The sequence below is a fragment of the Petroclostridium sp. X23 genome, assembly GCF_030013905.1.
GTDB lineage: Bacteria > Bacillota > Clostridia > SK-Y3 > SK-Y3 > X23.
Genome location: NZ_CP124862.1, coordinates 3,344,943 through 3,402,613, shown reverse-complemented (window position 1 = coordinate 3,402,613; position 57,671 = coordinate 3,344,943). Strand labels below are relative to the sequence as shown.

Sequence of the window (57,671 nt, the reverse complement as noted above, 5' to 3'; positions counted from 1 at the left end):
CCAAAAGCAATACACAGGGCTTTCCATTCATCATCGCTTTTGTTTTACTGTCCTGATACCCTTGTTGAATACTTGCAATATCCTTCAATTGGATATTGCCTTTTGCGGTAGCAATAGGAAGTTCTTCTATTTCCTCTATGCTGGAAAATTCCCCGGTTGTTCTTACAGTAAATTCCGACTTTCCTTCTTTTAGCTCTCCCCCCGGCAGATTAAGATTCTCCGCTTGAAGGATCTGCTTCAGTTGCACGATGGATAAACCGTATCCCGTCATCTTTTCCGGAATAATATTGATCTTGATTTCTTCTTCCAGACCCCCATAAATTTCTACTGCCGCAACCCCTTTTAAGCGTTCCAGTCTGTCTTTTATTTTGTCTTCCGCCAATGTTTTTAAATTTGCAAGATCGTCCCCATAAGACATCCCCAATTCTATAATGGGAATCATACTCATATCGTACTGAAAAATGATAGGATCATCCACATCATCCGGAAGCGCTGCTTTCACCATATCGGTTTTTTCACGCAATTGCAGCGCTGCATAATCCATATTGGTTCCCTGTGTAAACTCTACCATTACCGTAGATACGCCGCTTCCGGATATAGAAGTTACTTTCTTAAAGTTATCTACCGTCCCTACTGCTTGTTCCATAGGTTTGGTGATCATGGTCTCAATTTCTTTAGGACCGGCACCGGAGTAGTTGGTAATAACACCCGCGATAGGAAATGTTATATCCGGCATCAGGTCCATATTAAGCCCGGCTAATGATACTGCCCCTAATACAATGATCATCATTACCATCATCAAAACAGTTACCGGTCTTTTTATGGCTATCTCGGATAATTTCATTATTTAGTCCCCCCTACCGGCAGCACTTTCTCTCCATCTATTACAAACTGCTGGCCCTTAATGATTACCTGCTCTCCTTCATTAAGTCCTTCAGCAACTTCATAATAATTATCATCTTTTAGTCCCAGCTGTACTTCACGTTTCTTTGCAATATCTCCTTCAAGTACGAATATAGAGCTCTTTCCAACCTGGCTTAATACCGCTTCTATCGGAATCATAATAACATTATCTTTTGTATCGGTAGTAATATGTACTTCAGCAAACATCCCCGGTTTGATTTCATGCTTATCATTAGGAATGGTTATTTTTACCGGATATCCCACACTTTTACCTGTAACTGCAGGACTCAGCGCATCTATCATACCTTGAAAGTTTTTGCCTTCTAGTGCCGCAATGGTCACAAGAACCTCCTGGCCTTTGTGAATTTCGTTAATAATGCGCTCAGTTACTGTCGTTTCAATAACCACCGTATCCATGTCAACAATGGTATACGCCGCATCTTGCTGCGTGGCCATCTCTCCTGCTTCAATATTTTTCTGCGCGATAATGCCTGAAATAGGTGCTTTAACGTTTGAATCTTGAACTTTTTGTACTACTGCCTCTTTTTGCGTTTCAATAGTAGACTTCCCAGCCTTGTTTTGCAAAAGTAAGTAATTGTCAAGAGCGCTCTTATATTGTACTTCTGCTGCCTCATAGATTCTCTTATAACTATCCAGCGTTTGTTTGGAAATCGCTTGACCTTCAAACAGCACTTGATTATTCGTATAATCTGCCTTTGCGTTGTTCATTTGCATTTCAGCTTGCTGTAAAGCTGTTTCAGCCTGCAGCAAAGATTGTCTGAGTTGGGCATCCAATTGCTCCAATGACTGATGTAAATCCTGTTTTTCAAGCGTAAATAGCATTTCACCTGCTTCTACTCTGTCACCTATCTCTTTAGAAACCCGTTCAACCTTACCCGACAATTTAGGTATTACATCCACCTCCAAGACCGGCTTAACCTGCCCCACCGCAGCATAGGTGGCCTTTATATCTCCTTTTGATACGCTGTATGTCTCTACCGGCGTAAGCGGAACTACTGCCTCTTCCGTTTTCTTCTGACCACAGCCTGCGAATAATGTCATTGTCATCATTACCGACAAGATCAAGCATATAGCTTTGTTTTTTTTCATAACAGAACCTCCAACCTCCAAATATTAATACAAGTTATTTCATGGACGTATATCATGATACAGTACTAATGTTGTTTAATACGTCACGTACTTCTTATACGTATTCAAAAAAAAAATGTCTGTATAAAGTTAATTCTTTATACAGACATTTTTTTATTCAAATCCTTTTTTTGTGGTCATATTATTCGGCGGGGTCTTATAGGGATTTTTCTTTTTGTAACTTTGGGCAGGATCCATATCCTTCAGATCTTTTTCTTCTACCATCTCACCTTTAAAGCCTGCACGCCGATTATCATACAATACATCTTTTTTCGCCATCACAATCCCTCCTATTTAGTTAATAGTGAACAGTTAATAGCTAATAGTTAATAACTATTGTCGCTATTAGCATTTCCTATCGGATGGCATATTATTAAAGAATAAACTTTTCAATGGCATGGGCCACGCCGTCTTCCATATTGGATCGTGTGACATGATCAGCTAGATTCCTAACTTCTTTGGGGCCGTTGCTCATGCATACCCCTAACCCAGCATATTCTATCATGCTGATATCGTTGTATGTGTCTCCGATTGCCATTGTCTCTTCTCGTTTTATTCTGAAATGATCTGCTAAAAACCGTACAGCGGCACCTTTAGTCCCGAATTTATTAGTAAATTCAAGAAAATAAGGTTTAGAGAAGAATATATATACCTCTTCATCCACTATCTTTTCTAGCTCGGATTTTATTTCTTTTAACTTCTCATGTTCATCAATAAATAAAATTTTGGTAGCGGGATCACTTATAAATTCACTCAATTTTCCTACTTCTCGCATTGGCACATGCTGGGACAGGCTGCGATAAAACTCTCCTCTCTCAGTCATTTCGTTTATATAAACGGTATCATTCATATACATATTGCAGTGGATATTATTTTCCTCCGCATATTTTAATATCGGCATTGCATCCTGAAGAGATAATTCTTTCTTATACATTACTTCTCCGGTTTCGGTATCTACTATTCTTGCTCCCTGATAAGAAATGACGGGAATCTCCAGACCCAATACATCTAAGTAATGATGTACCGATTGCGTAGCCCTTCCCGATGCCAATGTTACTTTGACGCCTTTTTCAACAGCAGCACGTATCGCTTTGATATTTCTCTCACTGATGGTCAGATCTTCACGTAAAAGCGTATCATCCAGATCTATGGTTAATAACTTGTATTCCACTTTTGTGCCTCTCTTTCTTTTATTCGTTCATTGGAAATCAAACATGTCCTTAGAAGGATATGAAACAGTGCTGAATCGGATTTTATCGTATTCTTCTCTATATTTCTGTGAACCGTAAACCAACAATACTATTTTTCCAGCCTCAGCATTTTTCTCAGCCTGTATTTATAATAACCTATCGCTACACTATATCCGTAATCATATACAATAAAAGCTACTTCTCCTAATATTATAGTTACCCAAATAGGAAACCGTGCATTAATACTCTCAAATAATATTTCTATCACAATGATATATAATATATACATTGCAGCATTAAATAATAGTATTTTGATAATCCATTCCAATGCAAGACGGTTGATTTTTTCAATATAAAATTTGATAATTCCATAGTAGCCGAAAAATAATACATATGGAATAAGCATCAGCTTATTCGGTATGATGATGAGTGCCAGTATCGATGTAGCCGCATAAGCAGCCACAGCGGCGCCAGTGCCAAACTCTACCACCAGTGCAAGGAGAAACATAGAACTTATTGCGTAAAAAAACAACCTATTGGTTGGGAGTATACTGGCGATATAAAGGCATATCACTGCCAGAGCGGTTGCAAAACCGCCAAGAGCGACCTTTTTGCCTATGCTGCTTCTATTCGTATCCGTCACAACGATACACTCCTCATCCTATTTACTATACTTGTCTAGAAATATATACCATACATTAATTTCTCACTATATTGTCTGTTGTAGGGGCAGGCCTTGTGTCTGCCCTAAAGATGTATATCTATCCCAATTATTCGGGCAGACACAAGGCCTGCCCCTACCTATATTAAAAATATTGTGTGTTTTTAGATACCATATCATTCATTTACAAATTTCCTAACAACAGCTGATTAAATCTCCACCCATACATTCACAACAGCAGTCGGCACAAATCATGGATGTGCAGCAGTCACAATTAGACATACCTCCGCCATATCCCATGCCTCTTCCTACGTTTCTATAGCCGGTATTTCTAAATGAAATATTATTTAATGCCGCACGGTATTCAACATTATTGGGATTCATGTTTACTGCACGCTGAAAATATTGATGCGCTTGATCATACCAGCCCCTTCTTACAAATACGGCACCTTTTAAGAAATACCATTCTGCATCCCGGTTGCTTATCTCTTCCAATATCCTGTCTGCTTCCGTTATATTTCCGGACTCAACCAACCGCCGGATATGCGCATAACCACCTTGGCTGCTACTATTATTATATTGCTGCTGATTCCAATTATTACTCTGGGTATTTCTTTGATTATACTGGCGGTTTGCGCCTTTATTTTTCATCAAATAATCATATGCCTCATTTATTTCCTTCATTTTCTCCTGTGCCAAATCCGAAAGCGGATTATTAGCATATTGATCGGGATGATATTTTCTCGCCAAATCACGGTAAGCTTTTTTTATCTCATCCTCACCGGCGCTTTCCCGCACTCCTAAAACTTCATAAGGATTTCTCATTTTTAGTACAACCCCTTTTTCTTCCAAATATTTGCTGCATCTTATCTCTGGTTCCCATATAAATAATATTCTCCAAAATAGCTTTATTACGTTCTATATCAAGCAATTCAAAGCTTTTCGCCGTATTATCCAGTGTAAAAGTCAAAGACATTTCCATCTGTTCCTTCACTCTTGTTATAAATGCTTCTGCATCCTCGTTAACATTATACTTATATTGTAATAATACGGGATTATAATTTTTTTGTCTTATATCCGTCTCAACATCATGAAAAGCATCAAGAATATAAATCCATCTTCCAAGGTTATACCCAACCCATGCCAGAATTCTTTGCATCTTCTCATCTGTAATATACGGAGGTACAAAAATCTCTTGCATCAACACAGCAAAAGCATCTGCACTCTCATCTATTATGTCACATTTCGCTTTCTCCAACTCCGATAATTTGCCAAGACTTTTACGAATACCCTCATATTTTTCCGGATATTTCTTTCTAGCCTTCCGCAATGGAAGTACATATGCCCACAGCGCAAATAATGAAGGAATAGATCTATCATCCTTCCAGTCATCCAACAACTTGAAATATGTGAGTATTACACTCATGTATGCGCTGTATTGAATGTGCTCATTCATCCATACAACCGGCTTTTTCTTAATAGGATTCGTTATACATCCCTCTTTGTTGATTTTCTCATCTTGTCCATCTATAGAGGATAATAACAATGCAAGAAAGGTAAAATCATAATTCAGGCCCATTCTTACAGCTTGATTAAACTCTTTCCCAAGAGCTTTGCACAATCCACAGTAATATGCTTTAAACCAATGATACTCTCGTACCTTCAATTCATCTTTATAGGGGGTAACATAACCGAACAACCTTTTCACTCATTTCTATATGAAAATCACTGTTTTAACCTGCATTATTCTTCCTCTTTGTTAATTCTTGTTTTAATATATCTGTTTTATTATCGTAATCTATATCTATTACAACGCTTCTTACTATACCGGCTTTTATGATATATAAACATTGTAAATTAATACACTATAAATCGCAATAAAATTGTAGATGTTTTTAATTTATTATCACAGTATGACCGTATTATAATTTACATCTATTCTCTCTAGAAACTCCAATTCTCTTTTATGGCAGGTAAAAAGGACAATCTGCCTATCTTGCGCTGCCGGCACTAGGAAACTCAATATATTTTTCAACCTGTTATCATCATATTGAGAAAAAGGCTCATCAACAATAAGCGGGAGTGTCTCATGAGCAGATAGCATTTTAGTGATGGCCAGCCTTAAAGCAAAGTACATTTGATCAATAGTTCCTGCGCTCAATGCCTTTAAATCAAGCATGCCATGATCAATATCACGGATTAATACGTTCAAATCGGAAGCGGTATCTACATCATAATATTTATTTCCGGTGACAACTTTCATGATATCTCCTGTATACTGATTTAGTACAGGCGCATAATTTTGCTGCACTTCTTTTAATGACTGCTCCATAAAGTGTTTGGCAATATCCACAGCTTCTCTGGTTTCTTCATACTCTTTCTTTTCTTCCAATGCCAGTTCCATCTGTTGTTCCAAATCACCGGGATGCGTATATTCTTTTAATAAATATTCAAGTTCTTTATTCATTGCACCCATGCTCAGTTCTATTTGTCGCATTTTAGTTTCTTTTTCATCAATTAACTGTGCCATCTGCACCGCCGTCATTTGTTCATCAATCCCGTATTTTTCTGAAAGCTGCATATATTTCTGAGGGGCAACTCCTTCCCGCTCATCCCAACATATATCATCTAAAGCTTTTTTCGTCATTTGCAAACTTTCGTCCATCGTCGCCGCTTCTTTTCTATATCCTTCTATCTGTCTGATGATTTCCATACGCGCATGGAAGCTTTGCATTATTTCGTGCATGACCATATTCAGCGAATCTTCTTCAACATCCTGTATGCCAAGTTGTTTAAATGACTCATAAAGGGCCTTTTTAGTATGATTCCTTTTCTCAAAGCTTTTCTCATATTCGTATTGCATATCATTGATTAGTTTCTGCAGTACCTGCACACTTTCATGGGACTTTGTTTTTTCTTCAAGCTGCTCATTCTTTATTTCCAACTGTTCCATCCTGTACCTTGCTCCATTACCATAGCTTGAAAACAGCAAAAATATGACCGGTACCAGCGCAAATAACGAATATCCCCAAGGGTGGATGTTTCCAAGCAGCATCGCACCTGCAACTGATAGCAGTACACCTGCCATTGCCGCCCATTTCCCTATGCGCAGGCCATTCTCTAGCTGCAGTATTTTATCTTCTATCAGCTGGGCGCGTACATCTGCCTGCCCCCAATCTTGTGTACCGCTCTGCAGACGTTTTTGAGCTGCTTCTCTTTCTACTATATATTGTCCCATTTTATCTTTAATTTCCTGCATATGACCTTCTGCTTGCTGAAATTCGTTAAAGTGCCTTTCTAACTCTTCCACATCTTTCTGAGTAAGGTGAGCGATCTTTTCATATATAAATAGCTGTTGTTCTAATCTTCCTCGCTTCATCAGAATTTGTTCCAGTCTGTTTTCCAACTGTTCATAATGATGCATTAAAGGAATCCTTTTGCTGTGTTGGAGCAGTCTTAACTCCTCAATTTCATTCTCCATCATTTGCTTTTTCCCTTTTAACTCAGCAAGGTTTTTTTGTACTTCTCTCGCTTGTCCAATACCATCATTCGCTTTTATTAACATCTCTTGCAAATGGTCGACCCGTTGATTCGCCTGAACAAGCTTTTTGTGTTTTCCTGTACTTCCCGTACCTATACTGTCTTTCAGTTCCTCCAGTTTCTTAACAGCCTGATTATAATCAATACTCTCATCTCCATAATGTGTTAAGCGCACCAGCCGTTCTACCACATCTTTGTTATCTTTTTTTTCAGTGCGTACTTCCATCTGCTTTATAAATACAGAGGCTTCAAATGACGTAAGGCTGAGTCCGGTCTGTTCTTCCATGAATAACACATTTCCTTTATGCACAGGAAATAAAGGTGTTACTTCGGTATATGGCTCCAGCATATACACCGATGTGGCTTTTCGGTTAAAATTTTTTTCAACCGTATATGACTGCCCATTATCAAGGGTATAGGTTAAAATATTTGCATTCCCAAACTTTCCGGAATCCCATGGCAAGTATTTTTTTTCTTCTTTTTTATCCAGATAATACAACATTGCCTTCATAAACATATGGACGGTCGTCTTCCCTGCCTCGTTTCCTCCATATACCACATTGAGTCCTTTTTCAAAAAAAAGCTCCTTCTTGGCAAATCTTCCAAAGTTATTGATTGATAGCATATCTATTCTCAATGAATGTTCACCTCATAAACCAATTAATTTAGCACAAGAGATTAATTTAGCGCATCCAATCCCAGGTAAAGTGCTTTATACAGCAAATTTCTTCTTTGCTCATCTTGTTCCATATCTATTTCATTTAACAGTTTTCTGACAAATACACCTTTAAGATTCTGCTGCTTTCGCAAATCGTCCAGTGGATAATCCGGACATGTATGATCAACAACCTTTAAATAAAAACACCAATCAGCTAAGCGGGATGTTATCAATTGCACATCTATATCCAGTTCCTTGGCTTTCTTTCCTGTTAAAACGATCCTAACAAGATCGTCATTCATGTTTTCCAGCAACTTTTTCACGTGTTCTTCAATTTCGTTCATGTTTATTGCCCCGGAAATATCAACTTCTTGTGTTATACATTGTCTTTTGCTAAGCGCTATGGTTTGAAAGCGGACACCATTATCTGATATCTTGCCATAGATCACGCCATGCTTCCCCGGTTCATCAAATCCCATTGGTTCCGGACTTCCGCAATAGCCCACCCTGCTATCGTTTACCACATCTTCCCCACTCATTTTATGGATATGTCCCAATGCTGCGTAATCGAATCCAAGCTCTTTGATCTGACTGCTGCTGATAGGATGATACGGACATTCAGATGATCCGATATCTAATGTACCATGGGTTAGCAATATATTAATTTTAGATTTGTCGATATCTTTTATTTCATCTAATATAGATTCATACCGATACTTATTAGAAAACGCTCCTCCATATACCGCCATATTGTATTCAGTCAATTCTACCTTCTCCATCGTACTTTTAAATATATGAACATTTGTTGGCCAATCCAATATGGAATAATAGGAGTTTACCGTATACGGATCATGATTTCCCGGAGATATGAAAATACGTACTTTCGGAATTCTTTCTAATTGACGTTGTATAAATTCCGCTGTATTTTTGCTTATATATTCATGTTCAAAAAGATCTCCGGCGATTAAAAGTATTTGTACATCTAATTCTATCACTTTGTTAATAATGGCTATAAATGCATCTTGTATTTCCTGCCTTCTTTGTTTTGCTTTCATTTCGGTTAGTCCTGTTGAGGTAAATTTCGCATCCAAGTGGATATCACCGCAATGAATAAAGGATATACTTTCCATTACAGCTACCCCCCAAACATATGTTTTTATTAATTGTATACTATATCAGGATATATGTAAATAGGGTGAAAAAGCAGCAAAGCCCAGGAATCACATATTCCTGGGCTTTGCTGCTTTTTCACTGATTATTTTCCGTATGCTTTCATGTATATCTCTTCCAATTCTTTCACTAACGGCATTCTCGGATTTGCTGTAGTACATTGGTCTTCAAATGCTCTGTCGGCCAATGCCGGTACCTTTGCTGTGAATAGCTTTTTATCTATACCGCAATCTGCGATGGTCGTAGGAACATTAATATCCTTCATTAATGCTTTTACCGCTTGAACCAAATTTTTAACCCCTTCTTCGGTAGTTGAAGCCGGTAACTCTATCGCTTTTGCGATTTCTGCATATTTCTTATCCGCTATAAAAGTCTCATATTTAGGGAAGGATACAAACTTGGTCGGTTTCTGCGCATTATACTCTATGACATGGGGCAGCAGGATCGCATTTGCTCTTCCATGCGGTATGTGGAATTCTCCCCCTAATTTATGCGCCAAACTATGATTAATGCCTAGGAAAGCATTTGTGAAGGCCATTCCCGCAATACAGGATGCATTGTGCATTTTCTCTCTAGCAACCTTGTCATTTCCGTTCTTATATGCTTTAGGTAAATATTCAAACACCAACTGTATCGCCTTGATGGCTAATCCATCGGTAAAATCGGATGCCAATACCGATACATATGCTTCAATTGCATGTGTTAATACATCCATTCCCGTATCGGCTGTAACAGACGGTGGTACGGTCATTACAAAATTCGGGTCTATGATGGCTACATCCGGGGTCAATTCATAGTCAGCCAACGGATATTTTACATTCTTTTGTTTATCTGTGATTACCGCAAAGGAGGTTACCTCTGAGCCTGTTCCGGATGTTGTAGGAATGGCAACCATTCTTGCTTTGCTTCCTAGTTTAGGGAACTTATATACCCTTTTTCTAATATCCATGAACTTCAATCTCAATGAGTTAAAATCTGTCTCAGGATGCTCATAAAACAGCCACATCCCTTTAGCTGCATCCATCGCGGAACCTCCGCCTAACGCAATAATCACATCCGGTTGAAATTTATTCATAAGATCGCAGCCTTTTTTCACGGTATCTACCGATGGATCCGGCTCCACCTCAGAGAAGATTTCACAGTGTACATATTGTGACCTTTTTCTTAGATAATATAAAACCTTATCCACATAACCCAACTTTACCATATAAGGATCTGTTACAATAAAAGCTCTGGTGATGTCAGGCATCTTTTCAAGATACTGCGTTGATCCGTATTCAAAATAGATTTTTTCAGGAATCTTGAACCACTGCATGTTTACCATTCTCCTAGCCATTCTTTTTTTGTTAATCAAGTTGACAGCCGATACGTTAGAAGTTGTTGAGTTCTTTCCGAAGGATCCGCATCCCAAAGTAAGAGACGGCATATTGGTGTTATAAATATCTCCGATTGCACCATGTGTAGAAGGAGAGTTTACGATCAATCTTCCTGCCTTGATCCGGTTTGAAAACTCTTTAATCACACGTTCATCTTCAGAGTGAATTACTGCAGAGTGCCCTAAACCGCCGAATTCCACCATTTCTTCAGCTTTCTTAATTCCCTGCTCCGCATTGTCTACTACATAATATGCGAGAACGGGACTTAGTTTTTCCCTTGATAATGGGTACTGGGGACCTACCCCTTCCAGTTTTGCAATAAGTATCTTGGTATCCTGAGGCACATTTACTTCTGCCATCTTTGCAATCACATATGCGGATTGTCCAACCACCGCCGGATTCATTGCGCATTTCTTTTCATCGATCGCAAGCTTCTCAACCTTCGCTATTTCTTCTTTATTTAAAAAGTAGCACTTATTTTCTTTCATAAATATTTCAAATTCCTGAGCGATTTCTTTGTCAACGATAACAGCCTGTTCGGATGCACAGATCATACCGTTGTCAAAGGTTTTGGACATAATCAAATCTGTTGCCGCACGTTTTACACTTGCTGTTTTTTCGATATAGCAAGGTACATTTCCTGGGCCAACCCCCAAGGCAGGTTTCCCTGTACTATATGCAGCCTGCACCATGCCCGAACCGCCTGTAGCAAGAATTAAAGCGACACCCGGATGGTTCATCAAAAGCTGGGTCGCATCCAATGAAGGCTCTTCTACCCATAGGATACAATCCTCGGGCGCACCGGCTTTTATTGCTGCATCTCTGACTATTCTTGCTGCTTCCGCACTGCATTTCTGAGCAGAAGGATGGAATGCAAAAATGATAGGATTTCTGGTTTTGATTGAAATAATAGATTTAAACATGGTTGTGGAAGTCGGATTGGTAACCGGGGTCACTCCTGCAACAACGCCTATCGGTTCTGCTACTTCCACATAACCCTCAAGCTCGTTTTCATTGATAACTCCTACTGTTTTGTCGTATTTAATGCTGTGATAAATATATTCTGTGGAGAATATATTCTTGGTGATTTTGTCTTCGTAAACACCGCGTCCGGTTTCTTCTACTGCCATGCGAGCCAGACGCATATGCTCATCCAACCCTGCCATTGCCATCGCCTTGACGATTTGATCTACTTTTTCTTGGTCAAGCTCCATAAATCTATTCAATGCCTTTTGAGCTTTTGAAACTAATTGATCAATGGTTTGCCTTACATCTATTTCTTTTTTCACTTCATTACCAACTGCTTTTTCACTCATGATAAAACCTCCTTAAATCATTTATATCCAATAGTTTGTTAACTATTTAACAATTATAATTATACTACTTCGTTAAATTATTGTCAATATTAATTGTTAAAAAAATAACACATTTGCCGAAATTTTTTATGTGCGTAAAAGCCCACTCTATCGACGGGATATTTGATCAAAGACAATTAATATTACGGATGTATTTTTCGCTGATGAATATTTGGTACAAGAGGATGTGAAAAAGTGCTTAATTGGTCAGTCGCAAAGCACGGGGACGGACCTACCGCTTCCCTAAAAAGCAAGCGCAGCGGTAGGTCCGTCCCCGTGCTTCACTCCTTCTGTGTGCTAAATTCGACTTTATCACAATTTCCTAATACTCATCAGCGAAATCAGTACATTCCTATACTACAACAATGGTCTTACATGTTCTTCAAAGAATTGATTTATATTTTTTTCTGCAACCGAATAAACAGAACCTTCGTTTACTTTTACCGAAACTGCTTTTGTACACTCTCCCAAACAAAATGCCGCTTTCACTGTCACTTTATCCCCTGCATTCTGATCTTCTATCATTGTTTGGAATCCGTTAATGATATTATACGCTCCTTTAATATGGCAAGCACTGCCAATACATACATGGATGGTTACCATTTTTCTCACTCCTTTAAATGGATATTAACCTGAGCCTATCTATGGAGAAGGTGATGTTTATCTTTGAGCATGCCATTATAAAGTGCAACAACCATCGGATTCTCTTCCGATCTCTTGATCTGCGATGTTCTATCGGCCTTATAGATTCCTTTTGCTCTCTTCTGTTTCACTGAAGAATCTACAGGAAGCGGCTGTCCTGCCCCACCGATGCACCCACCGGGGCATGCCATTACTTCAACAAAATCATATTGCTTTTCTCCTGCTTGTATTTGCTCAACTAATTCCTGCGCATTTTTCAGACCATGAACGACCGCAATCTTTATCTGCTTTTCGTCGATCTCTACCACCGCTTCTTTCACGCCCTGCATACCTCTGGTTCCGACAAATTCAATCTCTTTCAGATTTTTTGCTGTTTTTTCCGTATAGCATCTTCTGAGTACCGCTTCTGCTACACCTCCGGTCACACCGAAAATAACACCCGCGCCGCTGGCAAGGCCAAAAGGCATATCCAGTGACTCACCTTCAAGCTGATTGAATATAATACCCGCTTCTTTAAGCATCAGCGCTAATTCTTGCGTTGTCAATACAATATCAACATCTTGTTCGCCATTTACACTCAGTTCAGGTCTGGATGCTTCATATTTTTTAGCTGTACATGGCATAATGGATACAACAACGGTTTCTCGGCTATCAATTTCTTTCATACTTCTATAATGTTCTTTAATGACCGCTCCAAACATCTGCTGAGGCGAACGACAGCTGGATATATATTGCTGCAATTGCGGATATTTTTGTTCTGCGAATCTTACCCAAGCAGGACAGCAGGAAGTAAATAATGGCAGTGCATTATCGCCTTTCTTGAGCTTATTCATGAATTCTTTTGTTTCTTCCATAACAGTCAAATCTGCTGCGATCGCAGTGTCATATACTTCATCAAAACCAAGCTTTCTCAATGCTGCTACAAGCTTGCCTGTTACAATCTCACCGGCAGGCAGTCCAAACTCTTCACCAATGGCTACTCTAACTGCAGGGGCGATCTGAACTACCACTCTTTTTTGAGGATTGTTTAATACACTCCACGCTTTGTCAGTCTCATTTTTAACGATGAGCGCTCCTGTAGGACATACAACCGTACATTGTCCGCAGTTGACACAATCCGCTTCCGATAACTGCTTATTGAAGGCGGGTGTCACTTTTATTTTAGAGCCTCTATACGCAAAACCAAGTACGCCTACCCCTTGTACTTCTTCACACATACGCACGCAGTCGCCGCAAAGAATGCATTTGTTAGGATTGCGTGTGATAGAGGTACTGCTTTCATCCAACGGATGATGATTATCAATGTTGTTAAAACGTATTTTCTTGATTCCAAACCGGACGGCCAGTTCCTGGAGCTTACACTTTCCGTTTTTCTCACAAACGGTACAATCTCTGCAGTGATTTGAAAGCAAAAGTTCTAAAATCATACGTCTGTGCTTCTGAAGTTTTGGTGTGTTGGTATAAACCTCCATCCCGCTTTTAGGAGGTGTGGAACAGGATGCAAAAGTTCCGCCCCATTTATCTTCCACCATACACATTCTGCACGCGCCATATATACTTAATTCAGAATGATAGCAAAATGTAGGTAAATCCACGCCTGCGTTTCTTACTACATCCAGTACATTCTTTTCATCATTATATTCTACTTTTTGTCCGTCTACAACCATATATCCCTTCATCTTTTATACCTCCTCAATTGCATTAAACGCACAGGACTGTAAGCAAGCACCGCATTTTATACATTTTTCCGCTATAATTGTATAAGGTTCTTTTATTTTTCCTTCAATTGCATTTGCAGGGCATATTCTCGCACATTTACTGCATCCTTTACATAGTTCTTTTTTGATTCGCAGCACCTTCAATGCCTGACATGTTTTTGAAGGACATTTCTTATCTACTACATGCGCAATATACTCATCTTTAAAATATTTCAATGTACTTACTACAGGATTCGCTGCGGTTTTACCCAATCCGCACAATGCCGTACTGCCAACGGTATCCGCCAAATCCAAAAGAAGATCAAGATCTTCTAAGGTTCCTCTTCCTTCTACGATACCTTCTAATATCTCAAGCATTCTTTTTGTTCCTTCACGGCAGGGAACACATTTTCCGCAGGATTCATTCTGCGTAAAGTTCATAAAGAATCTCGCCACTTCCACCATGCAAGTGTCCTCATCCATTACCACAAGACCGCCGGACCCTATCATAGCCCCTACTTTCTTAAGAGAATCGAAATCCAACGGAAGGTCAAGATGCTCTTCCGTCAAACAAGCACCTGAAGGGCCACCGATTTGCACTGCCTTCATTCTTTTATTATCCTTAACACCGCCGCCAATTTCAAAGATAACTTCTCTCAGGGTCGTTCCCATTGGTACTTCTATCAGACCGGTGTTATTCACATTACCGGTAATAGCAAATGCTTTGGTCCCAGGACTTTTTTCCGGTCCTATGGATTTATACCAGTCACTGCCTTTTAAAATAATGAGCGGCACATTCGCAAAAGTTTCTACATTATTCAGCACCGTAGGCTTAGCCCACAAACCCGCTTCAACGGTTCTTGGCGGTTTTACCCTCGGCATACCTCTCTCGCCTTCGATGGATGCGGTAAGCGCACTGCCTTCTCCGCATACGAAAGCACCTGCACCCTGGTTTACATTGATATTAAAATTGAATCCCGAATCAAGAATATTATTACCTAGCAGTCCGCACTCTCTGGCCTGAGCGATGGCTGTTTTCAATCTGTCAACCGCAAGGGGATATTCCGCACGTACATATATATATCCTTCACAAGCGCCGGCTGCGTATCCTGCGATACACATCCCTTCGATCATTCTATGAGGATCCCCTTCCATAATGCTTCTATCCATGAATGCTCCCGGGTCTCCCTCGTCACCATTACATACTACATATTTTATGGGGCTCGGCTGTGCCAATACCTGGGACCATTTTCTTCCTGCAGGATATCCGCCGCCGCCTCTTCCCCTTAAATTGGAATCGGAAATCATCTTGCAAACTTCTTCAGGAGTCATTTCAAACAGCGTCTTGCTTAGAGCATTGTATCCGCCTTTGGCAATATATTCTTTGATTGACTCCGCATCAATATGTCCGCAGTTTTCTAACACCATTCTTGTTTGCTTTTTGTAGAAAGGGATTTCTTCCTGGGCAGCATATGCTTTTCCTTCCCAATTATACATCAACCTTTCAACAGGTTTTCCTTGTATCAAGGTTGTTTCAACGATTTCTTCACAATCTTCCAACTGAACCTTGATGTAAAGATATCCATACGGTTCGATACGTACCAGGGGGCCCATTTCACAGAAACCGTGGCATCCGCTCTTCTTAACGCCTACCCCTTCATTTTCTTCTACAAGGTCAACATGGGTTAACAACCCTTTATCTTTTACTATTTCTGCAATCCTGTTATATATATTAATGGAACCTCCCGCTACACATCCGGTTCCTGCACAAACCAATACCTTTTGCTGTTGTTTATCTAGAGATTTGCTAAGCTGGCTCTCAAATTGTTTAAGGTGGTCAACTGTTTGTATTTTCATTGTTTTTCCGCCTCCCTGATTTCCTTGATCAATTTACCTGTGGACTCCGGTGTCATTTTTGCGTATACCTTATCGTTAACTGTTATAACCGGTGCCAGTCCGCACGCTCCCAAACACGATACGGTTTCTACAGTAAATAAAAAATCATCGGTAGTATGTTTTTCTGCACTTAGTCCAAGTTCAGTTCTCAATGCATTTAAGATGGGTATGGACTTTCTAACATGACAGGCGGTACCATCACAAATTTTGATAACATATTTCCCTTTAGGTTCCATAGAAAAGTTCTCATAGAATGTTGCAACGCTAAAAACCTTAGCCGGACTAACATTCATTGTTGTAGAAACATACATAAGTACTTCTTCCGGAAGATATCTGTATTCTTTTTGTATCTCCTGTAAAATCGCTATTAATGCAGATCTTTTCTTTTGATATTTTGCAATGATCTCATCTACTTTTTCTAACTGATAACTCTCAATCATTTAGAACTCCCCTTTCATCGTGTTGGACATCTATTTCAACTGTTCTATCTATACAGTTGATTGTTGAAATTAATTGTTAAAAAACTAACAATCACATTATATAATATCTTTATATACGCTTCAAACATAATACTTTATATATTTACAATCTTTTTTGGAAATACTTATTATTTAGATACGGTTTTTATCTACAAAAAACAAAGGATGCCTGAGGAAAATGATTTCCCTTAAGGCATCCTTTGTCAAATTGTCAGATAGCTGCTCTTTCATGAATCTCATGCTTACTATGTAAGTTTCAACCCGATGTTAGGCATTTCTCCTTAACTTCAGGTTATGGTGCGGCAGCAAAGACACCACTATATCATTTTATACAATTTGAATAATACCGTTCAAATCTTCTGCTTGCTCTATCTTTTTAATTAAGCTGTATTTCTTCTTGAATTCCTTGTTTCTCGTATTTTTACTTATATTTTTATAAAAATCTTCAACGGTTCTTTCAATCTCCTGAATAAAACCATCCATATTCTCACGGGGATTTCTTACATGATAGTTTAATCCCAGTACTTTATTTGTCAGTCTCACACCATCAGGCGTTTTTTCAATCTTTATCTTAAGACTTTGTTCATTATTACAATTCAATCTCCTGGCCACATTTAAGCTCCCTAGCTGTTCAATGTTCATTGTCTTTCCACAGGCAGTACATATAAACAGTTCTTTTGAAAACCTATTATGCCTTGTATTCAACCCGCATTCCGGGCAGGTACAGAACACACCCGCAGGACTGATTCTAATTGGGGTTGGCAGACCTTTTTCAGGCAGCTTGTAATCCAATATATGTCCAAGCTGATTATAACTGCTGCAGTTAATGCCTGGTATGGCCATTTCATGGCCGGCATCTATCCACTGCAATCTATCCCCTCGATCCATAAGAGATTTTATGATCACTTGGGATTTTTCCTTATATGCAACCTCTACAATGTTGTTTGCAATTCTATGAAGTTCATGAAGAGGCAATCTATTATTTACATACTTTTTGTTATGCTGAAGCGGTACCGGTTCACTGCAAACTATACTATTATTCCTGTCGACCACAGTATAATGGACCGGATTTCTCATTGCCCTTCCTATACCGAGGTAAGTCTGAACCTGTATTTTTTCATATTCTTCCATACTGATGCTTATGGAAAGATAATACTCTCCATTCTTTTTTATTAATCTTGCAGTCTTTAAAAGATCAGGATTCTCTAATGCTTTTTTTAAATGTTGTTCCTGCCATGTTCCGAATGAAAGAGGCAAAATCAAAAAACGTTCTTTTCTACCGCTGCTGGTTAACTGTCCCCCATTTTTGTGTATATACTTTAATTCTTTTGTCCCTGTATCGATAATCACTTTACGATCTTCATCTTTAATATTCATTAAATAAATCTTTGCATAATATCTATTACGCTGTGCATCATATAGTAAACAATAATCCCTATTCGCATCATATCTGCAAAAGAATAACGGCTTAAGCGTATCATTCTTTTTAATGACTTTATTTATCTGTTTCTCAAATTCAGACAAAGGCATTTTTTCATTTATAAGCTGGTGATGAATATGATCATATCTCTGTTCAAATTCCTGCTGCGAAATATAGGCCTTAGGATAGTTCGCATTGGGCTGAATCTCATTCAAACTCAGATAACTGGCTAATGTCATGCCAAAATCCAACTTTAGAGAGTCTTTTAATGGCTGGATATCAAATTGATTTAATTCTTTGCTTATCCTCTTATCTATCCACTTTGCAATATTCAATGCCTTATAGTTTCCGTTCCTATCCTTATAATTGTCTCTGATATCTTGTATTTCCGTATAAGCTTTATCTAACAAATATTGATAAGCACGAGAATAATTCCGCATGGCCCTATCTATTATTTCTTTTTTTCTTTTACTAGGATTATGAAGTTTTAGGGTAATCGTTCTTAAAATCATAATTTTCATCCTCTATTAAAAATACTCCACAATGACTTCCTTGCCCATCCTCTTTAAATATTTGGTTATTTCTTCAACTAGATTAAGCTTAATACTCAAATTCAAAGGTAAATCCGGATTTTGATGCGCCGGATTCATCGCTCTTCCTACAAGAAAATGCACGATTGTGCTTTGCTCAAGCAGAATCTTTGCTAATCGGGATGCCCCATCACTTTGATTTAATTTCAAAATATCTTGTATCGTACTCTCGGAAGACCAATATTTCTTTATATGCGTTAATGTTTTCCCTAATGTCAATACTCCTTCTGTTGTGAGGTCAATCCCTTCAATTTCTGCTGTTGGAGGTACTGAGGGATTAAAATAGTTAAAATTGGTTATTATTTCTTTATCCAGCTCCCTACTAACAATATGGGAGGTCGTTCCTCCGCAGACTACTTTCTTACCTTCATTAGCTATAAGCTTTTGTACTACACAGCTGTCTTTTTCATGATCTACCGGAGGTCCTACCATGATGGTCACAGTGAGTGGATTTCTTACCTTAACAGCCACTACTGTCGTATCATCCCCCGGTTTGTTCATATATAAGTTGTCACAAACCGATAATAGTAATTTTGCTACATTTGTAGGCGTGATATCCGGTTTATAGATTCTTTGCAAGTATTCTTTGACATTTTCTCTCTGCCATCCGAGATTTAAGGTTCCTCCAATGCCGGCATGAATCACACCGTCACTAATCATTATGAACAAGTCCTCAGGACTTACCTTGAATCTGCTCTCATTGATTAACTTACCGCTCATTTTCCTGGTTTGGCTCTTAATCTCGCAAAAATTGCCTTTCTTCATAAAAAACACCGCAGGATTATCGAACTCTACCAAATAAGCCTCGCCCGAACGAAAGACCTGAAGTATGGAAAATGTGGAATAGGCTATGCCTCTTTCCTTACATTCGGGAAGCGTGCTCGCAATTGTTTCTACAGCCTCTTCTATATCCGCTCCGTTAGTCAGCATGGTTCCAATAATTTTACTGGTCAAAGTAGCCAGAATATTTGCCTTTACTCCGCTCCCCAGACCATCTGCAAGTACGATAATCACCGAATCGCTGCTTCGGATGATTTCTACTTTATCCCCGCACAATTCCTCATTATGTTTGTGTAAACTTTCGAAGCTTGCTTCTACAAATAAACTCATTGTTCCTCACCAATATCCGACAAGATTGATTTTTTTAGTTTTGTTAAAGCTATTTTTGTTTCCGCTGTCGTTTCCCCTAATAAACTGGCTATTTCCTGTGCCACTCTCATTTGCTTCTCTATTACCTTCTGTGCGATATCTACAGTTTCGGATCTAACTTTATAAATCTGGTGCTGCTGTTTCTCTTCTTTTGTGATATCATTCATAATTGCAATAATAATTTGCTGGTCTTGCGCGTAAATAATAGACTGCTCTACCGTAATATCATATTTTTCATAATAATGTTTTTTGCCGATGATATTTTGTCCGCTTTCACTTACATATTCAAAATCAGCACAATCAAACATGGTATACACATGCTTGCCGATGACATCTTGTTTATTCAAATCAAACATCTGCTGCGCGGCCAGATTAACTTCTTGTATAGATAAATTTTTATTTAATGCCACAATAGCATTAGGTGTAGCTTCAATAATCAAATTTGAAATTGATTCCGCACGTTCACGCATATACGGCAGACACATATGGAGTTCTGCCTTGTTATAATATACTGCGATTGCTTTTTCTCTACAAGTAGAATATCCGCAAGCCCCGCAGTTTAATTCCATACTTTCGTCAAACTTGCCTATCTTACTGAGAATCCCTCGTATAGCTTCCTCGGTAGGAGGTGTATCACTCCGTGATTTATCAACAAATACTTTTCTTAGTTTGACATTCACATCTTCTACCACAGCCGGAGAAGATTCCTTTAAATTCTTTCTGACATACTCAACCAGTTTGTCTTTTGCTTCCAAATATCCATTTCTAACAGATTTGAGACAAGGTCCTCCCAAGCATCCTCCCGGACAAGCGTTCATTTCTATAAAGTAATTGCTCACTTCTTTGTTTTTTATAGAATCCAATATATCCATACATCGATCTACACCATCGACACTTACGCATTTATATGTTTTTCTTTCCTCTTTGCCTAATGTCCTGATGATGCCGCCCGGTGCAGGATAAAACCTTGCCAATGCATTACTGATTCCTTTAGGTTCTTCCGGTTCCAATGCATCTAAATCTATCCCTTCACTTTCCAGCCACTTGTTTAATTCGTCAAATGTGATAATCGCATTTACCATGCCATCGTTCTGCAAATCATTGCATTCATCCTTTTTAGAAATACACGGACCAATAAATACTACTTTTATTCGCGAGCCATATACCGCCCGCATCATTTTCGCATGCGCAATCATAGGCGATACCACAGGGGCTATCTGTGGGATTAATTCCGGATAATACTTCTCTATTAATAGCACCGTAGTGGGACATGCTGTAGTAATAATATTTTCCATATTGCCTTCATTAATAATTTTTTCATATTGTTTGGAAACTCTTGCTGCTCCTATGGATGTTTCTTCAACGTGTGTAAAACCAAGCAATTTTAATGCCGAAAAAACCTTTCTGCAGTCAGACACATGAAATGCTGAGGCAAAAGAAGGTGCCAGACTTACATAAACTTTTTCTTTCTTTTCTATATATTTTTTTACTTCATCAATATCACTTCGAACGCTTTTTGCATTTTGCGGACATACCAATAGACATTGTCCACAAAGGATACACTGCTCATCAATAATCTGGGCCTGCTCATTTTTAAATGAGATTGCTTTTACAGGACAGCTTCGAATACATTTATAACAATTTTTACAATTCGCTTCTTTAAATTTAATTATACTCATTTTAATCTCTCCATTACATGTTCCATGAACTTCTGCTCAGCATTAGATACTGTAACATTGGGTATAAAGTCGTCTCCGATTTTAATAGAAACTCCTTCGGTGCAACGCCCTAAGCAAAAAGATGCCTTTAATTCAACTTTTTCTTCTAACTTGTTGTCCGCTATCATATTCTGAAAAGTTTTAATAATGTGATATGAGCCTTTCAAATGGCATGAACTGCCCACACAAATATATATTTGCAACATTAAAGGCACCTCCAAATGTTTATTATATTTTAATATACTTATGTTAAATTATTAACAATTACTATTATACGGTTTTGTTAATTAATTGTCAATAATATCGCCCGCTTATAAGATACGGTTTTCTATGAATATTGTTATTTAGATACGGTTTTTATCTCTATATGAGTATCATGGGGACGGTGTTATTGATAAAAAGCGTTGTCAATAACACCGTCCCCATGACACTTTGCTATCTCTTTATGGCTGAATAGTGATGCTCTGATTAGAAAACACTTCTTCCCTATATGTATTCACAGCAATCTTCCCATCTACTACCCTTTTACTTTTCTCATTCACTACATATTCACCTTCAAAAAAGCTATCATCTGCTGCAGTATCTCCAAGTGTACCATCATTTCTTAATATGATTTCACCCGGCTGATTAGCTATTCTGGCAAATATCTCTGTGGTCCCCATTTCAGCTGTAAGCTCCGGATCAAAATTTTCAACTTCTACTTTTATATGGACCTTATCCCCCAATTTTAATACTTTATCCGCATCATGCGTAACTGATTTGACAGCAATTTCTCCCGGAGCCATTTTCGTACCAGTTCTATTTACGACTCTTGCGCCACAGGCGGTAAGAGAAATAATGACTCCCATACAGATTAGTAATGTTTTTGATAATCGCTTTACCATATCCAACACCCCATATACATCTATAAATATACTGATACTATTAGACGGACATCTATACTCAAAAGTTCCAAAGTATTTATGAAATTTATATAATGATGTGATATTGAAGAAAACTACCAATTATAGCTGTACTATAAAAAATTTCCACAACAGTCCACAATTACCGATCCACTGTAGAAAAACATCAATTATTCTGTGAACCGTGAACTGTGAACTGTGAACTGTGAACAATATACCTATCTTAATCTAAACTCTAAAACTCTAGTCAAAGTATCATGCAGCTTTTCAAATATTAATCCTGCTGCAAACCATGCCGGAGCGTAATCAAGACGTATTAAGCCGTTGATTTGATACTCGGTAGCTCCTGAATAATCCCAGGGACATACTCCTATAACACTTCTTATCGCCCATCCCGAAATATATTCTATTCCCCAGATTAGAAGTACCCAAACACCTCCTCTAATAATCCAAGGCATGAATCGGATTCTATCATGAATTGGTTCCAAAAGAATCGCTAACCCATATATAGGAAACATCCAAAGATATGTAGTTCCTCTTAATCTAATATCTCCTTGAAAAACAGACCACATACCTGTCCAAAAGATCTCCATAGCCCATCCTATAATTCCATATATAAAGAAACGTATTATCATAATAGTATTTTTTGTGGATTTATAATTAATTATTCTGTAAATTAAATACTATGATGAATATCAAAAATATCACGTATCCTAAAAATATAGCAGGGCAGACACGAGGCCTGCCCCTACACTTTAACACAGTATCTTCATAAGTTATCCGGCAATTGAATTAGCCCATTTGCCGCATTTATCCCCCCACATTGCCACTGTTTTTCCGTTTAAATCTACCTTGACTACCTCACAACAGTTTGCACATCCATTACATTCCATGCTAGCAGGAATAAAATCAAAATCTGCAGCATCAAACCCTCTAAATTTAGACTTTTTCCCTGATCTCTCAATATATTCCTTGGCAAGAATGGCAGCACCAATGGCACCCATCACATTAAAATGTTGCGGAATAATAATTTCACATCCTACCTCGCGCTCAAAAGCAGCTTTTATTCCCTTATTAGCAGCTACTCCTCCTTGAAATACAAAAGGAGGCTTTAATGTCTTTCCTCTGCCAAGGTTATTGATATAGTTTCGCACTAGTGCATCACATAACCCTTTGATAATTTCAGCTTTTGAAAATCCGAACTGCTGTTTTGCAATCATATCTGATTCAGCGAAAACAGTACATCTGCCTGCAATTCTTACATCTTTTTTCGCGGTTAATGCAAAGTCTCCAAATTCTTGAATAGGAACCCCTAACCGTTCCGCCTGATGATCCAAAAACGAACCGGTCCCTGCTGCACAAACAGTATTCATAGAAAAATCCACCACCATTTTATCTTTAATAAGTATGATCTTGGAATCCTGTCCGCCAATCTCAAAAATAGTGTTTACATCGGGGTAAAACTGCACCGTCGCAGAAGCATGGGCAGTGATTTCATTTTTTATTATATCCGCCCCAACCATGATTCCTGCCAACTGCCTTCCGCTTCCGGTTGTTCCTATCCCAGCTATTTTATCTATAGTACTATTAATATTTTCTCCAAGCATTTTGAGACCTTTTTTTACTGATTCCAACGGCTGTCCGTTGGTACGTATATATTCTTTATAGACTACATTATAATTCTGGTCCATAGCAATAACATTAGTGCTCACTGAACCTACATCAATCCCCACATATATCTTCATTGTATGTTCCCCCGTCATCTTTACATCAATACTGCTTGTTTAAACTTATCCGCCCCTACGACAACTCGTTTGATAGTACACTTGTAGGAAAATGTGGTAAAGTGCTTAACTGGTCGAAAATCAAACATGTGGACAGTCCCTCTGTTATGCCAAACCCAGGCAAACAGCAGGGACAGTCCCCAAGTTCGATTTCCTCTATGTACTGAATCGGACTTTATCACATTCTCCTATACATCTTGATAAATTGCAGATCTGACTTTCGTTATATAACAACCTGCATAATTGTCCATTGTACACTGTACACTATTCACTATTCATTATTCGTTATTCACTAAACATCATCCTGCCATCTCATGTTTTAAATATTGGGAAGTCCAAGCATCTTCTTGATCCAAGGCTTTCTGTTCTTTAGAAATACTCTTCTTGTTTTTTATCAGATCTATAAAAGCTTCCACCCTTGTCTGATTATTCGCTGTCCCCATCTGTTCGTCCAATGAAAGCGATAGGATAGGGATATTAAGCTGTTTGGATATTGCAGGTACCGCGCTTTGAGTCACAAGCTCCGGCAAGCACCCGAACGGCATGAGATGTATGATACCATCGAAGCCCCGTTCTTTAAAATTTACCATCCATCCGATATTCTCCATATCATGCCCGCCACAGTTAATTTTTACAAAGCTTCGAGCTTTTTCTATCATCTGATGAGATGTGCTTCCCCCAATAAATCCCGGCCTTATATTGTGATTGACCCAATCAGAAATATATTGAACATTTTCCACTTCTACGCCCATGTTATTCAGCACTTGCTCAACATCCATGTTCACAGAGCTTTCCATAATGACATAAATTTCTCCTACAATTCCTATTCTTATCTTTTCTTTATCAGGCCCTTCGGTTATTGGAACTGCATCCAGCATTTGATGTGCCTTTTGATAAATATCTTGGAGGTCATTTTCTACTTGACATAAATCATACATCTTTTGGATTTCAGACCGCACTCTATTAAAGTCTCCCCTTGTTTCCTCATATGCTCTTAATCGTTTTATCTTCTTTTCTATTTGATCCATCTGGTAGATCAACTGATAAACAAACCAAATATCTTTCGCAATTTTAAATATGGAAGATCCGTTTTTTACTTTTCTTAGATTACCATAGAACTCGCCGAAATCTTTAAAAATTGAATCGAAAATAACGATGTCAATATCATATCCCATACTTTTTAACACTCTTTGATGGACTTCTCCATATAAGCCTGCTCTGCAAGGTCCATGTCCTCCGGATGAGATAATCATTTCAACACCGGCTTGTGCAGCTTCAATGTATGTACCCATCATTACTTTAAAAGGAAAACAGATGAATTCGGGACTATACTTTACTCCTAGGTCAATGGTTCTTTGCGTCGGTTTAAGCGGCATGATTACTTCATGTCCAAGTCGTTCAAATAATTTTCTATAACCTGTAACACAACCCATATAGGGAAAAGAAACCTTCATGCGGATTCGCTCCTTTGATCAGCATATTTCTTTCTTTTTATCATATCAACAAAAGCTTCTACTCTGGTCTGCAGATGACTTTCTCCAGTATGCTCATCCACTCTTAATGTCATAAAAGGCTTTTGATAATTTTCACTTTCTAACTCCATCAATTTTCCGGTAACAGAATCCGGACCGCAACCAAAAGCAGTAACATGAATCAATCCGTCGATCTCTCCTTGTTCCAGCAGAGAAACGGCTGTCCCATAGATCTTGTCACTGAAAGTCCAATACAATCTTTTTGACTTTTTCCCAAATCTATTTGTAATGTCTTTTTGATTCATCATATCAAAAGTAATTACTTTGACATCCATCTCCTCTAATTTTTTAATAATATCCATACTTACGAATGAATCATATATGTTGTAAACATATCCTAAGACTCCCAGAGTTATTTCTGCAGGATTTTCATTCGAAATTTGCGGCTTTTTATCTTGACCGATACATGCCTGCTCCGCTTCCTCCATAGAAAGGCCGGACATGCAATAGTCCCTGAAAAGCTTCCAATGGCGTGCCGCGGTCTTTAAGGCTCTCTTCAACTGTTTCTCAGTAACATTTAATACGTTGCATAATGGACGGTAATTTTTCCATTCACAGGTATCCTCCCGTTTTCCGTTAATATCTACTGTCAACATTTTTTGACCGGCCTCTTCAATGGTATAACTCACCAATTCCGGCAAACCGATAAATTTTGGACAGAACCATTTATCCGCTTCTATACTCACAAACCGTGGAATAAAAATATAGTCTATTTCTTTAGATAAAAGGTTGATAACATGACCATTAAAAATTTTAATCGGAAGACATATCTCAGGTACGGTAACTTTTATCCCTTTCTGAATAAGACTTTTTGACGTGATATCAGAAATGACAACTTCTGCACCTAGTTCTTCAAACAAGCATTTCCATAAAGGATAGTAATAATAGTAAACCAATGCTCTTGGCAGACCTATCCTCACATAATCATCTCCCTGTATAGGGCATGTACCCTAAAATAAATGATATAATAATATATATGGATTAATTGAAAATATTACAAATCAATATTAACACTTTCACGGATTTTTGTGAATATGATTTTTTAAATTTTTTAGGCGTCTAGACTATTCTATTGCGAGCTATATATATGATAACATCATCTTTCGTTGTCAATCTATTTTTTTCAGGGTTAAGGATTAATTTACCATTTGCAATTCCTAATATAATCGCATCTTTTTTCTCCATATATGCCCAGCATAACTCTTTAAATGGTACCCCTACATCTTCATCCTGTACTCTGCATTCATATATTTCATTTCCATATGCAGCCGTCAATAACTCTTTTAATGCAGTACTTACATTCTTATATAATGCACTTCTTACCATGATCCTACCACTCATCTGGTTACTTATAATAATATCGTCCACATTGGCGCGCTGAAAGTGGGGAACATTTTCTTCATTCAATACTTCAGCAATAAGATGTACATTACTATTTTGCTTATCTACTGCAAGGCATATTAGAACCGACTTTGCATCTGCCATACCTGAGTTTATTAATTTTTCATCGGCTATCACCATTACTGTGCTTGCCTTTTGTATATTCGCTTTTACGAGGGTATCATCCTTTGTTGTATCCCCATGGACAAAATAGACACTATCATAAATCAGGTCAAGCTGCTCAATATCATCAACAATCACAACTTTTGCACACGGGTCCTCTTGCACCAGTTCTTCTATGATGATTTTACTTTTGCTGCCCCATCCAATCACTACAATATGATTTTCTATTTTCACACCCATCAAACCCATTCCTTTCCTTAGCCTGTTTTCTACAAAAATCGATGCTACCGCAGCGGTAATAAAGCCATAGGAGCTTATACCTACAAGCATCAGTATTGTTGCTACTACTCTTCCCCCTAATGTAGTGGGATAAAAATCACCGTATCCTACCGTTGTCGATGTCACCAATCCCCACCATATGGCATCTCCAATACCCAAATCCTGATTGACGGGACTTTCATAATGGTAATACGCCGCCGCACAGATAAATAAGCTAATTAGGCCTACTACCAAAAGTTTATATATATTGCTTTTTGTAAAAGACACATTCAATGCCTTCATTACATTCATAATCACTGACAACATCTCTTTTACCTCAAGAATAGATTTTTGTCTGTTACTTATTATATGCTTTTTTCTTTACTTTACTGCACAATAAAATTTTACGTTATATACGGATTTGATGGCTAGCCTCTAAGCGGTCTGAATGGCAAGAGTCCTACTGCAAAAAAGGTAATCAATATTATTTGAAAGCACTGTATGTACGTAAAAGAGCCGGATTATATTATAATCCGGCTCTTTTACGTACAATTTATTTTCTCTTTATATCAGCTTCATCCATTCAGGCATAGATAAAGATAAGATATAGTAAACATCCTGTATAAACTTTATTAAAATGAAGCTCAAACCAATCATTAATGGACCATATTGCAGCCATCCTATATCTTCCTTATGCTGTGCCGAATAGGTATCCAAATTCATCTGTTCTTGCACCATATCCCGTGTATTATATCTTAATAGGGTAAGCAATCCAATAAATACTACAGCTGAGAAACCTACAATTACAAACCATAAAATCGCTGCCATCATATCCATCCGCGGCATTCCTGCTGCCTGCTGCTTTTGTGCAAGCTCATTCAGGTCTATTCCCATCTTATTTGAAAGCATATTAAAACCGTACATGATGAGCACAACAATAGCATTATTGGTAAAATGCGCAATCATCCCAGCAAAGATAGAATTTGTTCTATATACAATGTACCCGATTACAAGCCCTATAAAAAAAATGCCGATAACATTTTGAATATTCCTATGCATTACAGCAAATAGAAGGGAAGTTACAATAAGCGCTGTACCCCTTCCATATTTCTCATACCCGCGTAATATCACACCTCTAAACATGACTTCCTCACAAACTCCTGCTGAACCCGCAATCACCGCCGTACCAACGAGAAAGCCTTTTAAATCGCCGATATCAAGAATAGGATTAGGAATAGGTCTTCCAATCATACTTACAATATATATTACAATATAATTCACAAATCCGGTCAATGGCATTAAAAATATCGCTATCCCGATGATAATCAAAACATTTGCAAGTGACAGTTTATTTATCCTTAATACCTTTCTTATGTTCTTTTTGGTATAGACTACGTAAAGATATGCTGGTAATAATATAAATAAAAATTCCGTGATTAAAGCTATCAAATAAAATATATTGGGACCGATTTTGATACCTTTTCCCTTCATAAATAAATTCGTAAGAATATCTATAATAAATAATGCCAGCGTTCCTATTAAGAATACTATATTTACACCGGAAGTTGATAAATATTCTTTCTTTTCGTGAAATGATGGATAATTATTCATTCACTGGAGCCTCCCATACCGAATTCAAGTGTTCTTATTATATAGTATTAGAAATATTTTTGTCTATAGAAGGATGTAAAAAAGTGCTTAATCGTTCGAAAATCGGACACGGGGACAGGGCCACAGTCCGGCCAAAAACCAGACCTGACAGCAGACCAGTCCCCGTGTCCGATTTCCTCTATGTGCTAAATAATAAAATAGCTCCCAGCTTTTATCTGGGAGCTATTTTATTATAAGTCTATTTTAAGAATAATCTCGGCAGCAACAGCACCGTATCCGGGAAGTATGAAACAATTAACAATACCGCAATCAGCGGAACCAAGAACGGTATCATTGCCTTATACAACCTTTCAAGCTTTACATTCGCAATCTTAGCACATACGAACAGCGACATTCCTACCGGCGGCGTGGACAGCCCAATCATTAAGTTCAGTACAAGGACTACCCCAAGGTGCACCGGGTCTAACCCTAACTGCGTTATTAAAGGCATTAAGAATGGAACGGTAATCAAAAGAACTGATAAGCTTTCCATAAACATACCTAAAATTAAGAATACAATATTTAATAACAAAATAATAACATACGGATTAGATGTAATTGACAGCAAGAAACTTGCGACTTTTTGCGGTACTCCTTCCATTGCAACAACCCATGAGAAAGAAGCTGCTCCCCCGATAATCAATACAACCGTTGAGGTGGCTACTACGGTATTCACCAACATCTGCATCAAGTCTTTTACAGTGATTTCTCTATAAACGATAAACCCTAAAATGAAGGAATATACCGCAGCAATAACCGCTGCTTCCGTAGGGGTGAAGATTCCTCCCAAGATTCCTCCGATAATGATAACCGGTGTTAAGAGAGATAAGAAGGACTCTTTAAAAGATACCCATATCTCTTTCCAATCCAAACGGTCTTTCTTAGGATAACCTCTTTTTACTGACATCACATAAACTAATGCCATACAAGCAAGACCTAATAATAGTCCCGGAAAAAAACCACCTAAAAACAATGCTCCGATGGAAACTTCCGCAGCCGCACCATAAACAACCATAGGAATACTTGGCGGAATGATGGGACCAATGGTCGCCGATGCAGCAGTTACCGCCGCACTAAAGTCCGCATCATATCCTTCATCGGTCATGGCTTCCATTTCTACCTGTCCCAGTCCTCCGGCATCGGCAACGGCAGATCCCGACATTCCTGAGAAAATGATACTTGCTACGATATTCGCATGTCCAAGCCCTCCCGGAATGTGTCCTACCAAAGCTGATGCAAATCTGAATATCTTCTTGGTGATTCCCCCGGTATTCATGAGCTGTCCTGCCAGGATGAAGAAAGGAATGGCAAGGAGAATATATGAATCAACCCCGGAAATCATTCTGTGAACTGCCGCAAGGACCGGATACTTTCCGGTAGCCAATATGGCTATTACCGTTCCAAATCCTAAAGAAATGGCGATAGGTACACCTAATGCCATCATTAACGCGAAAGCAACCATCAATATAGCACCCATTATTGTCCCTCCTTCGCCATGGTATTCTTTTCAAATAATAATTCTAAAACAGCTTCTATTAAGTGGATTACCATAAATACCGCACTGACCGGGAAAGATAAATAAAACCAGGCAGTAGAAAGATTAATGGTATTATAGGTCTGATTCCATGTGTTTTTTACGATTTCAAAACCTTCTTTTATAACGAATACTAAAAATGCGATTGTAATGATTTCAATAATTATTTTTAACATTCTCGCTACATTCTCCGGTACCGAGCTAACCAGAAATTCTAATTTAATATGCTCTCTTTGTTTAAACGCAATGCTTGCACCCAAAAATATCATCCATGCAAAAATAACAACACTGGTTTCATACAGCCATACCAAGGGCATTTGTAAAACATATCTATAGACAACGCCCATCGTTGTCAGTATGGTCAATGCAATAATTAATACTAAAGAAATCTTAACAGCAATGAAATTTGTCATATCGCTTAGCTTTTTTATTAAACTATTCATTTTTAATACCTCCTTACCATACTATTAACCCTCACTATATATGATGAATTAAATATTTGTAACGATCTAATTATGCAAAACATGTAGGGACGTATGGCAATACGTCCGATTAAATGTCCTATGTCTGTATTCCTGTTTTCGGCCGTATTTCCATACGGCCTTACTAATCATCAACATGAATATTAGACTAATAGTCCAATTATTTAATTCAACTTATATAGATCACTCGTCTACATAAATATTAGTAATAATGTCTAGGACAAGTGCTCCTAGACATTATTATTTAATCTACATAATCTTTACTGATGCTTACTTCGCAGCTGCTTGAATCTTTTCAATCAGATCTTTTCCTAATACAGATTCCCATTCAGCATATACGGACTTTGTAGCTTCTTGGAATGGCTTCAAGTCAGGTCTGCTCACTTTCATACCTTTGGATTCAAGATCTGCAAGCAGTTTTGCTTCATTCTCTTGAATCATTTTTCTGTGCTCTTGCGCAAATTTAACCGCGCCTTCTTTTAACACTTTTTGAACATCAGCAGGTAATTTACCCCACACTGTTTCACTTACGATCAAAGGACAGCTTTCATATTTATGATTGGTAATAGAGATATACTTTTGAACTTCATCAAATTTTGCTGCATGAATATTGGTAACCGGGTTTTCCTGCCCATCAAACACGCCTTGTGACAATGCAAGGTATAACTCTGGGAATGCCAGTGGTGCCGGACTTGCGCCCAATGCTTTAAATATAGCAAGGGTCATCTTGTTTTCCGGTGTTCTGATCTTTAATCCTTTTAAATCTTCAGGCTTTTCAATAGCTTTTTTGCTGTTTGTGATATGTCTTAAACCATTTTCCCAATAAGCTAATATTCTCATTCCTTTTGCCGGAAGATTTTTCGCTAATTCTTCACCGATTTCTCCATCCAATACCTTACCTACTTTTTCAGGAGCATCGAATAGGAATGGGAGCTCAATAGCTGCTAATTTTGGCTCATAACTTGCAATAACACCATGCGCATTGATACTCATATCCAAAGTACCCATTGTAACAGCTTCTGCCATCTGTTTGTCGGTTCCTAACATTTCTGCCGGATATAATTCGATTTTAACTTTACCGTTTGTCTGCTCACTTACCCATTTTGAATACTGTTCTGCAACAAGATGTCTAGGATTGCTGGTTGGCGCACCATATCCAAGCTTCAAAACGATTTCTGCATCTTTATTTTCTTCTTTTTTTGCAGGTTCTTGAGCTGCCGGTTCCTGTTTCGCTGGCTCTTCTTTTGCCGGAGCAGGCTCTTTGCCTACCGGTGTACAACCTACGGCAAATAGCATTACAAATACCAATAACATTGAAACTACTGCTAAGCCTTTTCTCATAATAATACTCCTCCTTAAAAATGAATAGTTTTTTATATATTAAAACCTTTGGGTTTTAATCCATGTGTGAACCACCGTTTACGTCTATATCTTCTCCGGTGATATATGCAGCCCCATCTGAAGCTAGGAAAGCAACGGTTTCTGCGATTTCCATCGCTGTACCGGGACGCTTCATCGGAATGGTTTCCCAAATCGCTTTTTCTTTTTCCATTGGAAGACCTACACGGATATCTGTCGCAATGAGTCCCGGTGCAACACTATTTACAGTGATACCATGCTCTACCACTTCTCTGGCTAAAGCTTTGGCAAATCCTAATACACCTGCTTTTGCTGCGGAGTAGTGGGAACCGCCATATACGCCGCCGCCGCGTTTTCCTGAAACGGAACTGATGTTTATAATTCTGCCGTATTTTTTCTCCATCATTGGTTTCATGACTGCTTTAGAACATAGGAAAGTTCCTGTTAAGTTTACTTTTATGATCCTTTCAAAGTCTTCTAATGTCATATCTAGTGTTGTAATTGGCTGTGTAATTCCTGCGTTATTAACTAGAATATCTACTTTTCCAAATGCTTTTAGTGTTTCATCTACCATTTGCTGAACACTGCCCGGCTCCGTTACATTGGCTACTACCGCCAGGGCTTTTCTTCCTAATGCTTCTACTTCCTTTGCAACTTCTTTTGCGCCTTCTAAGTTCATATCTGCAACAACGATGTCCGCGCCTTTTTCTGCCAAGCAAAGCGCAATCGCTCTACCAATTCCTCTTTTTGAACCTGACCCTGTGACAATGGCAACTTTTCCTTGAAGATTCATTTTATATGCCTCCCTTATTGTTATCTTTTTGATACGATTTCTTTTGCAGCACTGATGATATCTTTTACGGCTAATCCATAATGTTCATATAAAAGTTCTGAGTCTCCTGATTCACCGAATACGTCAGGAATAGCAACTCTCTTTAAGAATGCCGGATGCTTCTCGCTTAGCACTTCTGCTACAGCACTTCCAAGACCTCCGAAGATATTATGGTCTTCTACTGTTACAATACCGCCGGTTTCTTTTGCTGCTTTTAAAATCGCTTCTTCATCAATCGGTTTTAATGTATGGACTTCCAGTACTCTTGCGTTGATGCCTTCTTCTTTTAGCTTTTCGGCAGCTTCTAATGTTTTTAATACCATTGCGCCTGTTCCGATCAGCGTAACATCAGTACCGTAGTCTTTTAACTCAACTGCTTTGCCAATCTCAAATTTATAGCTTTCATCGAATAAGATAGGTGAAGGATTTCTCAATACTCTGATATATACAGGACCTTCATAGTCCATTACCGCTCTTGCTGCCAGCTTTGCCGATACGCCGTCAGAAGGTTGGATCACTGTCATATTAGGAATAGACCTCATAATCCCTATATCTTCAATCGCTTGGTGAGTTGCACCGTCGGCCCCTACTTGCAGTCCGCCGTGGCTTGCAATCACACGTACGTTTAGTTTAGGATAGCAGATAAAGGTTCTAATCTGCTCACAAGCTCTCATACTTGCAAATACACTGTAGGTTGCTGCAAATACTGTTGCTCCTGTTGACGCATATCCTGCCGCAATCGCCATAAAGTTCTGCTCTGCAATACCAAAGTTATAGGATCTCTCAGGAAATGCCTTGTGAAATAAATCTGTGGAACAGGATTTTGCGATGTCCGCGTCCATAACCACAAAATCGTTTCTTTCTTTTCCTATTTCAACTAATTCTTGGCCGAATGCTTGTCTTGTAGCAATCTGCTTTGTCATATTAATTCAGCCTCCTTTGCTAACTCTTTAAAGGCTTGTTCCGCTTCTTCATCGTTAGGAGCTAAACCATGCCATACCGCTACATTTTCCATAAAGGATATTCCCTTGCCTTTTACAGTGTTTGCAACAATGGCTACCGGGCCTTTTATTTTATGTGCCATTTGGAATGCATCTAAGATTTCGTTCATGTTATGCCCGTCAATTTCTATGACATTCCAGCCGAAAGCTTCCCATTTTTCTACAACAGGGTGAACACTCATTACTTCTTTCGTCCAACCATCTACTTGCAGTCCGTTATAGTCAACTATCGCAACGATATTATCCAATCCGTAATGAGATGCTGACATGGCAGCTTCCCAAACCATTCCTTCTTGAATTTCACCATCGCCTAACATCACGTATACATTGTATTTACGTTTATCTCTTTTTGCTGCTAGAGCCATACCGATTCCTAGTGACAACCCATTTCCTAAAGAACCGGAAGTCATATCAATACCCGGAGTTTTCTTCATGTCCGGATGCCCTTGCAGAATAGAGTGGAATTGTCTTAAAGTATCCAAATGCTCTATGCCAAAATATCCTTTTTCAGCCAGGGCCGCGTACCAAACCGGACACGCATGCCCCTTTGATAAAATAAATCTGTCTCTATCTTCCCATTCCGGATTCTTAGGATCTACATTCATTACATGAAAATATAGCGCGGCCACGATATCCGTCGCTGATAATGATCCTCCGGGATGACCGGCTTTTGCTTTATGCGTCATGTGAATGATATCTTTTCTTATGACGTTAGCCTGCTGCTTTAGATATCTTATATCTTCTCCAGTATAAGATTTCATAAAAAACACCACCTTTAGTAAATTCTTTTTAACCTGAATGTCTGTTTTACTTTCTTTACATTGCCCATGACTTTTTCATAATTTCTTGTTACAACGCCCAGCTGTAAGATACTAATCACACAAAGCTCGCTAATACGTGCCGCCGGCATATCACTTAACATGCTCGAGGACTTTGAACTTGTATATAGTACAATGTCGGAATACTCTGTAATTGGCGAATTTGCGTATCCTGTAATGCATATGGTGGTCGCACCTTGCTCCCTGGCTACTTTTAATGCATCCAAAGTATTAATAACCCTTCCGCTGTGCGCTATGCCTATCGCCACATCTCCCTTTTTAAGCTGGGATGCCGACATTACCTGTAAAAAAGCGTCGTTATGCACCTGGCAGGGAAGCCCGATCTGCATTAATATATTAAATGCTGTTAGTGCAATCGCTCCGGATCCGCCTTCTCCATACAATTCAATCTTTTGTGCTTTTGAGATTGCGTTGATTGCTTTTTCTAATTCTTCATCGTTTAGTACCATTTGGGTATCATCTATGACTTGTTTTTGAAATTGGAATATTTTCTGTTTCAGCACTTTAATCGAATCGTTTGGGTTAATCTCTTCTTTTTCGCCAAAGGGAGACAACAACTCCCTTTCTATATAGAACTTAAGCTCAGCGTAACCTTTAAAACCAAGCGCTTGACAAAATCTTATGATGGTGGCGGGACTTGAGTCGGTCTTTTTTGCGAGTTCTTTGACTGGAATATCTACGATACTTGTTTTATTTTGCAATATATAATTTGCTATCCTCTTTTCTGCATCGCTTAAAAGTGAGTAATGATTTCTTATCCTGCTTAGGTATTCTGTCTGATCTCCGTCAGCTAATAACGGTATGTTTTTTTCTTCCACAAATCTCTCCTCCTAGATTTGTCAGACACGGGTATTCTGTCTGAAAAACTTTTCAATATTATATATTTATTTATGGAATAAGTTTCATTTGTTATTCTTATTATACACAATTAATAGTCTAATGTCTATAGATTTTTAGCTAATTTATATAAGATATTTTTTTAACGATTATTTATTTTGTGTATTTTGTATACTATCAGCTTATCTGAAGAATTTTCTATACTAATATTGGCAGCACCTACTGTTAACAATCTTTAGAAAATTTAATACTATTCTGTAACATATTGCATGATTTTTTAGTAAGTGGTTTCATTATATCTCATCGGGTAATTATTTTCAAGAGTGGACCGTAAATTTGTTGAATATTTTTTTCATAATTTATTTTTTAGTTTGGTACTTAGTTTACAGTCAAAGTCTATCTTATCCCGATAACCAACGGCTTATGGACCGACAAACACCAGAAATTACCGATACGTATGCGCAGTGCGCGCCCCTACAGTTGTATTATCCATATATAAACAGCAAGGAATGGCAAGGAAAATACATGAATCAACCCCGGGAATCATTCTGTGAACTGCCGCAAGAACCGGGTACTTTCCGGTAGCCAACATGGCTATTACCGTTCCAAATCCTAAAGAAATGGCGATAGGTACACCTAATGCCATCCTTGAAGATTCATTTTATACGCCTCCCTTATTGTTATCTTTTTGATACGATTTCTTTTGCAGCACTGATGATATCTTTTACGGCTAATCCATAATGTTCATATAAAAGTTCTGAGTCTCCTGATTCACCGAATACGTCAGGAATAGCAACTCTCTTTAAGAATGCCGGATGCTTCTCGCTTAGCACTTCTGCTACAGCACTTCCAAGACCTCCGAAGATATTATGGTCTTCTACTGTTACAATACCGCCGGTTTCTTTTGCTGCTTTTAAAATCGCTTCTTCATCAATCGGTTTTAATGTATGGACTTCCAGTACTCTTGCGTTGATGCCTTCTTCTTTTAGCTTTTCGGCAGCTTCTAATGTTTTTAATACCATTGCGCCTGTTCCGATCAGCGTAACATCAGTACCGTAGTCTTTTAACTCAACTGCTTTGCCAATCTCAAATTTATAGCTTTCATCGAATAAGATAGGTGAAGGATTTCTCAATACTCTGATATATACAGGACCTTCATAGTCCATTACCGCTCTTGCTGCCAGCTTTGCCGATACGCCGTCAGAAGGTTGGATCACTGTCATATTAGGAATAGACCTCATAATCCCTATATCTTCAATCGCTTGGTGAGTTGCACCGTCGGCCCCTACTTGCAGTCCGCCGTGGCTTGCAATCACACGTACGTTTAGTTTAGGATAGCAGATAAAGGTTCTAATCTGCTCACAAGCTCTCATACTTGCAAATACACTGTAGGTTGCTGCAAATACTGTTGCTCCTGTTGACGCATATCCTGCCGCAATCGCCATAAAGTTCTGCTCTGCAATACCAAAGTTATAGGATCTCTCAGGAAATGCCTTGTGAAATAAATCTGTGGAACAGGATTTTGCGATGTCCGCGTCCATAACCACAAAATCGTTTCTTTCTTTTCCTATTTCAACTAATTCTTGGCCGAATGCTTGTCTTGTAGCAATCTGCTTTGTCATATTAATTCAGCCTCCTTTGCTAACTCTTTAAAGGCTTGTTCCGCTTCTTCATCGTTAGGAGCTAAACCATGCCATACCGCTACATTTTCCATAAAGGATATTCCCTTGCCTTTTACAGTGTTTGCAACAATGGCTACCGGGCCTTTTATTTTATGTGCCATTTGGAATGCATCTAAGATTTCGTTCATGTTATGCCCGTCAATTTCTATGACATTCCAGCCGAAAGCTTCCCATTTTTCTACAACAGGGTGAACACTCATTACTTCTTTCGTCCAACCATCTACTTGCAGTCCGTTATAGTCAACTATCGCAACGATATTATCCAATCCGTAATGAGATGCTGACATGGCAGCTTCCCAAACCATTCCTTCTTGAATTTCACCATCGCCTAACATCACGTATACATTGTATTTACGTTTATCTCTTTTTGCTGCTAGAGCCATACCGATTCCTAGTGACAACCCATTTCCTAAAGAACCGGAAGTCATATCAATACCCGGAGTTTTCTTCATGTCCGGATGCCCTTGCAGAATAGAGTGGAATTGTCTTAAAGTATCCAAATGCTCTATGCCAAAATATCCTTTTTCAGCCAGGGCCGCGTACCAAACCGGACACGCATGCCCCTTTGATAAAATAAATCTGTCTCTATCTTCCCATTCCGGATTCTTAGGATCTACATTCATTACATGAAAATATAGCGCGGCCACGATATCCGTCGCTGATAATGATCCTCCGGGATGACCGGCTTTTGCTTTATGCGTCATGTGAATGATATCTTTTCTTATGACGTTAGCCTGCTGCTTTAGATATCTTATATCTTCTCCAGTATAAGATTTCATAAAAAACACCACCTTTAGTAAATTCTTTTTAACCTGAATGTCTGTTTTACTTTCTTTACATTGCCCATGACTTTTTCATAATTTCTTGTTACATCGACTAGAAGTCGTCCATTATGTTCTTCCATAAATCCCTTTTAATTCCCTAATAAATCTGCTGCCTTGAAACATCTTTCAAAATATTACACTATATTAAGGAACAAGTTCCATAACATGCCCTCATTATACACAATTAATTTCAATATGTCCATACATTTTTATATGATTTATATAATATTTTTTATTGGCAAGCATTTAATTTGTATTATCTGTATATTCTTTTAATTTATTTAATATGGAACAAAAAGCACTTTGGAAAAATGTTCTTTTCCAAAGTGCTTTTTACCAAAATTACTATCCTAATTCAAGAAAATAACTCTTTTAGTCTAGGGTATAAAGATTTATATGTTTCAAACCTGCTATTATAAATATTTTGTGATTGCTTCTGGGGATATAACGTTATATACATATTTTTACTGATATAAGATTGCGCTTCGATAGGATTTTTATAAATCCCTGCTGCCAATCCTGCAAGCAGCATGGCACCTATTACTGCAGCATCATTAAGATCTAATACCCTAATAGTTTTTCCAGTAATATCAGCTTTTATTTGTCCCCATACCTCACTCTTTGCACCACCGCCAATAGCTACAAATTCATTGATCTTTTCGCCGGTCATAAACTCAGCTATTTCAATTATTTGCTTGAGGCCATATCCGCATCCTTCCAAGATAGAGCGAACTATATCCGCCTTTTTTGTCTGCAAGGTGAGACCAAAAAATACACCTCTTGCATTAGGGTCCCATACCGGTGTTCTTTCGCCGGATAGATAGGGTAAAAAGATCAGCCCGTTTGCTCCTGGCATCGACTGACAAACAAGTTCATCCATTTTTTTGTATGCGCTGACACCGGTTTCTTTTTCACTTATTATTAAATCTGAACAGAATTCATCCCTGAACCACTTTAATGACGCACCTGTGCTAGACATAGCGCCATGGTACAACCATCTATCTTTGATGACATGGCATCTATTCATAAAGCGGACATCAAATACGGGCTTCTCAGAGCAAACAGTAATAACGTTTGTCGTACCTACCGACTCAAAGACTTGGTTATGCTCTATAATACCTACTGCCAATGCAGAACATGCTGTGTCGGCACCTCCCATAGCAACAGGAATCCCTTTTAGTAATCCAATTTCAATCACTTCTTCAGATATTAAATTTCCGGCGATTGAATCTGAGGGAATAAGAGGTGGGAGTTTTTCCATGTCAATATCTACCCTTTTGCAAATCTCTTCAGACCACTCTTGTCTTTGTACGGTTTCGAATAAACCGGTGTAAGACGCATTGGTATAATCTATTCCAAATTTACCTGTTAACTTTTGAACAAAGAATGTGTTAATATGTCCGAAATATTTTGTATTTCTATATACTTCTTCCATATTCTCTTTAATCCAAAGCATACTGGTAAGCGAACACGCCCCAGGCATTAGCTTATTGCTAGATATTTTCGATAATTCTTCTTCAGAAATTTTATCTCTTATAAGTGCCGTTTCTTTACTGCTTCTTTTGTCCATAAAAATGATGGGATTTAATAATGCCTTTCCATGTTTATCAAAAGGCATCAAACCCGGACATAAACAGCTTATTCCTATTGCTTTTATCGATTTTAAGTCTACCTTATGGTTTTTAGATATTTTTTTTAGCAAAATTAAGAATTCATTCCACAAACCGTCAATAGAAAGCTCAGCCCATCCTTCACGGGGGCTGAGAATGGAGTGTTCCTGTCTTTCTATCGCGATGAGAGAACCTTCGACGCTAAGCAAAGCAACTTTAGTACTGCTAGTACCAATATCTATTCCTAACAAATATTGATTTTCCATCCAATCATTCCCATCAATTACTTTTCAATTCGATGCTGCCTATCTTTGCCTGTTCATCAATAATTGCAACTTTAATACTTCCAGTACCTATATCAATACCTAATAAGTAATGATGCAAATTATCCTCCTAATATACAACTACCGTGTATAATTAAAACGCATCATAGTTTTTATCATTTTCTAATTGAACCAATAATTCTTTTGCTTCTTTAACACTATATCCTTCGTGAATAATATATCGTAATGCAACAACTAATGCTGAAATATCTTTGTAATCCCAAACAAAACGACCCATTGTGACTCCTCCAACACCACAATCCATTGCATCTTTTGTCATATTCAAATAGTCATCAAGTGTGTTACAAGCGTCGCCACCTTGAATAACTACTCTTGCAGGACAACTCTCAACAACTTTTGCCATACTTTCCGGATCTCCAGTGTAAGTTGTTTTAATAATATCAATTCCTAACTCTGCAGCACCTCTACAACAATAAGCGATATTTTCCCATGCAGTTTGTTTATCTTTAGGAACACTTTCACCTTTTGGATAGACATGCCCTACTAATGGCATCCCCTTCACCATACATTCTTCGGAAAATTTTCCAATTTCAGTGAATTGTTGGGCCTGATAATCTCCTAATGTCATTGCACCAATAGAGACAGCATCAGCCCCCATACGTATTGCTTCATCAACAGTACCGAAGGCAATATCATATGTTGGATGTACCGGTGAATAACTAGAACATTTTAATAGAATAGAAGCTTTACCGGCATTTTCCCACATACAGTGCTCTGCAATACCTTTTGTCATTGTTAATGCATCCGGTTTCCCTACTAAGATTTTATTTATAGTGTCCTGAATGGGCATTAAACCTTTCATGGGTGCAATTCCTCTTGAAATCGCATGATCAACTGTTATCGCCATCATTTTATTACTTTTTGGATTTACCAATCTACTCATTCTTACTGCTTTTCCTAACATTGCCATAATATTATTTCCTCTTTTCTTTAATTGATTTGAATTTGAAAGTTTTCTAAATAAATTTAAGGTTCTATTAACACTTTTACGCCTTCACCGGATTTACATGTTTCATATGCTTTTGTAAAATCATCAATCTTATATACATGGGACACAAGGTCTTTGACATTAACTTTTCCCGCAGCGATAAGCGATACCGCACTGAGATAATCCAGTCTTGTAAAGGCCGTCGTTCCATTTACATTAATTTCATTGTAGTGAATAACATTCGCTTCTATTGTGCATTCTCCTGTACCGGCAAATCCCGCAAATAGATTTATAGTTCCACCTTTTCTTGCTAGCTTTAATGTATCATTTACAATAGCAGGAACGCCTATTGCCATAATGATTTTGTCTACACCATATCCATCGGTGTGCTGCATGACGATATCTTTCAGATCCTCGGTTGCAGGATTCACGATAATATCTGCACCGAATTTCTTAGCCATTGCTCTTCTGCTGTCTATAGGCTCACTTACAATGATCTTACTTGCGCCTGCTGATTTTGCAAGCTGCAGATGCATTAATCCTATCGGTCCGGCACCCACGATCAATACCCTATCATTTAGCGTAATACCTGCCTTTTTAATGCCATTAATACAGCATGACAATGGCTCAGCTAAAGCACCTTCCTCAAATGAAACATGATCTGCCAATTTCACTACATGTCCATATTTTATAGCAATGGCAGGGATTCTTACATATTCTGCAAAACCTCCATCAAATTGGTATCCAATAGCTACTCTATTTTGACAAGCATTTTCTCTGCCGCTTAAACAATAATAGCATCCATGGCAAGGGATTACCGGCGCTATAGAAACTCTATCTCCTACCGCAAACTCCTTCACATCTGCTCCTATTTCTTCAAGCACGCCGGACATTTCATGCCCTATAGTAGAAGGATATCTTACATCCTTAGTTTTTTTACCTTCTAAGATTCTCAAGTCAGTACCGCAAATTGCGCTGGCTTTAACTTTTAGTAATACTTCATCTTTATTAATTACCGGTTTGTCTACTTCTACGGTTTTAAAATCATTCGCACCATATAAAACTACAGCTTTCATTTTACAACCTCCTTATTCTAATACTTTCTTGATGCGGTAGCATCTCTTGTTTTTTGTATACTCTTAAATGACTTTTCATATCCGGTAAAGGAAACGGCTACAAATAATGCGTCAATGATCGCCAACTCTGCGATTCTTGATGCTAGTGCGTCGCTTTTAAAAGCGGTTTCTTTTGAGGCAGTAAATAATACAACATCACTGACTTTTAAGATCGGAGATTTGCTATAATTCGTAATGCTAATGGTAGCAGCACCTGCTTCTTTAGCAATCTCCAGTATTTCAATAATATCCTTACTTCCGCCGGAATGTGATATACCTATAACAACATCGCCTTTACCAAGTAAAGACGCCGACATCGCTTGCAAATTAGTGTCTGTATATACCGAACATTTTAAACCAACCTTCAAAAACTTGTGCTGCGCATCCAATACTACAGCACTAGAACCTCCTACGCCGTACATTTCCACATGATTGGCTTGAGAAATTAGTTCAACCGCTTTCTTAAACTCATTATCATCCAACACTTTCAACGTGTCATGTATGGCCTGTGCATCGGCATTAAACACTTTTTGCTTGATGGTTAGTACATCGTCACTTTTTTCCAGCGCCTCATGTATTTGATGAGATGGCTGAATAATTTCTCTCGCAAGGTTAATCTTTAGTTCTTGAAATCCTCTATAGCCTAAGCTTTTACAGAGTCTAACAATCGTTGATTCACTGGTCTCAGATTTCTCAGCTAATTCTGTAATAGTCAAGTGAATGATATCCTGATAATTGCCTTTTATATAATCAGATACCTTCTTCTCTGAATCTCTTAACGATGAATAGATATTCTCAATTCTCACAAGACATCCCGGAATTTGATTTAATTCATTTGTCATATTTTATTATCCTCTCATCCAGTAAGTAATTTTATTATACATTTATGGGTAATTATTTTCAAGAGTTTTTATTAAATTTGTAGAAAATTTTCTTCACAGCTTCCATATTACTCTGGTATCAAATTTATTATTATATCTATTGCGATAAAGAGTACACATTAATAGTCATTAAATCAGGAGTGGGGAGCCTTTATACTCTTTTCACTATCCACTCCTCACTTATGTTTTCTAGAGTATAAAAAAGCCGGCCCCGTGACTAAATCAATCAGGACCGACCTTTAGACAAAAGATTACCCGCAGTACACCTGCTAATCTATAATACTAGAAAAATATTCTTCATAATTTTCTCTCTAGGGTAATGTTTTATATAATAAGTAGATGACTTTTGCAGCAGCTGCTCTTGTTGTATAATCTTTTGGCCTAAATGTATTACTGCCTACGCCATTAATAATGTTAGCCTGCAGCATTGCATATACTGCTTCAACTGCATAGGAATCGATAGATTCTTCGTCTGCAAATTCTTCCTTAGCATTAGTCGTTTCAAGTCTTGCATTAGCCTTCAGAGCAGCTCTATATGCCATTACAGCCATATCTTGCCTGCTAATTTTGCTGCCTACACCAAACTTGCTGTCACCAATACCGTTTATTACACCTGATTTTTGCGCAGATGCTATATGCTTTGCATACCACGCGTTTTTATCGACATCGCTTAATGTCGTCGTTGCCGCTTCATCCATCAGATCAAAGGCTTCCACAATCATCTTGGCAAATTGCTCTCTGGTAATATTGCTATCAGGGTCAAACTTATCCTCACCTATACCCCCGATAATACCTCGCCCAGCAAGTGCTTCTATAGAAGTTTTTGCCCATGGCACTGTCGAAACATCCTTAAAAGTAACATCAGATTCTTTAACCGTATATTTGCTAAAGTGATTTGTTTTAAATGTAACTTTTCCTGTATCAGGATCATATCTGCAATTTTTCACTGCTTCTAGTTCGCCATTATCGTTGATATAGTAAATAACAATCTTATCAGGGTCTTCACCAGCAGCAAGTGTATAATCTACGGAAATTTCTATCGGATTTTCCCCTTCAAATTTGCTTATTTTATTCCCATCTACAGAAAGGTTAAAATCATATACCGGCTGGCTTCCTACTTTTTCAGCAATTTCCGCAGACAACTGGGTCTTATCTACGGCCGCAACAGAAAGCTCAATCTTCTCAGCTCCCGATACAATGCTATCCTTCAATGCATCTGACGCTATTGCTACCGTGGCAATGCCCGTATCTACCGCAATTCTATCGATACCACTTGTTTTAGCAGTACTTAAAATATCTGCCGGAAACTTCGTTTCTACTTCTTTAACACCTTCTGCTCTAGGCACCTCAATTGTCACGATTCTCTGAACCATTACATCTACACCGGCATCTTTAGCCTGCTTAGTTAATTGTTGAGCAACCTTTACTGCATTGGCAACTGCAGCCTTTAAAGTATCTGCTTTAACCTCTAGTGCTGCCGTTGTTCCTTGGACTTTGACGTCCTTACTGTTAACATTTATTTTTGCTGCTTCTTTTACCGCATCTTCAATGGCTTTTTTTGCTTGCTCTTTTGCATTTCTATCAGGGGCTTGTACGCTAATAACCTTTTCTAACTGCTTACTTCCATCTTTAATGAATTCATCCGCATCTCCTACTTGAGTTCCCTCGCTCGTTGGCGTTCCTCCGCCAGTATTGCCAGGGGCCTCGGTATTACCATCGTTGTCGTCATCATCATCAGGTGCCTCTACAGTCCCTTCAAAAATATCGCCATTACTCTTTAAGAATGTCTTAAAAGCAGCTACTTCTGAAGGCTGGCTATTCACCAATTGTTCAGCGTACATTAGCAATTTATCGAAATTCGTGTCTCCTTCATAAGTACTAATACCGGCCTTCAAGGTTTCAACAGAATCAATAAGAGAAGATACCGTTGATTTGACAGTTTCATAACCTTCTAATTTAAAATCAATTTTTGATGTATCATTAGCATCATTAAAGGCTATCGGTCCTGTGATTGATGTAACTGTCGAAAGCATCTTCACAACAAGTCTCAATCCGATATCATTCGTTGGGTCACCGGTTACTTCATTATTGATTGCATCCGCAATATTGGGGAAACCTGTAGTATTGTTTAGTGATACCGGCAGACCTTCCTTGATCGCAGCCTCAATTATTCGTTTCTTCACGGTTGAATACGGTACATACGCTTTTAATGCTTTTTCCATATCCGAAGTACTTACAGACCCCAAGATATAACAACCATAGTCTACAAGCTGAGGAGTTACATATACTTCCGAATAAACTGTTTTAAGCGGACCCAAGATTTCCGTTGCAAATAGATCTCTGTTTTGTGCCGATAAGCTTAGACCTTGCACCATTACTTTCTGCAGAGGACTTAATTCAATATCACCAAAGTCCGAAACAAATCTTCCAACTACAAAACTCCCTTCCCTGATTGCTGTACCGGGAGCAGCTATATTCACGCAGATTTCAGCAGAACCTAGAGAAGTTACGTTTACAGGTATAGTAAAATTCATTACCGCCGTATTTGTTCTTATATCAGGAATTTTGATATTAATGTGGTATATTCTGCTAGATACTTTAGTGACTATTGCAGAATCAAAATCATCAGCACCGCTTCCTGCAAAAGTCACTACAGGTCCACCATCGAACTCCACTCCACTAGGCAGTGTCAATATTACAACATCACCATTGCAAAAATTCCCCAGCAGCTTTTCATCAATGCGTATTTTGGCCAAATCATAACTTCCAATCTTAGACACCTCTGTTATCGGGCCTACGACCATGGGGTCGGCCACTACAAAAGCATCAGCAATAGATGCATTAAATATAGTAAAAGATACCAATAAAACTATAAGGAGCTTCGCAACCCCTTTCATATGAACAACCATAGACACCCTCCCTTTGTAAAATTAGTAAAACACTTGGAAATTGTATCACATTTATACACATTATTCAATATTTATACATTTATTTCACATAATCATATAGGAGGATGTGCCAAAGTGCCTAATCGCTCGAAAATCGGACACGGGGACAGGGCCGCAGTCCGGCCAAAGACCGGGCCTGACAGCAGACCAGTCCCCATGTCCGATTTTCTCTTCGTGCTAAATTCGACTTTATCACAGTCTCCTATAAGAAAATGCAAAAAAGCCGGCCCCGTGACTAAATCAATCAGGACCGACCCTTAAATGAGAATTGAGAATGAATACTCTCAATCTTTATCTATATATTATGCTTCTCCGGCAAGAATCAGAAGCTCATTCCATCTCTTATCTACTTCTGCCTGAATTTCAGCGATCATATGCTCATTGCCTTTTTTGAATAAGTGTCTGAATCTTCCCTGCGGTTTCAAATATTCTTCAACAGGAAACTTATTCTTTGGCTTATAGCTAATAATATATTTACCATCAATTACTTCATATAATGGCCAGAAGCAAGTTTCAACTGCTAATTTGCACATATCCATTAATTTAGGCGTATCATATCTCCAACCTCTCGGACATGGAGCCAATACATTCAAGAAAGCAGCGCCTCCAGTATAAATAGCTTTTTCAGCCTTTGAAGGTTAGAACTCTGTTTATATGTAGGTGTCAAATGCAAAAAAAATTAGTAGATTAGTACACAGTATCCATACGAATATATACCTACACATACTATTATTTATAGCTTTATTACCTCTAAATTAGTATAACAATACGAAAAATTATTGTCAAGCGAAGTTTCCGTATCAGGCTGAATCCATGGGTTTGAACAAAAACTAATGATTATTGTATACAAAACCAATAACAAAATAGGAATAATAAAGAGATTGCAAATAACCTCTTATTATTCCATAATTTTAGTATTCCTTTAAACTTACTTCTGCCAATACAGGAAGATGATCTGATGCCTCACTTTCTATGACCTTATTGTTTTTTACTTCAAGTTCCTCAGAAACAAATATATAGTCTATTCTGAATGTTGGATCGTTTGCCGGAAAAGTGCCATATTCTTCTTTAGCGCTGTCCTCCATCATTTCACTTATCTGTTTTACTTCATTGGAGCTCGGCGCTGCATTGAAATCACCAATTAAGACTGTGGGTCCGTCAAGCTCTTTTAATTTTTCTATTATATACACTATTTGTTCCGGTCTTTCCTCGCTATTAATGGATAAATGCGTAGAGAGGACTTTTATTGTTTTATCATCAATATTGACGTCAGCTTGGATTAATCCTCTTGGCTCCGACATCTTGTTCTTGGGTAATGCATCATTAATATATGTTGTAATAGGATGTTTAGATAATAACACATTGCCATACTTACTTCCAAAGTTAATATTAAAACCGTAAACCAGATTGTATCCCAGCGCATCTGCAATAATTTTATCCTGCTTTTGCATATAGGTGCGCGGCATCATATGATCTACTTCATTTAAAGATACGATATCCGGGTCTGCCTCTTTGATAACTGAGATTATTCTATCCAAATCATAATTATTATCTACCCCCACACCATGTCTTATATTATAGGTCATGATTTTTACCGTCTTTTCTTTGATTTCTTCTGGCAAAGCAGCAAGAGACTTGACTTCAACAGCAGTAGATACAATACTTTCAGGGACAGCCTCAAATTCTTTTTTTACGCTGGTACAGGCCGTCATTAGCATAAGGATAAGAGGTAAAATCACAATATTTATGGTTAAAAGCTTCAAAAAACCCCCTCCCCTTACCTTACGATTTGTATATTATGTATACTAATTGTATTATAACACATACTATATTAATATAAAACCGGAATAAAAAGGTAGTACAAAAAAGCTGATAAATCAGGAAAAGACGATAAAAGCCAAGAGGACGGGGTTGTTGACAACATCCCCGTCCTCTTGACTTTTGATATAGATAAAAAACTCTAACCTTGAAAATACAATTTAATCTTGTATCTCGTCAATGATTAGTTGTCCCATTGCCGCTGTACCCGCTAGCTGCATTCCTTCACTCATGATATCACCGGTTCTGTACCCTTTATCCAATACACTACTTACGGCTTTTTCTATGACATCAGCTTCTTGGGTAAGGTTAAAAGAATACCTTAACATCATCGCAACTGAAATAATGGTGGCAATAGGATTTGCCTTGTCTTGTCCTGCTATATCGGGAGCTGAACCATGTACGGGCTCATACATGCCCAATTTTCCGGCACCAAGGCTTGCAGACGGCAGCATACCGATAGAACCTGTAATCATAGAAGCTTCATCGGATAAGATATCTCCAAACATATTTCCGGTTACAATAACATCAAACTGCTTTGGATTCCTTACCAACTGCATTGCTGCATTGTCAACATACATATGGCTCACTTGTACTCCCGGATATTCCTTGGCTACCTTTTCAACAACCTCTCTCCACAATCTGGAGTTTTCAAGAATGTTCGCTTTATCTACCGATACTATATTTTTATTTCTCTTCATTGCGATTTCAAAAGCTACTCTTGTTATTCTTTCGATCTCACCGACGCTATATTTCATAGTATCAAAGGCTGCATCCTCTGTGCGTCCTCTGTCACCAAAATATATTCCGCCGGTCAGTTCTCTGACCACCATTATATCCAGCCCGTCCCCGATAATCTCCGGTTTTAACGGTGAAGCATCTTTCAATGCCTGATGCAATACCGCCGGACGAAGATTTGCAAACAAACCTAATCCTTTCCTTAACCCTAGCAATGCCTGTTCAGGCCTTTGGCTTCCGGGAAGCGTATCCCATTTCGGACCTCCGACAGCACCTAATAATACGGAGTCACTATTCTTGCAAACTTCTAACGTCTGTGCCGGCAAGGGCTCCCCGTGTTTATCAATTGCACATCCGCCGGCATCTGCCTCGGTCATCTCAAATACATGACCAAACTTCTCTCCTACCGTTTTTAATACTTTTACTGCCTGTGCAGTAACTTCAATACCAATACCGTCACCGGGAATTACCGCAATCTTAAAATTCATATCGTTAATTTGGAGATTAGAACTCGAAATGCAAAACGATATCTTGTCCGCTGCATTCCATTCTTATAACTCTCCATCCTCCTCTCAAAAATTTATATAATTTTATTTAAACCATCAACTAGTTTATTGATTAGTTTATATTTTAGAACAAACATTCTAATAATTCTTCCCTATTACTATGAAATACTAGCGTAAAAAAATAATGTTTACTGTTATAGAAACATTATTTTTATATTATACGTATTTTTACTTATTTAATTTATCCGCCTTTACCTTTTTTCTATATTTCAGAGGTGTCATCCCGACATATTTCTTAAACATATCGTTATACCTTTGCTGGCTGGAGAAACCAACACTAAGCGCCACATCACTGATTTTCAAATCAGTCTTTTCAAGCAGTTCCTTTGATTTATCTATTCTTACCTTCAGCAAGTAACTTTTAGGACTGATATCAAACTCTTCTTTAAATGCATGGGCAAAATAACTCTGGCTCAAAAATACATACTTCGATACATCCGTTAGCGTCAAATCTTTCTCATAGTTCACTTCCATATATTGTTTTGCAATATGCATAAGCTCTTTTAATTTCAAGCTTTTATTCTTTATACTTTCTTCCCATTCCATCTTAAGGGCACGAGAAACAAGCACAAATAACTCCATAATTAACAGGTAGCTTAAAAAATCTCCCCAAATATCCTGCTTTTCTCGCTCTCTTAAAATCCTATTCATTACATAAACAATATCATTTTTTCTGCTGACTTTTAGTGTAATAAACGATCCGCTTTCCTTATTTTTTACAAATTCTATAAAATCATTTAATGATATATCTGAATACTCTTTATCCCGCTGGTCCTGGAATTTAAAACTCAGAACAATAAATTCACATCCAGCCTGTGACTTTACATTGAATTTATGAAGCTGAAAAGGCTTAATAATGACAATATCATTTGGCCCCATATGCACATCTTGACCTGCGATATGGAATACTGCATTTCCTCTCTTAATATACACCATTTCAAAATGATCGTGCCGGCTCGGCTCCATAGACCATGTTGTATCATGAATTCTTTCCAATGTTTTTATAATGACCGGCAGAAATGTCCCTTTACTAATAAGCCCCTCCCAGGCCTTTGGCAGCATTGTTTCAGACATAACATTCATCCTCTTTACGCATTTATTAAAGTAATTATAGCATATAATGCGTGAATATTGTAGCAAATTTTACTTTTTATGTATAAGCGCAAATTATGTAATCATTTCTTTAACTCTCTTCTCTAACAAACTTACCAATAGGTCATCATCACCTAACGCGCTGCCCATCTTAATGGTTATATGCGGATAATCCCGCCCTATCTCCTCAAGAATCTGCGGAATATCTTCCTTTATGTGAATACCGCTGTATATAAAAAGCGGTACAACTACAATCATATCAACTTTTTGTTTGTCCAGTTTCTCCACAGCCTCACGGATATTGGGCTTTGCCAGTTCCATATGTGCACCCTCAATATTTTGATAGCCTTTTGCTTTTAATTTATCTATAATGCTTTCGAATGTTTGCTGCGCTTCTAGCGCCCTGCTGCCATGTCCTATAATTAATATGCCTTTATTCATATGCTGCACTCCTTTATCTATTATTTTATTAATCCAAACAGTTCTTCTTTGTTTCTCGGTACGCTAATATTAGCCTTAATGACTTCTTTACTTTGAAGCCATTTGTAAACCTCCATGATCCACGGCACTTTCAAGCCTGCATTTTTTAGTAACGTATCGTCATGAAAGATTCGGACTGCACTTCCCTCTGCAAACACCTTCCCCTCTTTAAGTACAAATACATGGTCGGCCCAACCATATACTCTATCAATATCATGAGTAGAAAGTATGATCGTTTTTCCCTGAGTATTGAGTTTATCCATCAGTTGAAACATCTCATCAGCATGAACAGGATCCAAAGAGTCTGTAGGCTCATCAAAAACAATCACTTCCGGTTCCATTGCCAATATATCGGCTATACATACCCGTTTCTTCTGCCCGAAGCTAAGAAAGTGAGTAGGTTTATCTTTTAATGCTTCTATTCCCATTTGATGAAGCGACGTATTTACTCTATGCTCTACCTCTGATACATCTAACTCTAAATTCATAGGCCCAAATGAGATCTCTTGAAATACACTTGCAGAAAAAAGCTGGGAATCGGGATCTTGAAATACAACTCCTATTTCTTTACGAAGCGTCGCTAAGTCTTGTCGTTTATATCTTAATTCCGTTCCTTTATATTTCATTCTTCCATTCGCCGGTTGAAATATTCCATTAAAGTGCAAGAAGAGAGTAGATTTTCCTGCTCCATTAGACCCAACTAGTGCAATTTTTTTACCTTGCTCTATTTTTATATCCAGACCATCTAATGCTTTTGTGCCGTCAGGATAATAAAATTCCAGACCTTCTGCTTCTAAAATATAACGCTTCAACATAACCACTCCAACTCATATGCCATATTTATTTTATAAAGACGAGCAATGCCACTAGCAGGCTATCTATAAGTACAATTGCTAAAATGTTCATCCTTGAAAACGGTTTACTCATTTCCAGAACTCTTAAATCTCCAGTATATCCCCTTGACTCCAAACTGATGTAAAGTCTTTCAGATCGGTGTAAAGATTTTATAAAAAGAGTTGAGATAAGCTGTCCCAAAGAAGAGTACCCCCGTCTCACAGACCGGTACCCTAAGCGCGCGTCCTGAGAAACATAAATCTGCTGGGCAGTTTCCAATAATACAAAAATACTTTTATATATAAAGCCCATTAGTTCGATCAATATTGTGGGTAATTTTAATTTCTTCAAAACCAGAATAATCTCTACCATTGGGGTGGTAAGAGCTAGAAAATAAAGGCAGGAAACCGCACTTAGAGATTTCAAAACTAATTTCAATGCCATTTCCATACTCTGCGATGTAATACCCAGGTTCTGTCCAAGAATACTGGCGCTTATAACTATATTTTCTGCATTGTCAACTGTCGTAACCATGACCGTGAATACGCTCAGTATCAAAAAAGATACTGGCAGCAGCAGTAATTTGATGTATTGCCGTGTAGGGACTTTCGCTGCTGCCACTATAATTACAGATACGATGACAATTATCGAACCCGGTACGATGATGGATCTGCTTAATAAACCTATAATCATTGTAAAAATAGCAAAGCTGCATTTTTCAGCAGCATTTGCTCGAAGCGCATTGACATACGCATACATATCAAAAATAATCATGAAGCTTGTTCCATTCCTTTTTTCTTTCCTACAACATAGCCTATATAGTAAAATATAAAAGCTGAGCCTATTGCTGCCTGCAATGCAAACAGAAGACTTTCTATCTCTCCGCTGGCAGGTTCAAGTATAGAGGTAAACCAAGGTTCATAATCAGGATCTATACTCTGTATCACAGCTTCCGCCTGACCATCGGCTCCTCCGAATTCACCACCCTGAACAATAAACAATGGAATAACAGTGAGCACCGCTACCAATAAAAGAAGAAGCAGGTTTGTTTTTACCAATCCTCTTGATATTCTCATATGTTCCCCCCCCTGTTCAAAACATTTAACTGTTGCAGTTCTCTACTGTTATAGGCATGCAATACATTAAAAATGATAACTGTTAATATTCCTTCACTAATGGCTAATGGTATCTGCGTTACTGCAAACACCGTCATAAATTTGCCCAACGATGTCACAAAGCCTCCCGCCGGGTCAGGAAACGCAAGCGCAAGTTGTATCGCCGTCATCATATATGTAAGCAAGTCACCTAATGCAGCTGCAAAAAACACCGCAATGGCACTGCTTCCTCCTGCCTTTTTGACACCTTTATAAGTTAGGAATGCAATAATTGGCCCTGCAATAGCCATTGAGAACACATTGGCACCTAATGTTGTAATTCCTCCGTGCGCTAAAAGGATCGCTTGGAATATCAATACGATAAGTCCTAGGACTGAAGTTACAGATGGTCCAAAGAGAATAGCAGCTAATCCCACTCCGGTAGGATGTGAACAACTTCCGGTTACCGAAGGAATCTTTAATGCGGACAGCACAAATACAAATGCACCGGCCAACGCCAGCAGCATTTTTATGCTGGGACTCGTATCGACTAACTTATTGATTTTAATAACTCCAAATGCTAGAAAAGGCAAAGACAGCATACCCCAAAACACTGCCCAGCCTATAGGCAAGAACCCTTCCATGATATGCATGGCATATGCTGATACAGGGATAAGCAGTAAAAGACTCAAAGATATAATTGTTTTGAACCACACGTTGTTTGTCATTTTACCTAACCTCCTCATAAAAATGTTTAAATACATGATAATAAAGTTAAATAAACATCCAAATAAGAAGTCAAGTAGAATTAAATAGCTTGATCATAGTCATATGATACCACCCTCCTCATCACCCGTAAGGTTAGTAGTGATTTTGCATGCAGGCAGGTCTCCTGGCTCGGATTCATCACAGTTTTACGCCTTCCCGGTTTTTCCAGTGGCATCATATAAAACCGCTCATCCTTACAGTGGCGGGACCGCGCAGGAATTACACCTGCTTCCCTATTAAGTAATACACCTGTATGTTCCTATTAAGTCTATTATACTCTTTTACATATTGCTCGTCTAGAAGATATCTTATTTATTTTAATTTACAAATTATTATTCTATAATTGCCGCAATTATGGCTATGGATGCGTAGATAAAGAATAAGTTGTGAATTGATCAAAAGCCCTGTGCTAACCTTACACAGGGCTTTTTAGTATAGAAAATGAAAAATATCCAATTCTGCATAAGTATCCATCAAGTAATGGGCTAGATGAAACAGTGGAAATAATGCAAGTAAAAAAATTTCCAACAGGTATCGTTTTGCTTCATGATATTTATAGCTTAGCATCGCATAGCTCTTCATGATCCGTCTTAAATCAAATATCTTGCTTTGTATAATTTTATATCTATCATACAATTCATAATAATTTTCCAAAAAGTCATAGATTTCTTTTGATTGTATACTTTGTACCAAATTGGTTGATTGGTCAAACAACCCTATGCTGCTTATACTTTCATATTCAAACCGTAAAATTCTCGCTGTAGTGATTGTATTGTTTTTCTTGCTAAAGTTTAAGCGGCCTTTCTGAAGATTACTAAGAACATCTTCCCCTTCATTCAATAACCGATTAACACTTTCCTCTATCTTACTTATTGCAACTGACTTTGCCAAAATGCCCGCAATCACATGTACAATATACTCATGATAGATAAAGTATTTGGTTTGGTCCTTCCATAAAGTGCATTTTCCGTCACTAGAGACATGGATACTATGCCCTTCATGGTATTTTGCAATAAACGAATAATCTATCCCATCTATTATAGACTCTAGATGCTGAAGAAACGCATAGATCTCCTGTTGCGTAAAATCCACAAATACTATAGCCCCAAAGCAAAAGATGAACACTTGTTTATTACCCATTTTATATTTTAGAACCGCGCTTATATGATGTCCTGTAAGATGGATATACTCTTTCCAGCTCAGAGGACTATGCGTTTGAAAAAAAAGCGCAATCTTATTTAACGGAAAGCCGGGAGCAATTTTATAGCTATCAAAATTCAATACCGCCATCTCTCGTTCCTTTCTCTTATCTAATCAAGTCTATAAGCATTAAAATAACTTCCATCACAATTAATATAACAATGACCCATTCAACAAATATTCCTCGTATTGAATGACTGATAGCTGTAAAACCATCTAAGATATTATTAAGAATACTGGTCTTACTTTTTAATATTTCAAATCTATCATTCAGCTCAAAAAATTCGGACATTTTATCATAAAGCTCTGCCGCATCACTGCTAAGCCAAGTAATATCCGGTTTATCCAGAATCATAATGTAAGCAATGGTATTATACTCATGTTTTACGATACGCGCTGTAGTTTTTGCCAGTTCCTTGTCACTAATTCGCAGTCTCCCCCTCTCTAGCCGGACAATCATACTCTCTAACTTATCCAATATCTTCCCCAGTTGCTCTTCCGTCTTTTCCAGCGCGACAGACTTAGCAATCACTGTAGAAATTAATTCAGGATAGAATTGCAGATATTCCGAAACTGTTACATATTCGTCTGTTAATTCCATCTCTTTTACTTCACCCACATGGAGCTTATAATCATCGGTATATTTATCCCAATCTTTCAAAGCTTCCTGATTCTTGAACGTTTTAATATATTCGATAAACGTTTGAATATCATGTGATTCCGCATTAATAAACACGATACTCCCAAAAGCAAACACCATAACTCTTTGTTCCGGACTTATTTCCTGTTTAAGAATGGATGCTAATATGTCTCCCTGCAAAACCAGAGGCTCCTCCCACGTATATTTCTTCGGAATATTGCACCGTGCCGCTATCTTATTTAAATCTATTTCATTGGTCACAGCGTAAGCCTTAAATGTCATATCGTTCATATTGATCAAACTCCCGAATTATTTTTATCGTTATCATTCTGTTCCTAAAACTCTTATATGATTTACATATGGGTCTGCAGTTCCTTGAAGCTGACAATGCTCTGCCTTCAATATATTTACATATTCAATAATATCCTTTGTAATCTTCTCTCCCGGACATATGACCGGAATACCCGGAGGATATGCCATAATCATCTCGGCAGATATTTCTCCGGTGGCATCCTCCAGTAAGATGCTTTTTTTGGGGCTGTAAAACGCATCCCTTGGACTGACAATCAGCTTAGGTTTGTATGGCACCCTGGTAGCGTTTTTCACTTCTTCCACCGTAGTTTTCCCGGCAATATCTTTTAATGCGTTAACCAACGCCTGAAGATCTTCTTTCGTATCTCCAACGGTTATAACTGCAAGAATATTATAAAGATCCGACATCTCAATCTGTATGTTATATTCATTTCTCAGTTTCTTCTCTACCTGATACCCGGTATAACCCAACTTTCTCACATTTACACCCAATTTTGTCTCATCAAAATCATGGCATCCCGGCAACCCTATTAATTCCTTACCGAAAGCATATAGAGCTTCTATTTTATTGATTTCATCCCTCGCCCATCTTACTAATTCCAAAGTATGTTCCAGCATATCTCCCCCTTGAGTAGCCAGCTGCTTTCGCGCTACATCCATTGACGCCATCAAAACATAAGATGCACTGGTACTATATGTAAGATTGATTACTTGTTTTATCACTTCGGGAGCTATAATATTTCCACGTGTCAGCAGTACGGCACTTTGTGTCATTGAGCCACCTGTCTTGTGCAAGCTTAAGGCGCTCATATCCGCACCTACCTCCATTGCGGTAAGCGGAAAATCATCATGAAAAGACATGTGTGCCCCATGCGCTTCATCTACTAATACTGCCATGTTATGCCGATGAGCAATCCTTACAATTGCTTTTAAATCGGATATAATACCGTAATAAGTGGGATTGATAATAAATACCGCTTTGGCATACGGATGATCTTTAATGGCTTTTTTCACCGCTTCCTCCGTAATGCCCATAGCAAATCCCAAATCCTCATTAATTTCCGGTTGTATATATACCGGCACGGCACCACTGAGTATAATTCCTCCTATAGTAGATTTATGCGCATTTCTTGGTATGATGATTTCATCACCCGGCTCACAAGTACTCATAATCATAGCCTGTATTCCCGCAGTAGTTCCATTGATCAAAAAATAGGCGTTCTGTGCTCCAAATGTGTGTGCGCAAAGCTTCTCCGATTCCATAATCACGCCTATGGGATTACTTGCATTATCAAGATCTTCCATGCTATTCACATCTATTTCCAGCACTCTATTCCCTACATATTCTCTAAATTCATTGATGCCCTTCCCTTGTTTATGCCCCGGCACATGAAAGGGTATTACTTTATTATCTACATAGTTTTTAAGTGCGCTAAACAAAGGTGTCGTTGTTTGGTCCAGTCTCTTCATATGTACCACTCCCAAATTCATACTCTCTCATTAGGAAAAATAAAATAATTCTCTACCACTTTTGAATTTGAAGCGGATATTATTATTCCATCATTCCTTATCTAGTTTTTAGCATGATGATTATATTAATGCATACTTTGTTGAATTTGGTGTGTCTTTATGATATGATCTATATCTCCTCGACTTTGCTTACTCCGTGAATACGCGCGACTTCTTTCACT

At 38.2% G+C, this 57,671-nt stretch carries 52 protein-coding genes, 1 pseudogene and 1 riboswitch (2 of these 54 cut by a window edge); all 53 genes and pseudogenes read right to left on the bottom strand.

Annotated features, from left to right (window positions below; genetic code table 11):
- Positions 1 to 844 carry the 5' portion of an efflux RND transporter permease subunit gene (locus QKW49_RS16155; RefSeq protein ID WP_282863695.1) on the bottom strand. 2,270 nt of this gene lie to the left of the window's left edge, so the window shows 844 of its 3,114 coding nt (coding positions 1-844); the start codon lies at positions 842 to 844; the stop codon falls past the left edge of the window.
- Positions 844 to 2,013, bottom strand: a complete 1,170-nt coding sequence (locus tag QKW49_RS16150; RefSeq protein WP_282863694.1) for an efflux RND transporter periplasmic adaptor subunit — start codon at positions 2,011 to 2,013, stop codon at positions 844 to 846. Before QKW49_RS16150 ends, QKW49_RS16155 begins: the two co-directional genes overlap by 1 nt.
- Before the next feature lie 153 nt (positions 2,014 to 2,166).
- Entirely contained in the window at positions 2,167 to 2,331 is a 165-nt protein-coding gene (locus QKW49_RS16145) for a hypothetical protein (RefSeq protein WP_282863693.1), read from the bottom strand.
- A gap of 94 nt (positions 2,332 to 2,425) precedes the next feature.
- Positions 2,426 to 3,223, bottom strand: coding sequence for a Cof-type HAD-IIB family hydrolase (locus tag QKW49_RS16140; protein ID WP_282863692.1), 798 nt, complete (start codon positions 3,221 to 3,223; stop codon positions 2,426 to 2,428).
- Positions 3,224 to 3,351: 128 nt separating this feature from the next.
- The gene (locus QKW49_RS16135; RefSeq protein ID WP_282863691.1) at positions 3,352 to 3,885 is read right to left on the bottom strand and encodes a hypothetical protein; all 534 of its coding nucleotides are present in this window, start codon (positions 3,883 to 3,885) and stop codon (positions 3,352 to 3,354) included.
- 213 nt (positions 3,886 to 4,098) lie between these two features.
- Positions 4,099 to 4,728: a DnaJ domain-containing protein gene (locus QKW49_RS16130; protein ID WP_282863690.1), complete on the bottom strand. Its 630-nt coding sequence runs from the start codon at positions 4,726 to 4,728 to the stop codon at positions 4,099 to 4,101.
- Positions 4,712 to 5,602: a DUF5685 family protein gene (locus QKW49_RS16125; RefSeq protein ID WP_282863689.1), complete on the bottom strand. Its 891-nt coding sequence runs from the start codon at positions 5,600 to 5,602 to the stop codon at positions 4,712 to 4,714. Before QKW49_RS16125 ends, QKW49_RS16130 begins: the two co-directional genes overlap by 17 nt.
- A 207-nt stretch (positions 5,603 to 5,809) precedes the next feature.
- Entirely contained in the window at positions 5,810 to 8,080 is a 2,271-nt protein-coding gene (locus QKW49_RS16120) for an AAA family ATPase (protein WP_282863688.1), read from the bottom strand.
- A 41-nt stretch (positions 8,081 to 8,121) separates the two neighbouring features.
- Positions 8,122 to 9,231 (bottom strand): DNA repair exonuclease, encoded by a 1,110-nt coding sequence (locus tag QKW49_RS16115; RefSeq protein ID WP_282863687.1) that lies wholly within the window; start codon positions 9,229 to 9,231, stop codon positions 8,122 to 8,124.
- A 125-nt stretch (positions 9,232 to 9,356) separates the two neighbouring features.
- Positions 9,357 to 11,963 (bottom strand): bifunctional acetaldehyde-CoA/alcohol dehydrogenase, encoded by a 2,607-nt coding sequence (adhE, locus tag QKW49_RS16110; protein WP_282863686.1) that lies wholly within the window; start codon positions 11,961 to 11,963, stop codon positions 9,357 to 9,359.
- 396 nt (positions 11,964 to 12,359) lie between these two features.
- On the bottom strand, positions 12,360 to 12,605 hold the full coding sequence (locus QKW49_RS16105) for a (2Fe-2S) ferredoxin domain-containing protein (RefSeq protein WP_282863685.1): 246 nt from the start codon (positions 12,603 to 12,605) through the stop codon (positions 12,360 to 12,362).
- A gap of 35 nt (positions 12,606 to 12,640) precedes the next feature.
- Positions 12,641 to 14,323 (bottom strand): 2Fe-2S iron-sulfur cluster binding domain-containing protein, encoded by a 1,683-nt coding sequence (locus QKW49_RS16100; protein ID WP_282863684.1) that lies wholly within the window; start codon positions 14,321 to 14,323, stop codon positions 12,641 to 12,643.
- 3 nt (positions 14,324 to 14,326) lie between these two features.
- Positions 14,327 to 16,198, bottom strand: coding sequence for an NADH-quinone oxidoreductase subunit NuoF (locus QKW49_RS16095; protein ID WP_282863683.1), 1,872 nt, complete (start codon positions 16,196 to 16,198; stop codon positions 14,327 to 14,329).
- Positions 16,195 to 16,677, bottom strand: a complete 483-nt coding sequence (locus QKW49_RS16090; protein ID WP_282863682.1) for an NAD(P)H-dependent oxidoreductase subunit E — start codon at positions 16,675 to 16,677, stop codon at positions 16,195 to 16,197. The genes QKW49_RS16095 and QKW49_RS16090 overlap by 4 nt, the downstream gene beginning before the upstream one ends.
- Before the next feature lie 366 nt (positions 16,678 to 17,043).
- Positions 17,044 to 18,648 carry a zinc ribbon domain-containing protein gene (locus QKW49_RS16085; RefSeq protein ID WP_282863681.1) on the bottom strand — a complete coding sequence of 535 codons (1,605 nt, stop codon included), beginning with the start codon at positions 18,646 to 18,648 and terminating at the stop codon, positions 17,044 to 17,046.
- Between the two features lie 15 nt (positions 18,649 to 18,663).
- The gene (locus QKW49_RS16080; RefSeq protein ID WP_282863680.1) at positions 18,664 to 19,836 is read right to left on the bottom strand and encodes a SpoIIE family protein phosphatase; all 1,173 of its coding nucleotides are present in this window, start codon (positions 19,834 to 19,836) and stop codon (positions 18,664 to 18,666) included.
- The gene (locus tag QKW49_RS16075) at positions 19,833 to 21,554 is read right to left on the bottom strand and encodes a [Fe-Fe] hydrogenase large subunit C-terminal domain-containing protein (protein WP_282863679.1); all 1,722 of its coding nucleotides are present in this window, start codon (positions 21,552 to 21,554) and stop codon (positions 19,833 to 19,835) included. Before QKW49_RS16075 ends, QKW49_RS16080 begins: the two co-directional genes overlap by 4 nt.
- Positions 21,551 to 21,799 carry a (2Fe-2S) ferredoxin domain-containing protein gene (locus tag QKW49_RS16070; protein WP_282863678.1) on the bottom strand — a complete coding sequence of 83 codons (249 nt, stop codon included), beginning with the start codon at positions 21,797 to 21,799 and terminating at the stop codon, positions 21,551 to 21,553. The genes QKW49_RS16075 and QKW49_RS16070 overlap by 4 nt, the downstream gene beginning before the upstream one ends.
- 237 nt (positions 21,800 to 22,036) lie before the next feature.
- Complete coding sequence (locus QKW49_RS16065; RefSeq protein ID WP_282863677.1) at positions 22,037 to 22,477, bottom strand: hypothetical protein; 441 nt, start codon at positions 22,475 to 22,477, stop codon at positions 22,037 to 22,039.
- A 236-nt stretch (positions 22,478 to 22,713) separates the two neighbouring features.
- Positions 22,714 to 23,130, bottom strand: coding sequence for a hypothetical protein (locus QKW49_RS16060; RefSeq protein WP_282863676.1), 417 nt, complete (start codon positions 23,128 to 23,130; stop codon positions 22,714 to 22,716).
- A gap of 141 nt (positions 23,131 to 23,271) precedes the next feature.
- Complete coding sequence (locus tag QKW49_RS16055; RefSeq protein WP_282863675.1) at positions 23,272 to 24,240, bottom strand: acyl-CoA dehydratase activase; 969 nt, start codon at positions 24,238 to 24,240, stop codon at positions 23,272 to 23,274.
- A gap of 338 nt (positions 24,241 to 24,578) precedes the next feature.
- The gene (locus QKW49_RS16050; protein ID WP_282863674.1) at positions 24,579 to 25,733 is read right to left on the bottom strand and encodes a 2-hydroxyacyl-CoA dehydratase; all 1,155 of its coding nucleotides are present in this window, start codon (positions 25,731 to 25,733) and stop codon (positions 24,579 to 24,581) included.
- Complete coding sequence (locus QKW49_RS16045) at positions 25,730 to 26,731, bottom strand: acyl-CoA dehydratase activase-related protein (RefSeq protein ID WP_282863673.1); 1,002 nt, start codon at positions 26,729 to 26,731, stop codon at positions 25,730 to 25,732. The genes QKW49_RS16050 and QKW49_RS16045 overlap by 4 nt, the downstream gene beginning before the upstream one ends.
- A 139-nt stretch (positions 26,732 to 26,870) precedes the next feature.
- Complete coding sequence (locus QKW49_RS16040) at positions 26,871 to 27,899, bottom strand: potassium channel protein (protein ID WP_282863672.1); 1,029 nt, start codon at positions 27,897 to 27,899, stop codon at positions 26,871 to 26,873.
- Positions 27,900 to 28,136: 237 nt separating this feature from the next.
- Entirely contained in the window at positions 28,137 to 29,183 is a 1,047-nt protein-coding gene (locus QKW49_RS16035) for a type II CAAX endopeptidase family protein (protein ID WP_282863671.1), read from the bottom strand.
- Positions 29,184 to 29,421: 238 nt separating this feature from the next.
- Complete coding sequence (locus QKW49_RS16030; RefSeq protein ID WP_282863670.1) at positions 29,422 to 30,699, bottom strand: TRAP transporter large permease; 1,278 nt, start codon at positions 30,697 to 30,699, stop codon at positions 29,422 to 29,424.
- The gene (locus tag QKW49_RS16025) at positions 30,699 to 31,199 is read right to left on the bottom strand and encodes a TRAP transporter small permease (protein WP_282863669.1); all 501 of its coding nucleotides are present in this window, start codon (positions 31,197 to 31,199) and stop codon (positions 30,699 to 30,701) included. Before QKW49_RS16025 ends, QKW49_RS16030 begins: the two co-directional genes overlap by 1 nt.
- 309 nt (positions 31,200 to 31,508) lie before the next feature.
- On the bottom strand, positions 31,509 to 32,579 hold the full coding sequence (locus QKW49_RS16020) for a TRAP transporter substrate-binding protein (protein ID WP_282863668.1): 1,071 nt from the start codon (positions 32,577 to 32,579) through the stop codon (positions 31,509 to 31,511).
- Between the two features lie 55 nt (positions 32,580 to 32,634).
- Positions 32,635 to 33,390 (bottom strand): 3-oxoacyl-ACP reductase family protein, encoded by a 756-nt coding sequence (locus QKW49_RS16015; RefSeq protein ID WP_282863667.1) that lies wholly within the window; start codon positions 33,388 to 33,390, stop codon positions 32,635 to 32,637.
- Positions 33,391 to 33,410: 20 nt separating this feature from the next.
- Positions 33,411 to 34,352: a transketolase family protein gene (locus QKW49_RS16010; protein ID WP_282863664.1), complete on the bottom strand. Its 942-nt coding sequence runs from the start codon at positions 34,350 to 34,352 to the stop codon at positions 33,411 to 33,413.
- Positions 34,349 to 35,191, bottom strand: a complete 843-nt coding sequence (locus QKW49_RS16005) for a transketolase (RefSeq protein WP_282863663.1) — start codon at positions 35,189 to 35,191, stop codon at positions 34,349 to 34,351. The genes QKW49_RS16010 and QKW49_RS16005 overlap by 4 nt, the downstream gene beginning before the upstream one ends.
- Positions 35,192 to 35,205: 14 nt before the next feature.
- Positions 35,206 to 36,087 carry a MurR/RpiR family transcriptional regulator gene (locus tag QKW49_RS16000; protein ID WP_282863666.1) on the bottom strand — a complete coding sequence of 294 codons (882 nt, stop codon included), beginning with the start codon at positions 36,085 to 36,087 and terminating at the stop codon, positions 35,206 to 35,208.
- A 464-nt stretch (positions 36,088 to 36,551) separates the two neighbouring features.
- On the bottom strand, positions 36,552 to 36,752 hold the full coding sequence (locus QKW49_RS15995) for a hypothetical protein (protein ID WP_282863665.1): 201 nt from the start codon (positions 36,750 to 36,752) through the stop codon (positions 36,552 to 36,554).
- A 34-nt stretch (positions 36,753 to 36,786) separates the two neighbouring features.
- Entirely contained in the window at positions 36,787 to 37,728 is a 942-nt protein-coding gene (locus QKW49_RS15990; protein WP_282863664.1) for a transketolase family protein, read from the bottom strand.
- Positions 37,725 to 38,567, bottom strand: coding sequence for a transketolase (locus tag QKW49_RS15985; protein WP_282863663.1), 843 nt, complete (start codon positions 38,565 to 38,567; stop codon positions 37,725 to 37,727). Before QKW49_RS15985 ends, QKW49_RS15990 begins: the two co-directional genes overlap by 4 nt.
- 400 nt (positions 38,568 to 38,967) lie before the next feature.
- Positions 38,968 to 40,488, bottom strand: coding sequence for an FGGY-family carbohydrate kinase (locus QKW49_RS15980; RefSeq protein ID WP_282863662.1), 1,521 nt, complete (start codon positions 40,486 to 40,488; stop codon positions 38,968 to 38,970).
- A 151-nt stretch (positions 40,489 to 40,639) separates the two neighbouring features.
- Positions 40,640 to 41,476 carry a fructose-bisphosphate aldolase gene (locus QKW49_RS15975; RefSeq protein ID WP_282863661.1) on the bottom strand — a complete coding sequence of 279 codons (837 nt, stop codon included), beginning with the start codon at positions 41,474 to 41,476 and terminating at the stop codon, positions 40,640 to 40,642.
- Between the two features lie 56 nt (positions 41,477 to 41,532).
- Entirely contained in the window at positions 41,533 to 42,570 is a 1,038-nt protein-coding gene (locus tag QKW49_RS15970) for a zinc-dependent dehydrogenase (RefSeq protein WP_282863660.1), read from the bottom strand.
- 17 nt (positions 42,571 to 42,587) lie between these two features.
- Positions 42,588 to 43,451, bottom strand: a complete 864-nt coding sequence (locus QKW49_RS15965) for a MurR/RpiR family transcriptional regulator (protein ID WP_282863659.1) — start codon at positions 43,449 to 43,451, stop codon at positions 42,588 to 42,590.
- Between the two features lie 350 nt (positions 43,452 to 43,801).
- Positions 43,802 to 46,399: an S-layer homology domain-containing protein gene (locus QKW49_RS15960; RefSeq protein ID WP_282863658.1), complete on the bottom strand. Its 2,598-nt coding sequence runs from the start codon at positions 46,397 to 46,399 to the stop codon at positions 43,802 to 43,804.
- A 341-nt stretch (positions 46,400 to 46,740) separates the two neighbouring features.
- Positions 46,741 to 47,070 (bottom strand): annotated as a pseudogene (locus QKW49_RS15955) (pyruvate ferredoxin oxidoreductase); the annotation flags it as partial.
- A gap of 279 nt (positions 47,071 to 47,349) precedes the next feature.
- The gene (locus QKW49_RS15950; RefSeq protein ID WP_282863657.1) at positions 47,350 to 48,201 is read right to left on the bottom strand and encodes an endonuclease/exonuclease/phosphatase family protein; all 852 of its coding nucleotides are present in this window, start codon (positions 48,199 to 48,201) and stop codon (positions 47,350 to 47,352) included.
- Positions 48,202 to 48,417: 216 nt separating this feature from the next.
- Positions 48,418 to 49,482 carry a 3-isopropylmalate dehydrogenase gene (gene leuB, locus QKW49_RS15945; protein ID WP_282863656.1) on the bottom strand — a complete coding sequence of 355 codons (1,065 nt, stop codon included), beginning with the start codon at positions 49,480 to 49,482 and terminating at the stop codon, positions 48,418 to 48,420.
- A 246-nt stretch (positions 49,483 to 49,728) separates the two neighbouring features.
- Positions 49,729 to 50,634: an AraC family transcriptional regulator gene (locus QKW49_RS15940; protein ID WP_282863655.1), complete on the bottom strand. Its 906-nt coding sequence runs from the start codon at positions 50,632 to 50,634 to the stop codon at positions 49,729 to 49,731.
- Positions 50,635 to 50,727: 93 nt separating this feature from the next.
- Entirely contained in the window at positions 50,728 to 51,102 is a 375-nt protein-coding gene (locus QKW49_RS15935; protein WP_349239034.1) for a CbiX/SirB N-terminal domain-containing protein, read from the bottom strand.
- A gap of 11 nt (positions 51,103 to 51,113) precedes the next feature.
- Complete coding sequence (locus QKW49_RS15930) at positions 51,114 to 51,947, bottom strand: ATP-binding cassette domain-containing protein (RefSeq protein WP_349239033.1); 834 nt, start codon at positions 51,945 to 51,947, stop codon at positions 51,114 to 51,116.
- 25 nt (positions 51,948 to 51,972) lie between these two features.
- Complete coding sequence (gene cbiQ, locus QKW49_RS15925; protein ID WP_282863653.1) at positions 51,973 to 52,740, bottom strand: cobalt ECF transporter T component CbiQ; 768 nt, start codon at positions 52,738 to 52,740, stop codon at positions 51,973 to 51,975.
- Positions 52,737 to 53,042 (bottom strand): energy-coupling factor ABC transporter substrate-binding protein, encoded by a 306-nt coding sequence (locus QKW49_RS15920; RefSeq protein ID WP_282863652.1) that lies wholly within the window; start codon positions 53,040 to 53,042, stop codon positions 52,737 to 52,739. Before QKW49_RS15920 ends, cbiQ begins: the two co-directional genes overlap by 4 nt.
- Positions 53,039 to 53,788 (bottom strand): energy-coupling factor ABC transporter permease, encoded by a 750-nt coding sequence (locus tag QKW49_RS15915; protein ID WP_282863651.1) that lies wholly within the window; start codon positions 53,786 to 53,788, stop codon positions 53,039 to 53,041. The genes QKW49_RS15920 and QKW49_RS15915 overlap by 4 nt, the downstream gene beginning before the upstream one ends.
- 136 nt (positions 53,789 to 53,924) lie before the next feature.
- Positions 53,925 to 54,096, bottom strand: a riboswitch (cobalamin riboswitch).
- Between the two features lie 161 nt (positions 54,097 to 54,257).
- Positions 54,258 to 55,118 (bottom strand): RMD1 family protein, encoded by an 861-nt coding sequence (locus QKW49_RS15910; protein ID WP_282863650.1) that lies wholly within the window; start codon positions 55,116 to 55,118, stop codon positions 54,258 to 54,260.
- Between the two features lie 16 nt (positions 55,119 to 55,134).
- The gene (locus tag QKW49_RS15905) at positions 55,135 to 55,959 is read right to left on the bottom strand and encodes an RMD1 family protein (RefSeq protein ID WP_282863649.1); all 825 of its coding nucleotides are present in this window, start codon (positions 55,957 to 55,959) and stop codon (positions 55,135 to 55,137) included.
- 33 nt (positions 55,960 to 55,992) lie between these two features.
- The gene (locus tag QKW49_RS15900; protein ID WP_282863648.1) at positions 55,993 to 57,450 is read right to left on the bottom strand and encodes an aminotransferase class I/II-fold pyridoxal phosphate-dependent enzyme; all 1,458 of its coding nucleotides are present in this window, start codon (positions 57,448 to 57,450) and stop codon (positions 55,993 to 55,995) included.
- 169 nt (positions 57,451 to 57,619) lie between these two features.
- A protein-coding gene (locus tag QKW49_RS15895; RefSeq protein WP_282863647.1) for an MgtC/SapB family protein crosses the window boundary here: on the bottom strand, positions 57,620 to 57,671 show its 3' end. 617 nt of this gene lie beyond the right edge of the window; only the last 52 of its 669 coding nucleotides appear in the window; the start codon falls outside the window, past its right edge; the stop codon is at positions 57,620 to 57,622.

Coding starts and splice junctions, on each gene's coding strand:
- QKW49_RS16150 (WP_282863694.1), bottom strand. CDS start 2,013: ATGAAAAAAAACAAAGCTATATGCTTGATCTTGTCGGTAATGATGACA.
- QKW49_RS16145 (WP_282863693.1), bottom strand. CDS start 2,331: ATGGCGAAAAAAGATGTATTGTATGATAATCGGCGTGCAGGCTTTAAA.
- QKW49_RS16130 (WP_282863690.1), bottom strand. CDS start 4,728: ATGAGAAATCCTTATGAAGTTTTAGGAGTGCGGGAAAGCGCCGGTGAG.
- QKW49_RS16115 (WP_282863687.1), bottom strand. CDS start 9,231: ATGGAAAGTATATCCTTTATTCATTGCGGTGATATCCACTTGGATGCG.
- adhE (WP_282863686.1), bottom strand. CDS start 11,963: ATGAGTGAAAAAGCAGTTGGTAATGAAGTGAAAAAAGAAATAGATGTA.
- QKW49_RS16105 (WP_282863685.1), bottom strand. CDS start 12,605: ATGGTAACCATCCATGTATGTATTGGCAGTGCTTGCCATATTAAAGGA.
- QKW49_RS16100 (WP_282863684.1), bottom strand. CDS start 14,323: ATGAAGGGATATATGGTTGTAGACGGACAAAAAGTAGAATATAATGAT.
- QKW49_RS16095 (WP_282863683.1), bottom strand. CDS start 16,198: ATGAAAATACAAACAGTTGACCACCTTAAACAATTTGAGAGCCAGCTT.
- QKW49_RS16090 (WP_282863682.1), bottom strand. CDS start 16,677: ATGATTGAGAGTTATCAGTTAGAAAAAGTAGATGAGATCATTGCAAAA.
- QKW49_RS16085 (WP_282863681.1), bottom strand. CDS start 18,648: ATGATTTTAAGAACGATTACCCTAAAACTTCATAATCCTAGTAAAAGA.
- QKW49_RS16080 (WP_282863680.1), bottom strand. CDS start 19,836: ATGAGTTTATTTGTAGAAGCAAGCTTCGAAAGTTTACACAAACATAAT.
- QKW49_RS16075 (WP_282863679.1), bottom strand. CDS start 21,554: ATGAGTATAATTAAATTTAAAGAAGCGAATTGTAAAAATTGTTATAAA.
- QKW49_RS16070 (WP_282863678.1), bottom strand. CDS start 21,799: ATGTTGCAAATATATATTTGTGTGGGCAGTTCATGCCATTTGAAAGGC.
- QKW49_RS16065 (WP_282863677.1), bottom strand. CDS start 22,477: ATGGTAAAGCGATTATCAAAAACATTACTAATCTGTATGGGAGTCATT.
- QKW49_RS16060 (WP_282863676.1), bottom strand. CDS start 23,130: ATGATAATACGTTTCTTTATATATGGAATTATAGGATGGGCTATGGAG.
- QKW49_RS16055 (WP_282863675.1), bottom strand. CDS start 24,240: ATGAAGATATATGTGGGGATTGATGTAGGTTCAGTGAGCACTAATGTT.
- QKW49_RS16050 (WP_282863674.1), bottom strand. CDS start 25,733: ATGAAGGTTTCTTTTCCCTATATGGGTTGTGTTACAGGTTATAGAAAA.
- QKW49_RS16040 (WP_282863672.1), bottom strand. CDS start 27,899: ATGTTGTCAGTGATTATGAATGTAATGAAGGCATTGAATGTGTCTTTT.
- QKW49_RS16035 (WP_282863671.1), bottom strand. CDS start 29,183: ATGAATAATTATCCATCATTTCACGAAAAGAAAGAATATTTATCAACT.
- QKW49_RS16030 (WP_282863670.1), bottom strand. CDS start 30,699: ATGGGTGCTATATTGATGGTTGCTTTCGCGTTAATGATGGCATTAGGT.
- QKW49_RS16025 (WP_282863669.1), bottom strand. CDS start 31,199: ATGAATAGTTTAATAAAAAAGCTAAGCGATATGACAAATTTCATTGCT.
- QKW49_RS16020 (WP_282863668.1), bottom strand. CDS start 32,579: ATGAGAAAAGGCTTAGCAGTAGTTTCAATGTTATTGGTATTTGTAATG.
- QKW49_RS16015 (WP_282863667.1), bottom strand. CDS start 33,390: ATGAATCTTCAAGGAAAAGTTGCCATTGTCACAGGGTCAGGTTCAAAA.
- QKW49_RS16010 (WP_282863664.1), bottom strand. CDS start 34,352: ATGACAAAGCAGATTGCTACAAGACAAGCATTCGGCCAAGAATTAGTT.
- QKW49_RS16005 (WP_282863663.1), bottom strand. CDS start 35,191: ATGAAATCTTATACTGGAGAAGATATAAGATATCTAAAGCAGCAGGCT.
- QKW49_RS15995 (WP_282863665.1), bottom strand. CDS start 36,752: ATGGCATTAGGTGTACCTATCGCCATTTCTTTAGGATTTGGAACGGTA.
- QKW49_RS15990 (WP_282863664.1), bottom strand. CDS start 37,728: ATGACAAAGCAGATTGCTACAAGACAAGCATTCGGCCAAGAATTAGTT.
- QKW49_RS15985 (WP_282863663.1), bottom strand. CDS start 38,567: ATGAAATCTTATACTGGAGAAGATATAAGATATCTAAAGCAGCAGGCT.
- QKW49_RS15980 (WP_282863662.1), bottom strand. CDS start 40,488: ATGGAAAATCAATATTTGTTAGGAATAGATATTGGTACTAGCAGTACT.
- QKW49_RS15975 (WP_282863661.1), bottom strand. CDS start 41,476: ATGGCAATGTTAGGAAAAGCAGTAAGAATGAGTAGATTGGTAAATCCA.
- QKW49_RS15970 (WP_282863660.1), bottom strand. CDS start 42,570: ATGAAAGCTGTAGTTTTATATGGTGCGAATGATTTTAAAACCGTAGAA.
- QKW49_RS15965 (WP_282863659.1), bottom strand. CDS start 43,451: ATGACAAATGAATTAAATCAAATTCCGGGATGTCTTGTGAGAATTGAG.
- QKW49_RS15960 (WP_282863658.1), bottom strand. CDS start 46,399: ATGGTTGTTCATATGAAAGGGGTTGCGAAGCTCCTTATAGTTTTATTG.
- leuB (WP_282863656.1), bottom strand. CDS start 49,482: ATGAATTTTAAGATTGCGGTAATTCCCGGTGACGGTATTGGTATTGAA.
- QKW49_RS15940 (WP_282863655.1), bottom strand. CDS start 50,634: ATGTCTGAAACAATGCTGCCAAAGGCCTGGGAGGGGCTTATTAGTAAA.
- QKW49_RS15930 (WP_349239033.1), bottom strand. CDS start 51,947: ATGTTGAAGCGTTATATTTTAGAAGCAGAAGGTCTGGAATTTTATTAT.
- cbiQ (WP_282863653.1), bottom strand. CDS start 52,740: ATGATTATTTTTGATATGTATGCGTATGTCAATGCGCTTCGAGCAAAT.
- QKW49_RS15920 (WP_282863652.1), bottom strand. CDS start 53,042: ATGAGAATATCAAGAGGATTGGTAAAAACAAACCTGCTTCTTCTTTTA.
- QKW49_RS15915 (WP_282863651.1), bottom strand. CDS start 53,788: ATGACAAACAACGTGTGGTTCAAAACAATTATATCTTTGAGTCTTTTA.
- QKW49_RS15910 (WP_282863650.1), bottom strand. CDS start 55,118: ATGGCGGTATTGAATTTTGATAGCTATAAAATTGCTCCCGGCTTTCCG.
- QKW49_RS15905 (WP_282863649.1), bottom strand. CDS start 55,959: ATGAACGATATGACATTTAAGGCTTACGCTGTGACCAATGAAATAGAT.
- QKW49_RS15900 (WP_282863648.1), bottom strand. CDS start 57,450: ATGAAGAGACTGGACCAAACAACGACACCTTTGTTTAGCGCACTTAAA.